This is a genomic window from Kribbella speibonae, assembly GCF_004331375.1.
Lineage (GTDB): Bacteria > Actinomycetota > Actinomycetes > Propionibacteriales > Kribbellaceae > Kribbella > Kribbella sindirgiensis.
Window position 1 is genome coordinate 1 of sequence record NZ_SJKC01000005.1, and the last position, 55,671, is coordinate 55,671.

56 protein-coding genes and 1 tRNA gene are annotated in these 55,671 nt (G+C 67.7%); 29 read left to right on the top strand and 28 right to left on the bottom strand.

Translation table 11 applies throughout. The features are described from left to right. Positions 1-352: 352 nt before the first annotated feature. On the top strand, positions 353-1,588 hold the full coding sequence (locus E0H92_RS31220; protein ID WP_131498784.1) for an IS110 family RNA-guided transposase: 1,236 nt from the start codon (positions 353-355) through the stop codon (positions 1,586-1,588). Positions 1,589-1,956: 368 nt separating this feature from the next. Here the strand turns inward: E0H92_RS31220 and E0H92_RS31225 are convergent, their stop codons facing one another. Then, a complete protein-coding gene (locus E0H92_RS31225) occupies positions 1,957-3,456 on the bottom strand; it encodes a DUF6119 family protein (RefSeq protein ID WP_131498785.1) in 1,500 nt (499 codons plus the stop codon). Positions 3,457-3,581: 125 nt separating this feature from the next. On the opposite strand from E0H92_RS31225, the gene E0H92_RS31230 reads away from it, so the two are divergent. Next, a complete protein-coding gene (locus E0H92_RS31230; protein WP_131498786.1) occupies positions 3,582-3,815 on the top strand; it encodes an ATP-binding cassette domain-containing protein in 234 nt (77 codons plus the stop codon). A gap of 907 nt (positions 3,816-4,722) precedes the next feature. Continuing rightward, a complete protein-coding gene (locus E0H92_RS31235; protein ID WP_131498787.1) occupies positions 4,723-6,048 on the top strand; it encodes a hypothetical protein in 1,326 nt (441 codons plus the stop codon). Between the two features lie 389 nt (positions 6,049-6,437). Here the strand turns inward: E0H92_RS31235 and E0H92_RS31240 are convergent, their stop codons facing one another. The 7 genes from E0H92_RS31240 to E0H92_RS31270 all read right to left on the bottom strand — a co-directional run bounded on the left by E0H92_RS31240 (position 6,438) and on the right by E0H92_RS31270 (position 11,100). Then, entirely contained in the window at positions 6,438-7,475 is a 1,038-nt protein-coding gene (locus E0H92_RS31240) for a methyltransferase domain-containing protein (protein ID WP_131498788.1), read from the bottom strand. Between the two features lie 103 nt (positions 7,476-7,578). Continuing rightward, on the bottom strand, positions 7,579-8,526 hold the full coding sequence (gene tgmB / locus E0H92_RS31245) for an ATP-grasp ribosomal peptide maturase (RefSeq protein ID WP_131498789.1): 948 nt from the start codon (positions 8,524-8,526) through the stop codon (positions 7,579-7,581). 2 nt (positions 8,527-8,528) lie between these two features. Further along, positions 8,529-8,759 carry a putative ATP-grasp-modified RiPP gene (gene tgmA, locus E0H92_RS31250; protein WP_131498790.1) on the bottom strand — a complete coding sequence of 77 codons (231 nt, stop codon included), beginning with the start codon at positions 8,757-8,759 and terminating at the stop codon, positions 8,529-8,531. Between the two features lie 325 nt (positions 8,760-9,084). After that, a complete protein-coding gene (locus E0H92_RS31255) occupies positions 9,085-9,495 on the bottom strand; it encodes a hypothetical protein (protein ID WP_131498791.1) in 411 nt (136 codons plus the stop codon). A gap of 55 nt (positions 9,496-9,550) precedes the next feature. After that, positions 9,551-10,399: a helix-turn-helix domain-containing protein gene (locus E0H92_RS31260; RefSeq protein ID WP_131498792.1), complete on the bottom strand. Its 849-nt coding sequence runs from the start codon at positions 10,397-10,399 to the stop codon at positions 9,551-9,553. Beyond that, complete coding sequence (locus E0H92_RS31265; RefSeq protein WP_131498793.1) at positions 10,380-10,898, bottom strand: DUF6879 family protein; 519 nt, start codon at positions 10,896-10,898, stop codon at positions 10,380-10,382. The genes E0H92_RS31260 and E0H92_RS31265 overlap by 20 nt, the downstream gene beginning before the upstream one ends. A 7-nt stretch (positions 10,899-10,905) precedes the next feature. Continuing rightward, entirely contained in the window at positions 10,906-11,100 is a 195-nt protein-coding gene (locus tag E0H92_RS31270; protein ID WP_131498794.1) for a hypothetical protein, read from the bottom strand. Between the two features lie 435 nt (positions 11,101-11,535). Here E0H92_RS31270 and E0H92_RS31275 point away from each other — a divergent pair, with 435 nt between their 5' ends. After that, positions 11,536-13,257 (top strand): recombinase family protein, encoded by a 1,722-nt coding sequence (locus tag E0H92_RS31275; protein WP_131499175.1) that lies wholly within the window; start codon positions 11,536-11,538, stop codon positions 13,255-13,257. Here E0H92_RS31275 and E0H92_RS31280 read toward each other — a convergent pair. Continuing rightward, positions 13,239-13,324 (bottom strand) — tRNA-Leu (locus E0H92_RS31280). The genes E0H92_RS31275 and E0H92_RS31280 overlap by 19 nt on opposite strands. 153 nt (positions 13,325-13,477) lie before the next feature. On the opposite strand from E0H92_RS31280, the gene E0H92_RS31285 reads away from it, so the two are divergent. From E0H92_RS31285 to E0H92_RS31310, 6 genes are all read left to right on the top strand, one after another. Next, complete coding sequence (locus E0H92_RS31285; RefSeq protein WP_238173678.1) at positions 13,478-14,287, top strand: maleylpyruvate isomerase N-terminal domain-containing protein; 810 nt, start codon at positions 13,478-13,480, stop codon at positions 14,285-14,287. A 10-nt stretch (positions 14,288-14,297) separates the two neighbouring features. After that, positions 14,298-14,786: a VOC family protein gene (locus E0H92_RS31290; RefSeq protein WP_131498795.1), complete on the top strand. Its 489-nt coding sequence runs from the start codon at positions 14,298-14,300 to the stop codon at positions 14,784-14,786. An 86-nt stretch (positions 14,787-14,872) separates the two neighbouring features. Continuing rightward, positions 14,873-15,547 carry a hypothetical protein gene (locus E0H92_RS31295; protein WP_131498796.1) on the top strand — a complete coding sequence of 225 codons (675 nt, stop codon included), beginning with the start codon at positions 14,873-14,875 and terminating at the stop codon, positions 15,545-15,547. A gap of 10 nt (positions 15,548-15,557) precedes the next feature. Then, positions 15,558-16,088, top strand: a complete 531-nt coding sequence (locus E0H92_RS31300) for a DUF6529 family protein (RefSeq protein WP_131461342.1) — start codon at positions 15,558-15,560, stop codon at positions 16,086-16,088. An 11-nt stretch (positions 16,089-16,099) separates the two neighbouring features. After that, complete coding sequence (locus E0H92_RS31305) at positions 16,100-16,501, top strand: Rieske (2Fe-2S) protein (protein ID WP_238152619.1); 402 nt, start codon at positions 16,100-16,102, stop codon at positions 16,499-16,501. Positions 16,502-16,538: 37 nt separating this feature from the next. Further along, positions 16,539-17,864 carry a M20/M25/M40 family metallo-hydrolase gene (locus tag E0H92_RS31310; RefSeq protein ID WP_131498798.1) on the top strand — a complete coding sequence of 442 codons (1,326 nt, stop codon included), beginning with the start codon at positions 16,539-16,541 and terminating at the stop codon, positions 17,862-17,864. 3 nt (positions 17,865-17,867) lie between these two features. Here the strand turns inward: E0H92_RS31310 and E0H92_RS31315 are convergent, their stop codons facing one another. The 4 genes from E0H92_RS31315 to E0H92_RS31330 are packed head-to-tail and all read right to left on the bottom strand — an operon-like array spanning position 17,868 to position 22,474. Continuing rightward, positions 17,868-20,327 carry a glycosyl hydrolase gene (locus tag E0H92_RS31315; RefSeq protein ID WP_131498799.1) on the bottom strand — a complete coding sequence of 820 codons (2,460 nt, stop codon included), beginning with the start codon at positions 20,325-20,327 and terminating at the stop codon, positions 17,868-17,870. A 33-nt stretch (positions 20,328-20,360) separates the two neighbouring features. After that, positions 20,361-21,002, bottom strand: coding sequence for a lysoplasmalogenase (locus E0H92_RS31320; protein WP_131498800.1), 642 nt, complete (start codon positions 21,000-21,002; stop codon positions 20,361-20,363). A gap of 42 nt (positions 21,003-21,044) precedes the next feature. Then, entirely contained in the window at positions 21,045-21,554 is a 510-nt protein-coding gene (locus E0H92_RS31325) for a hypothetical protein (RefSeq protein ID WP_131498801.1), read from the bottom strand. A 59-nt stretch (positions 21,555-21,613) separates the two neighbouring features. After that, entirely contained in the window at positions 21,614-22,474 is an 861-nt protein-coding gene (locus E0H92_RS31330; RefSeq protein ID WP_131498802.1) for a LysR family transcriptional regulator, read from the bottom strand. A gap of 73 nt (positions 22,475-22,547) precedes the next feature. Here E0H92_RS31330 and E0H92_RS31335 point away from each other — a divergent pair, with 73 nt between their 5' ends. The 3 genes from E0H92_RS31335 (at position 22,548) to E0H92_RS31345 (ending at position 25,361) form a co-directional block, all read left to right on the top strand. After that, the gene (locus tag E0H92_RS31335) at positions 22,548-23,753 is read left to right on the top strand and encodes an MFS transporter (RefSeq protein WP_131498803.1); all 1,206 of its coding nucleotides are present in this window, start codon (positions 22,548-22,550) and stop codon (positions 23,751-23,753) included. After that, on the top strand, positions 23,713-24,453 hold the full coding sequence (locus tag E0H92_RS31340) for an N-acetyltransferase (RefSeq protein ID WP_131498804.1): 741 nt from the start codon (positions 23,713-23,715) through the stop codon (positions 24,451-24,453). The genes E0H92_RS31335 and E0H92_RS31340 overlap by 41 nt, the downstream gene beginning before the upstream one ends. Positions 24,454-24,575: 122 nt before the next feature. Beyond that, positions 24,576-25,361, top strand: a complete 786-nt coding sequence (locus E0H92_RS31345; RefSeq protein ID WP_238152709.1) for a prolyl oligopeptidase family serine peptidase — start codon at positions 24,576-24,578, stop codon at positions 25,359-25,361. Here E0H92_RS31345 and E0H92_RS31350 read toward each other — a convergent pair. Next, positions 25,358-25,978, bottom strand: coding sequence for a class I SAM-dependent methyltransferase (locus tag E0H92_RS31350; RefSeq protein ID WP_131498805.1), 621 nt, complete (start codon positions 25,976-25,978; stop codon positions 25,358-25,360). The genes E0H92_RS31345 and E0H92_RS31350 overlap by 4 nt on opposite strands. 159 nt (positions 25,979-26,137) lie before the next feature. On the opposite strand from E0H92_RS31350, the gene E0H92_RS31355 reads away from it, so the two are divergent. After that, positions 26,138-27,940 (top strand): HNH endonuclease signature motif containing protein, encoded by a 1,803-nt coding sequence (locus tag E0H92_RS31355; protein WP_131498806.1) that lies wholly within the window; start codon positions 26,138-26,140, stop codon positions 27,938-27,940. Between the two features lie 574 nt (positions 27,941-28,514). Here E0H92_RS31355 and E0H92_RS31360 read toward each other — a convergent pair. From E0H92_RS31360 to E0H92_RS31370, 3 genes are read right to left on the bottom strand one after another with little or no spacing between them, the layout of a single operon-like run. Then, entirely contained in the window at positions 28,515-29,333 is an 819-nt protein-coding gene (locus E0H92_RS31360; protein ID WP_131295828.1) for an ABC transporter permease, read from the bottom strand. Next, positions 29,293-30,102, bottom strand: coding sequence for an ABC transporter ATP-binding protein (locus tag E0H92_RS31365; RefSeq protein WP_131498807.1), 810 nt, complete (start codon positions 30,100-30,102; stop codon positions 29,293-29,295). Before E0H92_RS31365 ends, E0H92_RS31360 begins: the two co-directional genes overlap by 41 nt. Continuing rightward, positions 30,099-30,548, bottom strand: coding sequence for a MarR family winged helix-turn-helix transcriptional regulator (locus tag E0H92_RS31370; RefSeq protein WP_238173679.1), 450 nt, complete (start codon positions 30,546-30,548; stop codon positions 30,099-30,101). The genes E0H92_RS31365 and E0H92_RS31370 overlap by 4 nt, the downstream gene beginning before the upstream one ends. Here E0H92_RS31370 and E0H92_RS45600 point away from each other — a divergent pair. Together E0H92_RS45600 and E0H92_RS31380 are read left to right on the top strand one after the other, a co-directional pair. Further along, on the top strand, positions 30,511-31,074 hold the full coding sequence (locus tag E0H92_RS45600) for an ester cyclase (protein WP_275670115.1): 564 nt from the start codon (positions 30,511-30,513) through the stop codon (positions 31,072-31,074). The genes E0H92_RS31370 and E0H92_RS45600 overlap by 38 nt on opposite strands. 10 nt (positions 31,075-31,084) lie before the next feature. After that, a complete protein-coding gene (locus tag E0H92_RS31380) occupies positions 31,085-32,119 on the top strand; it encodes a LuxR C-terminal-related transcriptional regulator (RefSeq protein WP_131498809.1) in 1,035 nt (344 codons plus the stop codon). On the opposite strand, the gene E0H92_RS31385 is transcribed toward E0H92_RS31380, so the two are convergent. Together E0H92_RS31385 and E0H92_RS31390 are read right to left on the bottom strand one after the other, a co-directional pair. Further along, entirely contained in the window at positions 32,094-32,279 is a 186-nt protein-coding gene (locus E0H92_RS31385) for a DUF5703 family protein (RefSeq protein ID WP_130385444.1), read from the bottom strand. The genes E0H92_RS31380 and E0H92_RS31385 overlap by 26 nt on opposite strands. A 27-nt stretch (positions 32,280-32,306) precedes the next feature. After that, on the bottom strand, positions 32,307-33,248 hold the full coding sequence (locus E0H92_RS31390) for an aldo/keto reductase (RefSeq protein WP_131295825.1): 942 nt from the start codon (positions 33,246-33,248) through the stop codon (positions 32,307-32,309). Between the two features lie 51 nt (positions 33,249-33,299). Between E0H92_RS31390 and E0H92_RS31395 the strand changes: the two genes are divergently transcribed. Then, positions 33,300-34,358, top strand: coding sequence for an LLM class F420-dependent oxidoreductase (locus E0H92_RS31395; protein WP_131498810.1), 1,059 nt, complete (start codon positions 33,300-33,302; stop codon positions 34,356-34,358). Continuing rightward, on the top strand, positions 34,358-35,185 hold the full coding sequence (locus tag E0H92_RS31400) for an undecaprenyl-diphosphate phosphatase (protein WP_131461359.1): 828 nt from the start codon (positions 34,358-34,360) through the stop codon (positions 35,183-35,185). The genes E0H92_RS31395 and E0H92_RS31400 overlap by 1 nt, the downstream gene beginning before the upstream one ends. Positions 35,186-35,268: 83 nt before the next feature. Here E0H92_RS31400 and corA read toward each other — a convergent pair whose 3' ends face one another. Next, positions 35,269-36,240, bottom strand: a complete 972-nt coding sequence (gene corA / locus E0H92_RS31405; RefSeq protein ID WP_131461360.1) for a magnesium/cobalt transporter CorA — start codon at positions 36,238-36,240, stop codon at positions 35,269-35,271. Positions 36,241-36,283: 43 nt separating this feature from the next. On the opposite strand from corA, the gene E0H92_RS31410 reads away from it, so the two are divergent. The 3 genes from E0H92_RS31410 to E0H92_RS31420 are packed head-to-tail and all read left to right on the top strand — an operon-like array spanning position 36,284 to position 38,359. Then, positions 36,284-36,979: a histidine phosphatase family protein gene (locus E0H92_RS31410; RefSeq protein WP_131498811.1), complete on the top strand. Its 696-nt coding sequence runs from the start codon at positions 36,284-36,286 to the stop codon at positions 36,977-36,979. A 13-nt stretch (positions 36,980-36,992) separates the two neighbouring features. After that, positions 36,993-37,568 (top strand): DUF3090 domain-containing protein, encoded by a 576-nt coding sequence (locus E0H92_RS31415; protein ID WP_131461362.1) that lies wholly within the window; start codon positions 36,993-36,995, stop codon positions 37,566-37,568. Beyond that, the gene (locus tag E0H92_RS31420) at positions 37,565-38,359 is read left to right on the top strand and encodes an SCO1664 family protein (RefSeq protein ID WP_131461363.1); all 795 of its coding nucleotides are present in this window, start codon (positions 37,565-37,567) and stop codon (positions 38,357-38,359) included. The genes E0H92_RS31415 and E0H92_RS31420 overlap by 4 nt, the downstream gene beginning before the upstream one ends. On the opposite strand, the gene E0H92_RS31425 is transcribed toward E0H92_RS31420, so the two are convergent. Beyond that, a complete protein-coding gene (locus E0H92_RS31425) occupies positions 38,356-39,054 on the bottom strand; it encodes a DUF6882 domain-containing protein (protein WP_131461364.1) in 699 nt (232 codons plus the stop codon). The genes E0H92_RS31420 and E0H92_RS31425 overlap by 4 nt on opposite strands. A 102-nt stretch (positions 39,055-39,156) precedes the next feature. On the opposite strand from E0H92_RS31425, the gene mshC reads away from it, so the two are divergent. Further along, positions 39,157-40,377 carry a cysteine--1-D-myo-inosityl 2-amino-2-deoxy-alpha-D-glucopyranoside ligase gene (gene mshC, locus E0H92_RS31430; RefSeq protein ID WP_131498812.1) on the top strand — a complete coding sequence of 407 codons (1,221 nt, stop codon included), beginning with the start codon at positions 39,157-39,159 and terminating at the stop codon, positions 40,375-40,377. Positions 40,378-40,438: 61 nt separating this feature from the next. On the opposite strand, the gene E0H92_RS31435 is transcribed toward mshC, so the two are convergent. From E0H92_RS31435 to E0H92_RS31445, 3 genes are all read right to left on the bottom strand, one after another. Further along, positions 40,439-41,332: a hypothetical protein gene (locus E0H92_RS31435; RefSeq protein ID WP_131295816.1), complete on the bottom strand. Its 894-nt coding sequence runs from the start codon at positions 41,330-41,332 to the stop codon at positions 40,439-40,441. Between the two features lie 10 nt (positions 41,333-41,342). Then, positions 41,343-42,113, bottom strand: coding sequence for a L,D-transpeptidase (locus E0H92_RS31440; protein ID WP_131499177.1), 771 nt, complete (start codon positions 42,111-42,113; stop codon positions 41,343-41,345). Positions 42,114-42,233: 120 nt separating this feature from the next. Next, positions 42,234-43,079 carry a PAC2 family protein gene (locus E0H92_RS31445; protein ID WP_131461366.1) on the bottom strand — a complete coding sequence of 282 codons (846 nt, stop codon included), beginning with the start codon at positions 43,077-43,079 and terminating at the stop codon, positions 42,234-42,236. A 248-nt stretch (positions 43,080-43,327) separates the two neighbouring features. On the opposite strand from E0H92_RS31445, the gene E0H92_RS31450 reads away from it, so the two are divergent. The 7 genes from E0H92_RS31450 (at position 43,328) to E0H92_RS31480 (ending at position 51,912) form a co-directional block, all read left to right on the top strand. Next, on the top strand, positions 43,328-43,981 hold the full coding sequence (locus E0H92_RS31450) for an HAD family hydrolase (RefSeq protein ID WP_238173680.1): 654 nt from the start codon (positions 43,328-43,330) through the stop codon (positions 43,979-43,981). Between the two features lie 67 nt (positions 43,982-44,048). Next, positions 44,049-45,614 carry an ABC transporter substrate-binding protein gene (locus tag E0H92_RS31455; protein ID WP_131498813.1) on the top strand — a complete coding sequence of 522 codons (1,566 nt, stop codon included), beginning with the start codon at positions 44,049-44,051 and terminating at the stop codon, positions 45,612-45,614. 227 nt (positions 45,615-45,841) lie between these two features. Then, positions 45,842-46,834, top strand: a complete 993-nt coding sequence (locus E0H92_RS31460) for an ABC transporter permease (RefSeq protein ID WP_131498814.1) — start codon at positions 45,842-45,844, stop codon at positions 46,832-46,834. 57 nt (positions 46,835-46,891) lie between these two features. Further along, positions 46,892-48,670: an ABC transporter substrate-binding protein gene (locus E0H92_RS31465; RefSeq protein WP_131461369.1), complete on the top strand. Its 1,779-nt coding sequence runs from the start codon at positions 46,892-46,894 to the stop codon at positions 48,668-48,670. Positions 48,671-48,770: 100 nt separating this feature from the next. Then, positions 48,771-49,784, top strand: a complete 1,014-nt coding sequence (locus E0H92_RS31470) for an ABC transporter permease (RefSeq protein ID WP_131461370.1) — start codon at positions 48,771-48,773, stop codon at positions 49,782-49,784. Beyond that, positions 49,781-50,854, top strand: coding sequence for an ABC transporter ATP-binding protein (locus tag E0H92_RS31475; protein WP_131498815.1), 1,074 nt, complete (start codon positions 49,781-49,783; stop codon positions 50,852-50,854). The genes E0H92_RS31470 and E0H92_RS31475 overlap by 4 nt, the downstream gene beginning before the upstream one ends. A gap of 11 nt (positions 50,855-50,865) precedes the next feature. Beyond that, positions 50,866-51,912 (top strand): ABC transporter ATP-binding protein, encoded by a 1,047-nt coding sequence (locus tag E0H92_RS31480; protein ID WP_131498816.1) that lies wholly within the window; start codon positions 50,866-50,868, stop codon positions 51,910-51,912. Here the strand turns inward: E0H92_RS31480 and E0H92_RS31485 are convergent, their stop codons facing one another. From E0H92_RS31485 to E0H92_RS31500, 4 genes are read right to left on the bottom strand one after another with little or no spacing between them, the layout of a single operon-like run. Continuing rightward, entirely contained in the window at positions 51,913-53,085 is a 1,173-nt protein-coding gene (locus tag E0H92_RS31485; protein WP_131461372.1) for a hypothetical protein, read from the bottom strand. Continuing rightward, entirely contained in the window at positions 53,082-53,588 is a 507-nt protein-coding gene (locus E0H92_RS31490) for a SigE family RNA polymerase sigma factor (protein ID WP_131461373.1), read from the bottom strand. The genes E0H92_RS31485 and E0H92_RS31490 overlap by 4 nt, the downstream gene beginning before the upstream one ends. Positions 53,589-53,603: 15 nt before the next feature. Next, on the bottom strand, positions 53,604-54,398 hold the full coding sequence (locus tag E0H92_RS44385) for an SGNH/GDSL hydrolase family protein (protein WP_165550121.1): 795 nt from the start codon (positions 54,396-54,398) through the stop codon (positions 53,604-53,606). Next, entirely contained in the window at positions 54,395-55,498 is a 1,104-nt protein-coding gene (locus E0H92_RS31500; protein WP_165550122.1) for an alpha/beta hydrolase, read from the bottom strand. The genes E0H92_RS44385 and E0H92_RS31500 overlap by 4 nt, the downstream gene beginning before the upstream one ends. Positions 55,499-55,671 lie beyond the last annotated feature (173 nt).

The following is a 55,671-nucleotide window of genomic DNA, read 5'->3' on the forward strand; positions in this document are numbered from 1 at the left end:
CACGGCGAGAATCGACTTCCCGCTGACCAGCGGGAACGTCAGAAACCCGACACATCTCACACCGTCGCCAGATCGCATCCAATCGTTTCGGCGACAGAAACGCCTCGAGTGCCAGAAGTGTAACGGCTTGCGACTTCGTCGTTGCGGCGGTGGATGAGAATCGTGGGGTGCCGTTCGGCGACGTCGGAGCACACTGGTGCGGGTGAGCCCGTAGATGTGTATGGCGCGGGGTCTTCGGGTGCCGGTGGATTGTTGCTGCGAGCACGTGGGTCTGTGTCCTGGCAGAGGGCCCTCCGGACGGCGCGCAGGTCGCGGGTGTCGCGGCGAGGGTTTGTGCCGGAGGGAGTGCTCAATGGAGGTGTTGTTCGAACGGGTGGCCGGCTTGGATGTCGGCAAGGCGTCGGTCACGGTTTGCGTGCGGATACCGGGGAAGCGGCAGGGGAGCCGGTCGTCGGTGACGCGGACGTTCAAGACCACGACCGGGTCACTGCACGTGATGCGCGACTGGTTGCTCGAGAACGCGGTGACGATCGCGGCGATGGAGTCGACCTCGACGTATTGGAAGCCGCCGTTCTACTGTCTCGAGGAGTCGATGGAGGTCTGGCTGCTGAACGCCGCGCACATGAAGGCGGTGCCGGGCCGCAAGACCGATGTGCGTGATGCGGAGTGGATCGCCCAGCTGCTGGAGCACGGGTTGTTGTCGCCGTCGTTCGTGCCGCCGCCACTGATCCGCCGGTTGCGGATGCTGACCCGGTATCGGATGCAGCTGATGGGCGACCGGACTCGCGAGGCGGTTCGGTTGGAGCTGATGTTGGAGGACGCCTCGATCAAGCTGTCGGCGGTCGCGTCGTCGGTGACCACGGTCTCGGGGCGGGTGATGTTGCGGGCGATGATCGACGGTGAACGTGACGCGCGGGTGCTGGCCGAGATGGCCAAGGGTCGGATGCGTTCGAAGATCCCCGATCTGGCTCAAGCGCTCGAGGGGCACTTCGATGGTCACCATGCGCGGATGGCGGGCGCGATCTTGGATCGGCTTGAGTTGGTCGAGCACGCGCTGGCCGATCTCGATGAGGCGATCCGGGCGGAGTGCCGGCCGTGGGTCCACGAGATCGAGTTGCTGCAGACCATCCCCGGTGTCGGGGAGAGGACCGCCCAGGTGATCGTCGCGGAGACCGGTGCGGACATGTCCCGGTTCGGTTCGGCGGCCAAGCTCGCGGCGTGGGCCGGTGTCGCGCCCGGGATCTACGAGTCGGCCGGCAAACGCACACCCACCGGGAAGCGGCATGGCAATAAGTGGCTGACCGCGATGCTGGTCGAGGCGGCCGGCTCGGTGGGCCGGATGCACGGCAAGAACTACCTCGCCGCGCAGCACGCCCGGCTCACGAAACGCCGCGGCGCCGGCCGAGCGCAGATCGCCGTCGCGCACTCCATCCTCGTCGCCGTGTTCCACATGCTCACCAGGAACGAGCCCTACCGCGACCTCGGCGCGGACTGGCTCGCCCGCCGCAACGACGAGGCCCACACCCGCCGGCTCGTCGCACAGCTCGAAAGACTCGGACACAGCGTCCAACTCGACCCCGTCGCATAACTCCAGCCACCGCAAGCGTGTCGGGCAAAGCCCGACGCGCTGACGCGCCTGCGCTCCAACAGTTGATTCACGGGTCTGTGCCGGTCCTGCTATCCGCGTTTTGACGGACCGGGTGACTGTTACAGCCAGAAGAGCCGGAAGTCATTGAGGCGTCAACTACTGCGCGCCTGGCGCGAGCCGATGTCGAGCAGATCACCGACGCGCTGGTGCGCCTGGACAACGCACTGCCTGAAGTTATCCCGGCTCGATTGCTGCCGCGGAGTGGTGCACATCGTCGTGTCCTCGCACTGGGCCCATTGCGACCGTCTGCCTACCCACGCCGCGACAGCAGAGTCCTCCTCACCTCATGTAGGAGTCGAACGATCCAGTCACTTCGAGTCTGCGTAGATCTTCTGGGTGATCTTGAGTAGCGGCACTTTGCCGGCATCGTGGCAGCGGCGGGCCCATGCTTCGACCTTCTGCTTGAAGATGATCGAGCCGGAATCCGCCACACTGCCGATCGGCTTCTTGGCCCGATAGCCGAACCAGAGGCAGTACCGTTTGAACACTGGAGCCATGCCTACGTATCCACCGGTGCTGATCAGATCCAGCACATTGGTCGCCTGGTCAACCACGTAGTTCAGCTTCTGCGGCGTGCCGAACTTCACGGCATACACGGTGTCACCGCGCTGGAGATCCCAGGCCTCGACCGGCGTACCGCTCTTCACCTTCAGGATATCGAAGTTCTTGTCGGCAACGACGTACCCGCGCTTCTTCAGGTCTTTGTTGAAGTCACCCTCTTCGGAGGTCGTCGCCTCCAGACCTGCCTCCGTCGACTCGACCTCGATTGCGCGGATGGCTTCGTCCAGCGCCTCAAGGTAGTCCTGATTGAACTTCAGCCACTTCCCGCCGCGCAGCACGACGTGATCATCGTCCGAGATGAAGTCGACCGCCTCCTTGATGGACTGGATGAAGTCGGCCTGTTCCTCGCGGTGATGCTTGATCTTCAGGTGCAGGACCTTCTCCCTCGGGATCGCCCGTTCTGTGAGGTAGTCCTTGATGGTCTTCATCGTCAGTTGGTCGACCTCAAGCTTGGCGTAGTGCCCGCAGCGCACGGTGAAGCTGCCCACACTGCTGAACACGAAGTCGACCCCGAACAGATCGAACGTGTCGACCGCGATGTCCGAGACCCCGACCGGAGACATCAGCTCGTCGATCAACTTCTCGTCGTACTTCGCGATCTCGGCCTCCTCCTTCAGCTCCAGCGTCCGCGGGAGCTTGAACCGGGCTGGCTTCTTCAGCTCAGCGTCGATCTGCGACAGGAAGGTGCCAATCTGCTGAGGTGTGATCTCCGGAGTGAGCAGGCAGGACGTACCGAATTTGCCGCTGGACCCGAAGGCCGCACGCTTGCCGGCGACTATCTTGCCTTGTAGAAAGTCGACGGAGCTTCCCGGAGCGACGGTGAGTTTCGACGGGCCGATGTAACTCTGAATGCTGCGCTTGCGCCGGCCCTGGTACTGACGCGATGCCGTCTGTGTGATGTCGTCCTCGTCGGCGATGCGCTTGGCCAGCTCGACACCGAAGTCGTAGTCGCAGTGCGGCCGGATGTGGAAATGGGCCTTGCCGAAACTCAGCGCGTACACGGACGTTCCCCGGGCGAGCATCATCGCGCCGAAGTAGTTGCGGTTCGAGTAGATCCCGTCGCCGATGTACTCGGCGAACGTCTTGACCCAAGGAACCGAACTCAGCTTCGGCTCGGTGGAGAAGTAGAACTCTCCTGCCCACTTTCCCAAGGTCACCGCGTTGGTTTGCACGAGTTTCGCGGCGCCGAGCGCTTTGCGTAGCGGCGCCAACTGGTCGGGTGGGATTCTGAAGATGTTGAGCTTCACGCAGTGCCCCCAATTCGGGTGGTGTCACACCTGGCTCACAGTGGATGGTCCGCGGTGAGTCCCCCCAGATGACTGCCCGAGTCAGCAAGGATGCCGTTGTTACTCTGCGTTGCCAAGACCCAGAGATGCCCGACCGCGCCGACGGGAGTGTCGGCGTACGGCGTCCGGGTGCCGGACATCGTGGTCGACCCCCGGAGATCGTCGTACTGACCGGCCCCAACGGCAGTGGCAGGAGCACCGTACGTCGCCTGCTCGTCGGCGAGCTGCGATCACTCGGGCGGTTGGAACTGGATCTCGATCGACCGATGAGCGAGCTGACCAGGGCCAGCTCCGCCGTCTCGGAATCCTCCGGGCGTTGATGCACGAGCCGCATCTCGTCGTCCTAGACGATCCGTGCACCGAGCTCGACGACGCCGGCCGCCGAGTCCTGCCGGCATCGCGGCGCGGCGTGCCGGACTCCACCACCGATCGACTGGGTGTTCACCGGGCCGGTTGTCATGGACTGGCTCCTCGTCGCTGTCGCTCTCACCAGCTCGACCCCTCGACCTGAAGTCGCTCAGTCGCGAGCGTTCGAACCGCACCTACGCTCGCGCGTCACGGACGCTTGCCGCCGCATCATCCGTCCTGGTCGTAGCCTTGGCGGTCACTCGCCAGTCAACCTTGGCTGGTAGCGCGCTCCCTGCTCTTCGCGGCCCGAGCGATAGGCTGGACAACCCAGCCTCGCGTCCTATCCGCATCGGCTTGGTTGAACTCGGAGTGCTCGCGACGGGCGCCACATCGAGCCTCGTATTGCAGCAATCGTGACCTCCAGTCATCACTGTGTGTGGTCCTGGCCTTGGCAACGGAGTGTGATCGCGGCATAGTCCGGGGGGAGAGGGAGACCTTCAGCCGGGTAGCACCAGGCTGCGTCGCAGTTCGATCGTGGGGGACCATGATTCGCTTTTGTATGCCCTCTCCACGGAGATCTGGGATCGAGAGGGGCGAGCAGGGATGCAGGTTTTGTATGTAGTCGAGTTCAGTGTGAGTTCGAGAGATGAGGGGTGTGACGCTCAAACGGCAGCGACGAGGAGCGTGACTGCATGGCTCAGCTTCATGGGCTGTCCCAGCCCGGAGAGTGACCTGCTCGGTCAACGGGGCGATCTATGCCTCTCTCCCAACATCGCGGGTGGTCCGAGGACAGCCTCGTGGGAACGCGCCGGCACCGAGCGGCGGAAGGCCCTCAGGATCGAGGTCCGTGACGAGCACCCAGTTGACCAGACTGTCTTGGTGACCAGGGTGACTGTGGGGGATGACGACGGAAAGACCTCCCTGCGGGTGTCGATGGCCCGCGAAAGCTCACCCACATGGCTCTCGCCGGCACCCCCTGCCGACTTGAGGCAACCAGGGATCATCCGGTCGCTGCTTGGCAACGGCAAGGTCGCGCTGTCGATCGTCGGACAAGAGCAAGACGGCCGGTATGTGCCGGTTCGTAGCGAAGCCGAGGTGGCCACGCTCGCAGATGCAATCCGTCGACCGACAAGGTTGCCAATCCTCTTGATTCACACCCGAACTCGCCCGGCCATGGCGGTAGCACGCCACGTTGCTCTCAGACTGGTAGGGCTGGTTCGAGTCGTGACACTCGACTTCCGCGCGAGTAGAGCCCTTGACGTTTTGCTCCCTGGGTTTGCGCCACCGTGGTCCGGAGCACGTCTGGTGTGGAGCGACGCCGCGGCGCGTACCCTGCCCTTCGAGGATCGCCAGGTCAACGCGGCCGATCCTGACGTTTTGCGCGGGCAGTTGATGCGCGTGTTGGCACCGGTCTCCGTTCTCGCGCGGGGCGTCGATCAGGCCTACCGCGAGGCTCGCAGTGCGGAGATCGCCGATCGAGATCGAGATGCGCGAGCCCGCAGTATGCACGCATTGGCGCAGGGGAGTCCGCATCTCCAGATCGAGGCACTCCAAGAGGAGCTGGAGACCGCCCGCGCGAGCGCGAACACCTGGGAGCAACTCGCCCGTGATGAGGAAGAGCGAGCAAACCTCTTGACTGCCCAAGTTAGCCAGCTCCCGGAGCTCGAGGCGCAGGTCGAACAACTCACCATCGCCCTACGCGCGAGCCGACCACCGGCCGGCGATGAACTCGTCGACGACGATCCGTGGAGCACCCTGCCGGATCTCGTCACCGGCGACAGCGATAGCGCAGAGGACCTGTTCCTCCACCTCACCGATGCAACATCAGGCCACATCGTGTTCACCACGCAAGCCGCCTCGATCTGGAAAAAGAGCAGCTATCCCTTCCCCGACGAGATGACCGAGTGCCTCACCAAGCTCGCCCATGCCGCAGCAACGCTCTACGATGGCACCGACCGAAACCTCCCACACCTCGACAACTGGTTCCGGGAGAACTTCGACCTCAAGGTCGCTTTGCAGGACGACACGATCGAGAGAAACGCGAAGCTTCGCTACTTCGACTACGAAGGCAAGACCTATGACCGAACCCCGCATGTCAAGGTTCGAGACCATACGGCGCCGACCCAGGTAGGACGCATCCACTTTGCCCTCGACAGTGACAAAAGCCGCTTGATCGTCGCCCATGTTGGGGTGAAGCTCTACTGACGAGAAGCGGGTCAGCGCAGTCTGCTCCGTCACTGCTCCGTGAACCCCTGATAAGCGCCGACAAACGTCGGGGAGCGACGAGCAATGAACGCGCAGGTCAGGCCGCAGTTCGGGGATGCGGTCCGGCGACCTAGCACCCGCACCCCCGAGACTTACACTCGGAAGGTCGCCGCCTCAGACACCGTCGACCAGACCGAGGTCGACGTGCGCCAATGGCAAGACTCGACGACCGTGGGACGTTCGCATACGAAGGACGTCATCGACTGAATCGCGGCATGCCGAAGGAGGTCCCGGGGTCACCGAGCTTGTCATAGCGCACCGGTCGACGGCTTGCATCGGAGATCGCGGCTACCGGCGTGGTCGAGGATGGGCGTGGTGTCGAGACCCGGTCAGACTTCAAGCGTCCAGTTGCCGTCGGGGCTTATGAGGGCGTTCCGGTCGCTACCGAGTTGGACGGTCATGGAGTGTAGGGGGAAGTGGCCGGTGGTTGCCCATTTGGCTTGGACGCGTTCCAGGTCGTCCCATAGGCGGCGGGGGCCGCTTTGGTGGACGGTCTTGGTTTGGCTGTCGGCGCGGGCCCAGGATCCGTCGGCTGCTAGGAGCCACAGGAGTTGGCTGCCGTCTTCTCGGGTTGCGGAGCGGTTCTCGATGTCGGGAGTGTCGAGTTCGAACAGGCAGCGCAGTTCCCAGTCCTCCCAGAGGTCGGGGAGTGGGCCGGTCAGTTGGCGGGTGTCGGTGCCTGGCTGGTCGCGGGCGGCGTCGTATACGTGGTCGAGGCGGGCTGGGTAGTCGGTGTCGCGGCGGGTGCGCATGAATGTGGCTGGGTGTGGTTGGACGTGGCCGCGGGCTACTCCGTCTGAGTGTTTCTCGGCGCTGATGAGGAGTGAGGTGCCGGCGATTGTGGTGACGACCTTTCCGCCAGGACGGAGTGCGTCGAGCCAGGCCGGTGGGATGGGTCGGACGGAGACGGTTGCGATGATGCGGTCGTAGTCGGTGTCCGGTAGTGATCCGGTGGCGTCGGCGACTTCGAAGTGTGGTGTTCGACCGAAGGTGGCGAGGCGTTCGCGGGCGGCGTCGACGAGGTAGGGGTCTATGTCAATGCTGGTCACCTGCTTGTCGGCGAGGCGATGTGCGAGGAGGGCGGCGGAGTAGCCGGAGCCGGTACCGACGTCGAGCACCCGGTTCTGTTCGTCGGGGTTCAGCAGGTGGAGCATGCGCACGATCAGCCCGGGCAGGGTCGAGGACGATGTCGGGAGACCTGTCGGGCGATCGGATGGGTCGGCACGGTCGGCGTGAACTGAGCCCACTCGGGTCACCAGCGTTTCGTCCGCGTACACCTCTGCCCACGGTTGGTCGGGTTGCGGCGTTCGGAGTCCCCAGGCGAATGGGTAGCTGTCGGGGATCGGCTCCCACCACCTCGGAACCATTTGGTGCCGAGGTGTGGAGCTGACCGAGTCGTGCCACTCCGGTGCGGTTGCGGTTACCTGGTCCGCGAGTCTGCGGGCGGCGTCGGTCCAGTCAGTCACGGACTCAATCGTCCTTTCCTTGGAGGGCGTCGGCCATTGCCTCGATCATCGGTACGCCGGCCTTGACTGCGAGCCAGTGCCATTGACCGTTCGGGTTTACTTCGAAGAACACCCATCGGCCGTCCGGGGTCACGGCGAAGTCGAGCGCTCCGAAGAACAGGCCCAACTCGTCCATCAGCAGCCGGACACCCTTCTCGACGTCAACCGGAAGTTCGATCGGACCGTAGGTGAGGGACGGATAGTCCGTTCGCCAGTCCAGTCTGGCAGCCGCACTTCCGGCGTGGATCGCGACCGGGAACATCCGCTGCCCGATCACGGTCAGGCGTACTTCGCATTGCTTGGGGACTCGCTCTTGAAATAGATGAGCAGTGCCGGTGAGGCTCGCGTCGATCTGATCGGCGCGGAGGACGGTCGTCGGTAGGTAGCGATGACGCCGTTCAGCCGTGAGCACGCCACCGCTGAGGCCCTTGTAGATGACCTCATCGGCGCCGATGAACTCCTGGGCATGAGCTGGATCTGAGGTGAGGATCGTCCGCGGTACGTCGAGGCCGGCGCGGGCCGCCACAGCAAGCTGAACTGGCTTGTAGTTGGCGGCCGAGTCCTTGGCCGGATGATTGATCCATCGAACCGGAAGCGATCCCAGTACGCCGAGAACCCCGACGCGCGCCTCAGACACGGCGAATGCTCGCACTTCGTCCGGCCAGGCACTCGGCACCTTGAACTCGGCGGGGCGTCGCCACCACACGGCACTGACCGCTGTGAGGTCGACCGACCGCTTACCGGTCAGGCGCCCGTCCCAGCCCTGCGCCCCGAGAGTGGCCGCTACACGGGACGACTGGGGGAAGTCGGAGGTGTCGTACCGGACGACCGACGCATTTCGCCGGGTTAGCTCGTCGATGACGGCGTCGGCCGTCAGGTCGTCGCGACCGGTCAACACCAGGACGGTGCTCATGGTCAGTAGTTGTCGGTCGAGGTGTCCGATCCGGGGCGCTGGCCGTCGGGGATCGGCGTTTCGGTGTTGGTTTCCGGCAGGGCCGCGGCGATCGCGTGGTACGGGTTGCCGGTCGCGGACACGTTCAACTGAAGGTTGGCGCTGTAGGTCATTGGCAGTTCCATCGGCGCGGTGTCCGGTCCGGACGCCAGGTGACGGACGCCGAAGGGGACTGCGCTCATCTCGTTGCTCATGGTGAATCTCCAATGTCGGTGAAAGTTTGGAACGGCCGGCCCAGGACGGACTCGCTATCTCGTCCCGCGCCGGCCGGCTTTTGGGTGGTGCCCGTGATTCGCTGACACCGCAGGTGTCGGCCCGGTAGGCCGTGGATCCGAAGGGTGATGACGTGCGCGTACTGCTCTGCGAGTGCCGTCGGGGCGATGTGCTCCTCGATCAAGTACTCGCCCAGCCACAGCTGCACGCGCCAGAGTTCCTGCTCGGCCATCGAACTCGCGGGCCGCTCAGGCCGGGCGGTCGGCGTCGATCCACCGTACGACGGTGGATCCGTTGTGGGGGCCGTCATGGGAGAGCAAGAACCTGGGCGCCGGTCGCGACCTCGAAGTAGGTCCTGATGCACCTCGGGGATCCGAGCGTCGTCAGGTGCAGCATGCTCGGCAGGAGTACCACCTCAACCTGGTCGCTAATGACGGCGTCAAGCAAGCGGCCGAACGCGGCCGGCGACCGGGTGCCCTCCTCGACGAAGATGGCCGCGAGGTCGAGGCTGGAGGTGGTGGCGAAGGCCAACAGACGCTCCTTGGTGCGGTTGACTTCGGATTTGCAGACCAGCAGGTGCGCCCGCACATAGGCATACGCCCGAGGCAACTCGACCGACTGGCGGTCGGCATCAGGTCCACAGTTGCAGGAGAGCGAGTAGCAGGCTCCGGTTGCATGTACGGGCGGTGCATCCCTGGTACGCATCACTGCCGTCATTCCAATGACGCTACAAAGGGGCCGCCAGCAACGACCAGGTTGTTGCGGGGAGTTGCTATACCAATTCGCCCTGGATGCGGAGGATTAGTTGGCGGGCGTCGCGGCCGTAGACTGCCCAACCGCGGAGGTGATCGAACATCTTGGCGTAGAGGTCGATCTCCTGGGGCTGAGAGACTTCGATGCTGGCGGTGGGCGTCTCCAGCTTCACGAGGTTGTCATCGAAGATCCAGAAGCCAGCGGAGCCGATGACGTCGCGAACGGTCAGCGCCGGGATGATGCCGAGCGAAACGTTGGGCAGGCTCATGATTGAGAGCAAGCGATCGAGTTGGGCGCTCAGCGTCTCGGTGTCACCGAGGGGCGTCCGTAGGCAGGCTTCTTCGAGCACGACCGAGAAGGTCTTCGATCCGTCGTACAGCACGGATTGCCGTTCGAGCCGGGCCGCGACCGACTCCTCGAGATCGTTGCGTACACCGAGGAACGAAAACCAGAACGGCAGCATGGCTCGGATGTAGCCGGCGGTCTGAAACAGGCCGGGGATCACGTTGTGTTCGTAGATCCGAAACTGTGCGGTGCGCTCATAGAGCGGAACGGGCGAACGCATGAGCTGCTTGAGGCCGGTCCGGGAGCGATGCCGGAACTCCATGTACATCGACTCGATCGAGCGGGCCTGCGCGATCAGGTCTGGAGCTTCGGCGTCGGTGGCGCAGACCGCGCACCAGGTGCGGATATCGGCGTCGGTCGGTCGCTGGACACCGTTCTCAATCTTGCTGATGCGGGTGAAGTGCCAGCCGGTCCCGTCGGCGAGTTGGCGCGCGGTCAGTCCGGCGTCGAGGCGTAGTGAGCGAAGGCGCAGGCCGAGTGCTTCCTGCGCCTTCTTGGCTGCGCTACTGGGGCTGGTAGTCACGGTGCGGCACGGACAGCGCCCACACCCGTTCAAAGGCGGTGCGGCACATCTCGACGTCGGCTGGATCGGTAGAGAGTGTGAGTGCGGTGTTGAGACCGGAGCCTGCGTAGTGCAAGAAGACCACCTGCTCGTCGTCAAGCACGTAGAAGTCGTTGCCAGGGATGCAGATCGACGACACCGAGCGACGGGGCACCCAGCGGATGTCCTCGCCAGCGTCGACCATGGGGCCAGTCAAGGTGTGGGCCCAGCGCTGATAGTCGCTGAGGGGCTCCGAGACGATCTTCGCCCGCCGGACCGACCGCCCTTGTTCGACGTGGCCCCGGACCTTGGTACACCAGCCTTGCAGCCAGTCCAGATCGTCAGGCTCGCCCGCTGCCCACTTGGCCATGTGCGGAAGTTCGGTCTCGGTGCCGTAGGCATCCCGAGTCTCGAGGTGCACGGCACTGCGCTTGATAGCCGCCGTCCGGTCCTGGAACTGACTGTAGGTGAGCTCCTGCACGATCCTCCTACTTGAAGAACGGGATCATCCGGTCGGGGATCTCGACCACGGTCTCGCCTTCGGGGATATTGAGCTGGCTCAAGGCTTCGGGGTCGGTAACGACCCAGCCTTGCACGACCCAGCTGCCACGGTCGGTCTTGTAGAGAGTCGGCGAGTTGTCGGGGATGGAGTCTGGATCACCGGCGACCAGTGTGAGGCGCATGTCGGTCCTCCTTGTGTAGATGATTGCGGTCGGTTGCCGCTGACTACCCTCCGCTTGCGACTGGTTGCGGTCAAGGGGTGTTGCGAGATGTTGCGAGCCCGAGTTTGAGCGCAGGTCAGCCTCTACATCTGATAGCGGGTTGCTCAGTCGCTCGCAACGTTTCGCAGCGCCTCCCGATTGCCAGTTCTTTGGCTGCCGTGAGCGTTGAGCGTGCATGGCGGATGGGCGAGAGGTTCAGCGGGAACGGCGTGAGTCGTGGGTTGGAGTGGAAACGCCGGATCGGGTGCCGGTGCTTTATCCACAGGCTGCTCGGGTGCTCAGGCGGATCATCGCTCGGCTGGCAAGGTCGCGGCGTGGGTCCGCTCAGGGGTGCGAAGACGAGGAGGCGTCGTGAGTGACGGTGATGAGTGGGCGACTCTGGACGAGTTGCTGGGTATGGAGGCGTTGGCGGATCAGCCGGAAGGCGGTGGGATCGGGCGGCTGGCGTTCTACGGGCGGTGTTCGACGGAGGACAACCAGGATCCGGCGACCTCGAAGGCGTGGCAGTTGGGGGAGGCGGAGCGGTTTGTGGAGCCGCTCGGGGGTGAGGTGGTGGAGGAGTTCTTCGATATAGGGCAGTCGCGGTCGTTGCCTTGGGAACGGCGGGAGCAGGCGAACGAGGTGCTGCAGGCGCTGAAGAATCCGGACCGGGGCTGGCAGGGACTGGTGGTTGGGGAGGCGACTCGTTGCTGGTTCAGTAATCAGTTCAGCCTGACGTGGCCGAAGTTCGATCGGTACGGCGTGTCCCTGTGGATACCGAGTCTGGGTGGGCGGTTTGATCCGCAGAACACGGTGCACGACATGGCGATGACGATCACGGGTGGGTTGTCGAAGTCGGAGCGTCAGCATGTGCAGCGGCGGGTTCGGGCGGCGATGGCCGCGCAGGTGTTGATTGATGGGCGGTATCAGGGTGGGCGTCCGCCGTACGGGTATGTCGTGGTGGACGGCGGGCCGCATCCGCATCCGAGAAAGGCGGCTGAGGGGCAGCGGTTGCGGGTGCTGGCGATAGATGAGGTCGCGGCCACTGTCGTGCGCCGGATCTTCGACCTGTATCTGGATGGGTGGGGGAGGAAGGCGATCGTTGAGCAGCTCAACCGGGAAGGCGTGCCCTGTCCGTCGGCGCGTGCTCCGCAGCAGAACCGGCATCGGTCGATGGACGGATGGCAGCACTCGACGGTTGTTGCCATCCTCAACAACCCGCGGTACACCGGGTATGCCGTCTACGGTCGCTGGCAGAAGGTCGAAGAGCTACTTGATCCAGATGATGTTGCCGCCGGCTACGTGGTGAGGTTTCGGAGGTCTCCGCAGGCGAAGATCGTGCGATCGAGGGAGCCGGCGCATCCGGCGATCATCTCGGTCGAGACATTCACCGCGGCTCAGTTGCGGCAGCGGAAACGGAAGTCCGACGGGATCCAGAAATGGTCTGCGGTTGAGCGGCGCCGTACGTCGCCGAAGCGGGTGTATGCGCTGCGTGGCTTGGTCAGGTGTGGACTGTGCGCTCGCAAGATGGAGGGGGCGGCGCGGCGGCAAGAGATTGTCTACTACAGGTGCAATGCGCGGACGCTCGTTCCGGGGTCCGCGAGTGCGCTGGCGCATCCTCGGCAGATCTACTTGCGGGAGGACGTCGTGACGCCTGCCGTCAATCGGTGGATCGGGTCGCTGTTCGACCCCGTGCATCGCCCCGACACGCTCGAGGCTCTTCTGGTCGAGGCTGACAGCGAGGACCCTCGCACCGAACATGTCGAGGACCTTCGCGGGCGTGTCCGTGCGGCGAAGATCACCATGGATCGGGTCCGGAAAGCTCTCGATGCCGGCTGGGATCCGGTCGAGCTGCGGGACCAGTACAACGCGGCTGCGGCGGAGAAGCAGGTGGCCGAGAAGGCGCTGGCATCGTTGCCGACTCAGGTGACCATCACCAGGGCTCAGCTTGCGGAGTGGATCGATGAGCTGGGTGACATCGGAGCGGCGTTGAATGCGGCGAATCCGGAGGAGCTGAACGAGCTGTATGGCTCGCTGCGGCTTTCGCTGAAGTATCACCACGCCGACCAGACGGTTGACGTGGAGGTCGACCCGATGGGTGACCGTGTGGATAAGGTCTGTGTCCGAGGGGGGACTTGAACCCCCACGCCCCGCGAAGGGCACTAGCACCTCAAGCTAGCGCGTCTGCCTATTCCGCCACCCGGACGAGTGGTCTGACCGCCTGCGCGGTGCCGACCGGAGAACAGTAGCAAACTCCAGGGGTGGAATTCACATCGGGTGGTCGGGGTGGTGACGAGGGGGTGTGGGCGGCGTAGTTTGAAATTCAAGGAGTGGCCTCTGAGGTGGAGGTGGGTACGCCGTGGGCGCGTGGAACGGGATGTCGTTCGAGGGCAAGGAGACGATGCTCCGGGTTGTCCGGCAGGAGGCGGAGCTGTTCTTCGGGATGGTCGAGGCCGACGGTGTGTGGGAGGCGCCGACCGGGGCCGGGCATTGGGAGGTCCGGGATGTGGTGGCGCATCTCACCGACACCACGGAGTCGTACTTCGTGGCGTTCGACGCGGCGCGGTCGGACGCGGAGGTACCCCCGGCGTACGGGCTGCCGGGGATGGCCGAGCGGGTCGACCGGCAGGCGCTTGCGCTCCGCGAGGTGCCGCAGGCGGAGCTGATCGACCGGCTCCGGACCGACTTCGACAAGATGATGGGGATGTTCGACGCGCTCGGGCCGGACGACTGGGCCGGGTTCACGGTGCCGCACTTCTACATGGGCCCGCTGCCGGCGTTCTTCTATCCAGCGTTCCAGTTGATGGATTACGGCGTCCATTCGTGGGACATCCGGCAGGGGACCGGGCGGGCGCACGGGTTGTCGGGTGAGGCCGCGGACCTGCTCGTTCCGTTCATGTTCGTGCTGTGGAAGTACACGACCGGGGCCAAGGATCCGTGTGAGCTCGGGATCCGGATCACCAGCGGCCAGAATGCCGGTGACACCAGGGTCAGTGTCGGTCCGGACGGTATGGACTACGCGGCCGGCGACGTGAGCGATCTGCGGGCGGTGATCGAGTTCGATCCGGGCAGTTTCGTGCTGACGGCGTTCGGCCGGAGCAACGCCGGTACGATCCGGGGCGACCGCGCAGTCGCCGACCGGTACCTGAACCTGTTCTTCCGCATCTGAGGGGGATCGCATGACCGATATCGACCTGTCCACGATCGAGGCGGAGCGGGAGCGGATCAGGACGTCGTACCTGAAGCCCGGTGGCAGTTCGTCGGCGCGCGGGCTGCATCACACCGCGTTGCTGTGCGCCGACGTCGAGCGGACGGTGCGGTTCTACCAGGGGGTGCTGGGATTCCCGCTGACCGAGATGGTCGGGAACCGGGACTACGAGGGCTCGACGCACTTCTTCTTCGACATCGGGAACGGGAACCTGCTGGCGTTCTTCGACTTCCCAGGGCTCGACCTCGGGCCGTACGCCGAAGTGCTCGGCGGGCTGCACCACATGGCGATCTCGGTGGAGCCGTCCGAGTGGGAGCGACTGAAGCGCAACCTCGACGAGGCGGGGGTCGAGTACCAGGAGGAGAGCGGTACGTCGATCTACTTCCGCGACCCCGATGGTGCGCGGATCGAACTGATCTCCGACCCGCTGGGCGAGATGTACGGACTCAAAGTGCTCTGAACCGCTGGAGCATCCCAGCCGTTGACCAGGTACGACCCGAGCGGGATCCTCGTCTCGGGTGAGAGACCGAGTCTCGGGGTGGGGCAATGGGGCACAGGAGCGCGTTGGTGACGCTGGCGGCGACGTCCGTCGGGCTGGTCGGCTTGCTGGTGGTCAACAGCACGCAGACAGACGCCCCGGCGGCCATCCAGACAGGCACAGCGCCTCCGACGAGCGCGCCCCCAACGACGGCGCCAGCCACCACTGCCCCGACGCAGGTAACGCCGGTGCCGAAGCAGACGACCGCAACGCCGCCGGCCGCGGCAATCCCTGCGGTGTACATCGGCCGCACCGCCGGCCGGGAAGCCACACTCGCCATCGCAGTCAACGGCGCCAAGGCCGTCGCCTACATCTGCGACGGCCGCAGAGTAGAGGCCTGGCTAACCGGAACCTTCACGTCAGGTCAGCTAGTACTGCGTTCGCGCACGGGCGAACGCCTGACCGGCTTAGCCACCGCGAAAGATGCGTCAGGAGAACTGACCCTGCGCGGTCGCTCACTGCGGTTCACAGCGATCGTGACAGGACCACCAGCCGGCCTCTACCGCGCCAAGAACACAACGTCGACGATCGGCTGGATCGTCCTCCCGGACGGCTCGCAGGTAGGCATCGACAACGACGGTACTCCCGCCGCCGCACCGCCGCTCGACCCGGCCACCCGATCTGCCACGGTCAACGGCGTCGCCGTGAGCGCTCAGTCCATCGACGGCGACGAGACCTTCTGAGGTGGGGCTGATGACTACAACGACCGTCGCCAGGCGCAGCGCCGTAGCTGTCCCAGTGATCGCCGGCGCTGCAGCGGCTGTCGCGTTGGGCGTGTACGGGCGATTGCACGACCCCACCGGCGTGGCGATCGACATCGCGGGCTTCTCCAGTTTCCAAGCCGTCAAGAGCTGGCTGACCACGCTGGCCGCCGTACTCGCCTTGCTCCAACTGGCCAGCGCAGTCGCGCTCTACCGGGGCCGTCCGCAGCTAGCCCCGTTGCACCGCTGGTCCGGCAGAGCTGCGGTCCTCGTCACGCTCCCTGTCGTCGCGCATTGCCTTTACGCGTTGGGCTTCCAGTACGGCGAACCGCGCGTACTCGTCCACTCGCTGCTCGGCTGCTTCTTCTACGGCGCGTTCGTCGTGAAGATGCTCGCGCTCACCCGGGCAGGCGCGCCGTCGTGGCTGCTCCCGGTCGCCGGTGGTGCCGTCTTCACCGGCCTGATTGGGCTGTGGCTCACCTCGGCGCTGTGGTTCTTCACCACGTTCGGTGTCATCCGTTGAAAGGACCAGCTGTGGACGCACCCAGCCGCCGTACCATCCTCACCGGAGCCGCTGCCGGACTGGCGGCTGTCGCCGGATGTACGAAGTACGGCGAGCCACAGGCCACGCCTGCTCCGGCGCCGGCCGACACCGTCCTCGGCCCGACCGCGGACATTCCGGTCGGCGGCGGGAAGATCTTCGCGCCGCAGCAGGTCGTGGTCACCCAGCCGGTCCAGGGCACGTTCAAGGCGTTCACCTCGATCTGCACCCACCAGAGCTGTCCTGTCGCCAGCGTTGCCGACGGGACGATCAACTGCGACTGCCACGGCAGCAAGTACGCGCTCGAGGACGGCTCCGTCCAGGGTGGCCCGGCGCCACGTCCGTTGGCGCCGAAGCAGATCACGGTGTCCGGCGGCTCGATCACCCTGACCTGAGTCCCCTTCCCCAGTCGTGGTGGGGGAGGATGGGGCCATGACGACCTCCAGCGACCGTACGGCGTACACGCCCGATGCCGAAGTAGTGGAGCTCTGCAGCGAGCTGATCCGGATCGACACCACGAACTACGGGAACGGCAAGAGCAACGGGGAGCGGGTCGCGGCCGAGTACGTCGCGGCGAAGCTGGACGAGGTCGGGATCGAGTCGACGATCTACGAGTCGGAGCCGGGGCGGGCGACGCTGGTCGCCCACTGGGACGGCGAGGACCAGAATGCGGACCCGCTGCTCGTGCACGGGCACCTGGACGTGGTCCCGGCGGACCCGAAGGACTGGAAGGTCGACCCGTTCGCGGGTGAGATCTTCGACGGGTGCGTATGGGGCCGCGGCGCGGTCGACATGAAGGACTTCGACGCGATGGTGCTGTCGGTCGTGCGGGCGCGGCAGCGGGCCGGCGTGAAGCCGCGGCGTCCGGTCCGGCTGGTGTTCACCGCCGACGAGGAGGCCGGCGGCGTGTACGGCGCGCAGTGGCTGATCAACAACCACCCGGACACCGTTGCCGACTGCACCGAAGGCATCGGCGAGGTCGGCGGGTTCTCGATCACGGTCAAGGACGACCTGCGGCTGTACCTGATCGAGACCGCCGAGAAGGGCATGAACTGGATGCGGCTCAAGGCCCGCGGTACGGCGGGCCACGGGTCGATGGTGAACACCGACAACGCCGTCACGAACCTGGTCGAGGCGGTCACGCGGATCGGGTCGCACGAGTGGCCGCTGCGGGTCACGCCGACCGTGCGGGAGTTCCTGAAGACGCTGGAGGACGTGCTCGGGGTCGAGCTCGACCCCGACGACATGACCACGACGCTGTCGAAGCTGGGCAGCTTCAGCCGGATGTTCGGCGCCACGATCCGCAACACCGCGAACCCGACGATGCTGAACGCCGGGTACAAGGTGAACGTGATCCCGGGCGACGCCGAGGCGCATATCGACGGGCGGTTCCTGCCCGGGCACGAGGACGAGTTCTTCGCGACCATCGACGAGCTGCTCGGCGACAAGGTGCAGCGCGAGACCGTCGTTCAGGACATCGCGCTGGAGACCGAGTTCAGCGGCGGGCTGGTCGAGGCGATGAAGGCATGCGTCCAGGCCGAGGACGCGCACGCTCGGTTCGCGCCGCTGCTGATGTCGGGCGGTACGGACGCCAAGTCGTGGAGCCGGCTGGGGGTGCGGTGCTTCGGGTTCGTCCCGCTGCAGCTGCCGCCGGACCTGGACTTCATGGGCATGTTCCACGGCATCGACGAGCGGGTGCCGACGTCCGCGCTGGAGTTCGGTTCGCGAGTCCTGGACCGCTTCCTCGACGAGGCCTGACGGTCAGGTCCGGCGGAGGATTCTCGGCACGGTCAGCAGGCCAGAGTTCAGGTAGTCGGCGGCGTGTTCGATGTGCTGGAGGTCGAACCGTCGACCGTAGGTTGTGGTGGACTCTGCGGCCGCGTCGAGCAGGTGCTGGTCGGCGGAGAGTGCGTTCGCGGCGGTGTTGTGGACGACGATCCGCAGATCGTTCAGGCCTGGTCGAGCGGCGGGTGTGAGGTCGACCTGGTACGGCGGCGCCCACAGCGAACCGCAGTGGGTGTCGTTGAGCCAGATGTCGGCGGCGACGCCCACCGGCGGGGTGATGAGCGCGCGGTAGGAGTTGTCCTGGAGGTAGGGCTCGCTGTCGGGCGCGACCGGTTCACCGGGGCCGAAGTCCAGGATCAGGCGGTCGGTCGTGTCGGGGAGTTCGACCTCGGTGCGGTACGTCGCCGAGCCGGAGTACGTCGTCAGCGCCTGCTCGTCCTCCCAGCGGTGCGGGAGCGTGATCGGGCGACTGTCCTTGCCAAAGGCAACCGACCAGCCGCCCTGCAGCGGCATGACCAGCTGGTCGGGCGGAGCAGCCGCGACAGTTGTGGGCGGGGCTGCCGGGCGAGGTGTGGGCGTGGTGCCTGGGATCAGGACTGCTGACTCATACGGATGGAGCGTGACTGTGTGGGTGAACGAGGCCTCGTCCGAGAGCGCGCTCCAGCGTTCCAGCGGTTCGTCGAAGGTGAGCGTGCGGGTCTCGGGGCCGGTGTTGGCGACGAAGTAGAAGTCGCCGTCGTCCAGGCGCTTGTGGACCACGCCTATGTCCTGTTGGGGAGCGATCGGCGGTGCCGGGAGGTGCTCGGCGAGGGTGCTGACATCGGTGACCACCTTCCCGCCGACCGCATCCAGCCAGCGCTGCGTCTCCGGCGGCGTGATGGTTCCTTCGGGTACGACGACCAGCGGCACGTCAGCGGGATCGAGTACGTCGAGCGCGTCGTCGTCGATCAGGTCGAAGTCGAGCCCAGCCTCCCGGATCGTCCGCGGAACGCTCTCCGGGATCAGCCGGCGGGCGACGCGGTACAGGTTCAGCGGCTCTGCGTGCCCCGCGCGTACGGCGGCGTACGCGTCGGAGGCCGGGATGTAGATCTTCACCGGCCGAACCGGCGTGCCCTGCTGGAGCAGCCAGGAGAGGCGGTGCAGAGAGCGGAAGAGAGCGGTTGCCGACGGCCACCAAGGGTTCCGGTCGTCGAGTGCGCCCGCGGCGTAGAAGATCCATCCGAGCCCGGGCCCGTCGGACGGTGAATAGGGCCAGCCGTGGCCGATGAGCTGGTTGACGCCGGAGAGGAAGTGTTCGTGGGCCTCGCCCTGGAGGTCCAGCGGCGTGGCCCGGAACGAGGGGGAGTGGACCCACGTCCAGACCTCGGCCGAGACGACCGACCGGCCGTAGATGTTCGCCGCCGACGACGCCCAGCGCGTCTCCGGGATGCGCGTCCATCCCCAGCCTTCGCCTTCGAAGATGTCGGCGTGCCGGTAGCTGCTCATCGTCGCCGGCGGTTCGCCGTAGCTCTGGATCCGGAACGGTACGCCGTACCCGGCCGCCCATTGCCGGAACACCTTGAGGAAGTTGTCCTCGTACAGCTCCGACAGCGTCCGCCCGAAGTCGATCCGCAACTGCTGCGATCCTTCGGTGTCCACGAGCAGTTCGTAGAGCCGGGGCCGCAGCTCGTACCCGCGGCGTTTCACGAACTCGTCGAAGATCGTCGGCGTCCAGTCCCCGCCGTACACCTCGAGGCTGTCGCAGAACACGGATCCGAGAAGCTCAGGCGTGGCCGCGAGCAGCAGCGGCTCGGCGACCTGCTTGATGTGCTCGTTCGCAGCGGCCGCCGAGTAGTGGTCGAGCGTCAGTCCCTCGGCTCCCGCCGCGGTCCGCTTCACCTGCTGCCCGGTTACGCGGGACGTGGCGATCAGAACCTCGCGCGGCTGGCCGCCGGCCGGTACGTGGACGATCCCGTCGCGCACCGGCACCTCGACGTACGACGACGGCGCGCCGCCCCAGCCGTCGCCGACGTACGCTGCGACGAACTCGTCACCAGGCCAGGCGGCCACGATCGGTACGTCGGACGCCGCGGCGCCGATCTCGCGGCGGTCCCAGTGCAGCTGCCGTGCCGCGTACTCGGGCCCGACGTGCGGGCCGCCGTACGACCAGCCGCTCCCGAGCGTCACGTCGAACCGCAGCCCGAGCCGTCGTGCCGTCCGCGCCGCGTGCCCGACCAGTTCGAGGAACTCGGGTGATCCGAAGGGCGCCGTCACAGGTCCCATCGGGTAGACGAACGCGACCTCCGCGCCGCCGAGCCCGGCCGCGGCACTGGCTTCCAGCTCGCGGTCGATTTCGTCTCGCTCGATGGACGGTCCGAACCACCACCAGCGCATCATCGGCCGCCCCTCGGGCGGCGGGTTCCGGAACTGTCGTCGGACGTCGTCGACGGTCGCCATACTCCTCACCCCACAGCGACCGGCGACCCGCGGTCAACGGCGATGGCCGCTACCGGTCAGATCGTCCTGCGGAGTGGTGACACCCGACGTCAACAGGTACTGACCGACCGCGTACGTCGACATCGTGAGCGCTCCCCGGCCGGGGAAGTCGCGGCCGGCGAGGCGGAGCGCGATGAGCGCGTCGGAGACGAGGAAGAGCGCTCCACCGAGGCCGCTGCGCGGGTTGTGCCAGCGGGCGGCGACTGCGGTTGCTGTGAGCAACAGTGCGTAGGCCGCGACGGGGATGCGTTGGTTGCCGAGCCCGGGGGAGAGGACGGCGATGAGGGCGGCCCACAAGGCGGCGTACGCCGCGAGCACCCGCCAGGATCGCTGCGCCGGACGGCTCAGGAACACCGCGAGATAGCAGGCGTGCGAGGCCGCGAACGCCGCGATGCCGGCGAGTTGGAGATCGGTCTCGAGAAGGAGATCACCGGCGGCTGACGCGAGCACCGCGGCTTGGAGCAGCGGCGTGGCGTCCTGCGTGCGCGTCCACTGCCAGAGCAGCGGCATCAGCGTCACCTTGCTGGCCTGCTTGAGGATCTTGGCGTCGATGACGATCGCCGCGACCTGTACGACGGTCGCGCCCCAGTACCCCGCCAGCACCCGCCGCCCACGCGCCAGCTGTCCCAGCCTCATGCGCCCGAGTCTGCAACATCCGACGGCGCGACGCGCCGCTGTTCACGACATGTTCAAGGTGCTGGTGGTCTTCAGGCGGTGCTGGGTGTTGAGTTTGGTGAGCCAGGCGGCGAAGGCGGGGAGGTCTTCGACGTTGGTCTGGGGGATGTGGAGTTTGCGGCCGCGGGTCGAGGTGATGGTCAGGTAGGGAGCCGCGTAGCCGCTGCTCGGCGTGACGAGCGTGGTGCCCTCGAATTCCGACCACGGGACCTTCCGCCACCAGGCGAAGCGGATGCCGGTGGCGTTGACGGTCACTCGCGGGTGGCCGAGGAGGAACAGGACGGCGAGCGCGACACAGGCGGCGAAGAGTACGGCGAGGAGCGCCACCCGGACCGTGAACCAGGTACCGCGGTCGTCGAGGTCCCGGACCACCGAGAGGATCGGGATGCCGGCCAGCACCAGTACGACGACCAGCCCGCCGAAGGCCAGCGCGCGCCGGACCGCGAAGATCACCCGGCCGGAACGGTGCAACTCCGCGTCCCAGGCGCCGATGTCCTGATTCCCCATCACCATGTGTCGATCCCCTCCGGGCGCGATTGTACGTGTGGCGGCGGGCGCCTCTGCCCGCTGGGTCAGGAGAGGTTGAGGGTGGCGCGGAGGCTGGGCAGGTGGGTGATGAGGGGCTTGGGCGGGGTGGGGGTGGTGACGACCGAGAGGGTCAGGCGGTAGTGGAAGGGCGCGGGGGTGAGGTGTTCGCCGGGGCGGAGTTCGGTGGCCAGCGCGCTGCGGGGGACGAGGGCCAGGTGGGAGCTGCGGCGGGCCATCGCGACCGTCGTGCTGAGGGTGACGCCGCGGCGCGGGACGGCGCCTTGGGCGGCCAGCCGGGAGTGGATCTCTTCGGCGCCGCGGTCGTAGGTGGAGAACGCGATCTGACGATCTTTCAGGGGCCGCCGGCCGCGCCCGGGTGGGCGGGCGCCGGGCGGCACGAACAGGACGAGTTCGTCGCGGCCGACGCGGCGGGCGACGGTGCCGCGGGGGAGGGTCATCTGGTCGGCGATCGCGATGAAGGCGGCGTCCATGGTGCCCTCGGCGACGCGTTCGACCAGGAAGTGCCCGTGGTCGACCTGCTGCTGGATCACCAGGTCGGACATGTCGGCATCGAGGACCGGGAAGAGGATCGGTGCGAGGCTGGCGAACGTGCCGATCACGAGCCGCTGCGTGACAGCGGCCGCGCGCGTGGCGTCGTACACCTCTTCGAGATGGCCGAGGATGTGGTCGGCGCGGCGGCCGAGTTCGGCACCGGCCGGGGTGGGGCGGGCGCCGCGGGTGTCGCGCTCGAAGAGCTTGGTTCCGCAGAGGCGTTCGAGCCGGGCAAGGCGTTGCGACGCCGAGGGTTGGGAGATGCGGAGTTCGCGGGCCGCTGTGCCGACGGCGCCGGTCCGGGTGACGGCCTGGACCAGCCGCAGGTCCTCGACCGATGGTAATGAACTCATAGGCTGAGCCTATGGCAAGCGCACAAACCGTGCTGGCTACCTGAGCCCGTGCTGGACGCCAAGAATTCAAGGTGTGAAGGCGAGATCTGAAGCGTTGGCGTTGCTGGCGGGAAGCGGTACGGCGGACTTCGCGTTCCGGATCTCTCAGGTGGCGCTGCCGCTGGTGATCCTGCGGGAAACGGGATCGGTCGCGGCCACCGGACTCGTTGCCGGTGCGGCTGGCGTGCCCGTACTGCTGTCGCCGTGGTGGGCTCGAAGGGCGCGACAGTGGGTGGATTCGGGACCGCGGCTCGCGATCGTCGCGCTGGTGTCCGCGATCGCGCTGGCGTCGGTACCGGCGGCGGCCGGGCTGGGAATCTTGTCTCCGGAGCTGCTGATCCTGAGCGGTGTCCTGCTCGGCTGCGGCGACGCACTGTCGAATCCGGGACGGTCGGCGTTGCTCGCCGACACCGGCGACCGATGGGGTGATGGCCGGGCGGTACAGCTGCTGACCTGGCAGGACGGACTACGACGGGTCGGGATGCTGCTCGGCCCGAGCGTGGGTGCGATCGCGGTGTCGACCGGGTTGACGAACGGTCTGCTGTGGGTCGAGGCCGCGACAGTCGCTGGCGCCGGGTTGCTGGCGTGCAGTGTGCGGGCCGAGCGCGCCCCAGAAGGAGTGGTGACGCCGTCGATCCGCGCGAGTCTGCGCGGGCGGCCCGAGGTTGCGTATGGGTGGGTGGTCCGGGGAACGGGATGCGTTACCTGGTTCGCGTTCACGCTGGGGCTGTCGGTCCTGGGCGAGGAGCGCGGTCAACCAGGGGTCTACCTCGCCGCGGGCATGACCGGGTACGGCGTGGGTTCGCTCGTCGGGACCGCGGTGGCGTTGGCAGTGGTACGGCGTACGCGGCCGGTGGTGACCGCTTCGATGGTGTGGGCGTGGAGCGGGCTGTGCTGGGTCGGAATGGGCGTCTGGACGACACCGCCCGTGGTCGCTGTGATGGGCGCGTTGTCGGGGGTGACCGTGGTGATCGGGATCGCGGCGATCTCCGTGCTCATCACCCGATCGTCGGCCGGAGCCGAGCGACGCGCGTTGCTCTCCGGGCAGAGTGTCGTCGTCAACGCCGGGAGCGCGGCCGGGATGCTCGCGGGCGGACCGATCATCGGCGCTGTCGGAGCCGAGATCGCGTTGGTCGGATCGGGCCTCGTCACCGCGATTGTCGCCGTACTGGTCCTGGTTCGGTGCCAGACTGCGGTTCATGTCCGAGATCGTGATCACCACCTTGGCCGAGCGGCCTGAGTACCTGGAGCGGATGTACGAGTTCGCCGACGCGTGGCCGGCGTTCATGCACAACGACCCGATCGGGAACGCGTTCATGGGTCAGGTCCCGGTGCACTTCCCGGATCAGTGCGTGGTCGCGACCGAGAACGGCGAACTGGTCGCGCACGGTCGGAGCATCCCGTTCGTGTTCCCGGACGAAAACCGTACCGAGCTGCCGTCCGGAGGCTGGGATCGCGTGCTGCACTGGGGCTTCCACGATCTCCGCAACGACCGTACGCCGAAGGTGTCGAGCGCCCTGGAGATCCTGATCCGGCCGTCGCACCTCGGCCGCGGCCTCTCCCACGACATGCTCGCCGCGATGCGCAAGGCCGTGAAGGCTCTGGGGCACTCGGCCCTGTACGCCCCGGTCCGCCCGAACGGCAAGACGGACGTGCACCAGCCGATGACGGAGTACATCGAGGCTAGACGCGCGGACGGTCTGCCGCAGGACCCGTGGTTGCGTGTCCATGTCAGAGCAGGCGGCAAGATCGTCCAGGTCGCGCCGCGCTCGATGGTGATCGCCGGGACGCTCGACGAGTGGCGCGAGTGGACGGGCCTCCCGTTCGACACGACCGGCGATGTCGTCGTACCCAAGGCCCTGGTCCCCGTCCACGTGGACGTCGCCCACAACCACGCCGTCTACGTAGAACCCAACGTCTGGGTCCGCCACGACCTCTGACGCTTGTTGCCGCTCTGGATCTGCTCGTGTGGTGCGCTCTGGATCTGCTCGTCGTCGTGGGAGAGGGTTCGACTCGTCTTCGGTGGGCGAGGAGGTTGCGGGCGATGGGCGCAGTACGACGGATGCCGGATCTCACCCAGATCCTCGACATCTCTTATGCGAGGCCTGGTGGGGTTGAGCTCTGCCTGGATGTGGTTGGGCCGGCGCCGCTGCCTGCGGGCCCGGTGGCGACTGTCGTGCGGATCGACGGGTGTCCAGGTTGGGGGCCCGGCGATCGGTCGGCGGCGTTGGCGCCGTTCGCGAATCCGGCGCTTGCTCGGGCCGGCTTTCTGACGGTGGCGATCTCGGTTCGGGACAGTGGGCAGGCGGTGTTTCCTGCGCAGTTGGATGACGTTGAGTCAGCCTTGCGGTGGTTACGTCGGAACCCGCTCGGTCTGCCGGTTGATCCTTCCTCTGTTGGGATTTGGGGACAGTCCGCTGGTGGGCATTTGGCCGCATTGGCTGGGCTGGCTGACGGCTCGGCGGTTCGGGCTGTCGTGACGGTCAGCGGACCGTCGGATCTCGCGCGAGGTGGCGGTGCCATGTCGATCGATCGGCCCTCGCCGGTGACTGCCTTGGTCGGCGGGCATCTGGAGCGGTTGAGCGCGGCGAGTCCGGTCGCCCACGTGAGGGCCGACGCACCGCCGTTCCTGATCGTGCATGGCACCCGCGACGAGACCGTCCCGTACGACCAGGCCGAGCGCCTCCATCGTGCGCTGTGTGCGGAAGGGGTCGACAGTCGCCTGCTTCCGATCAGCGGCGGGCATCACAACCTCCGCCGGGACCCGGAGGCGCCGTACGACGGTCAGGTGTGGCGCCGGGTCGCGAACGAAGCCGCCCGCTTCTTCCAGCGGCACTTGGTCGCCTAGATCTGGCGGGCCCAGAACAGGGTATGGCCGCCTGCGCCTTCGGGCACGAACTGTTCGGACTCAATCGTGAAGCCGGCCTGGGTGATCCAGACGCGGTTGGTGGCGGCGTCGGTGTGACTCCACCACATGGGCGCGCCACCGTCGAGCCAGTTGTCGTCGGTGCCGGTCCATTCGCGGTGGCCCGTCGTACAGAGGAACCATCCGGCTGGGCGGAGCCAGGTCGCGATGTTGTGCAGCAGTTGCCGCTGCTCGTCCAAGGGCAGGTGGATCAGGGCGTAGAGGGAGACTGCGGCGTCGAAGGATTCGGGGTCGAAGTCCAGGCTCATCGCGTCGGCGTTGACGAATTCGGCCTGCGGGACGAATTCACGGGCGCGACGGATCTGCACCTCGCTGATATCGACGCCGGTGACGTGGTGACCAGCCGCAGTTAGGTCGCGTGCCATCGGTACGCCACTACCGCACCCGATGTCGAGGACCCGACTGGCGGGCTCGAGCCGGGCCATCAGGGTGCCGATCCAGTCCTGGTATTTCGCGTCGGCTTGGGTCGCCTCGTCATACCGGATCGACAAGGCGTCGTACCCACGTCGTACGAGCTGTTTCGGATCGTCTGCGGTCACGGTCGTCGACGCTAGCGACCGTGCGTGCAGGAAGCAACGGAGTTCGGGTGGAGCATAACGTTGCTTACGGCAACTGTAGCCTGTGGATAACTTGATTCCCTTGAAAATAAGGGCTTCTGGGTTTGAGAACTGTCGGTGGGGGTGTCTACAGTTGTGGGTATGGAACTTCTGGGTGAGCGTCCGGTGTGGTCGATGAGCGGCGGCGAGTTGCTGTCCGAGCTCGACGTACTGGACGCTGAGATCGCCCAGCGGGAGACCCGTCGCCTGCACCTGGAAGCCCGCATCGACGAGACCGGCTACGCCCAAGAACTAGGTGCCCGCGACGCCATCGAGCTCCTGGCGATCCGCCACCGCCGCGACCCCGCCGACATACGCCGCGAACTCCGGCTGGCCCGCGCACTCCCGAAGTACGCCACGGTGTCTGATGGTCTGACCCACGGCATCACGATCCCGGCTGAGGACCCCGAAGACGGCGCGTACACCGCAGAGGACCCGAGTGCCGACTCCAGCGCGGACTGTGCCGCGGACGCGGGTGCGGGCGATGGTGGCGGGGTCCGGGTGCTGCGGACCGTGCAGGCTGGGGCCATCGTGACCGCGTTGGAGCGGGTTCGCGCCCGGGTGCCCGTCGAAGATCTCGACGTGGCGGAGGCACAGCTCGTGTCCTTGGCGAGTCATCTGGCGCCGGCCGAGTTGCGCCAGGCAGCCAAGGAGATCTGCGACCTCCTGGACACCGACGGTCCCAAGCCGGACGAACGCGAGGCCTACAACCGTGAATCGTTGACCCTGATGAACGCCGACAACGGCGTGCAGTTCACGGGCTACCTGGCCAACGAGAACGCCGAACTCCTACGCTCCCTCACCTTCGTCGGCGCCCGCCCCCACAAGACAGTCGACGGCGAACGCGACCCCCGCCCCCGTGACAAGCGCCAAGCCGACGCCCTAACCACCGCCCTAACCATCGCAGCCACCGCCACCGACGCCGGCTTCACCTCCTCACCCCGCCCGGCTCACGCTTCGCCCGCCGATCCCGAGTCTGAGGCTGGGACCGTGTCTTCGGTTGGGACTGCGGCGGGATGGGTGCCTGGGTTTGGGGCGAAGGCGAACATCACCGTCACCATCGACCTAGAAGACCTGAAACGCGCCACCGCGGACGTAACTGGAGACGCAACCGGCGACTTGGCGTCCAGGGGCGCGTCCGATGGCGCGTTCGGTGATTTGGCGTCCGGTAGGACGACCGGTGACTTGATGTACGGCGACGTACTGTCTGCGGCGGCGATCCGGCGGCTCGCTTGTGACGCGAAGATCATCCCGCTGGTGCTCGGCTCGAATTCGGAGCCCTTGGATGTCGGTCGCTCCGTGCGATTGGTCACCCGCTCGATGCGCCGTGCCTTGAACGCCCGTGACAAGGGCTGCGTAGTCTGCGGAGCCCCACCCGTCATGTGCGACGCGCACCATCTCCAATCCTGGATCGACGGCGGTGTCACAGCGATCCACAACCTCGCCCTGCTCTGCCGCCGTCACCACACCGCCCTGCACGACGGCCATTGGACGATCACCATCACCAACGGCAAGGTCCACGTCTCCCGCCCCTCGTGGGCCGACCCACCACCCCTCAACACCACTCAGGCAACCCCATCCACGAGCCCCCCACCCCTCAGCCCACCAACCCCAAGCCCTGCACCGATGTCACCTGCCGTACCCGAGCGCCCGCCACCGAACGACGCGCCGCCCCGCCCGGACGCGGATGTCAGGCCTGCACCGGACGCGGCTGACGCGCTGCCTCCACTGGGTGCGGATGATCCGCTGCCTCCATCGGGTGCGGATGACGGGCTGCCTGCACCGGGTGCGGATGAGGCCTCGCGGTGGCGTGCTGATACGCGCGCGCTCGAGGAAGCTGCCCGGTTCGCCGTCTGGGGAGCTTCCGACGATCCTGCGGCCCGCACCACGCCACTCGTCGTCTAGCCCGCGCGCGCCCCCTGGAGCCGGAGCCGTCAGCGCGCGACCGTGGCGGCCGGTGCGTTAGCCGCACGCCGCCGCCGGAGCCCGCCTCATGTACCTGCGCCCGCTGGAGTCGTCGTCATGCACCCACCCCCTGAAGCCAGCCTCGTGTACTTGCGTCCGCTGGAGCCAGCGTCATCCGCCCGCTGGAGCGTGCCTCGGGTACGTACGTCTGCTGGAGCCGGCGTCACGCGTCCGCTGGAGCGTGCCTCGTGTGCGTGCGTCCGTTGGAGTCGGCGTCGTGTAGCCGCGTTCGCTGGAGGCCGCGTCGTGCGCCCCCTGGAGCCCGCGTCGTGCAGCCACCCCCTGGAGTCGGCGTCGTGCGACCGGGGCCTGTGGGGGCTGGCGTGGCCTGTGGGCGGGTGGTGGCTTGGCGGGCTCGGGTGGTGGAGGGTGGAGGGCTGCGATCCGGGGTGCGGTGCTGGGTGGGAGTGAGCTGACCGGTGAGGTGCGGCAGGCTGGCGGGCCGGTCGAGGGGTGGGGGTGCCTCTCTAGATGTCGGTGGGCGGACTCGAGCAGGCGCTCGCGGCTAGGCGGGCTAGCGGGCGAGGCGGCCCATTAGGGCGGCGGCTGCGCAGATGCCGGCGATGGCGGCGACGATCAACACCGTGAAGTCGAGTAGGTAGTTGGTGGGGTGGCCGATTAGGAGGCCTCGGAGGGCGCTGACTTCGTAGGTTAGGGGGTTGGCGTGGGAGAGGGCGCGGAGCCAGGTGGGCATGATGTCGACTGGGTAGAGGGCGTTGGAGGCGAAGAAGAGGGGCATGGTGATGGCTTGGCCGATGCCCATCAGGCGGTCGCGGCGGAGGACGAGGCCGGCGATGGTCATCGAGAGGCAGGAGAAGAAGGCGGCTCCGAGGACGACGACCGCGAGTACGGCGAGCAGCTTGAGCGGGTTCCACGTGAGGCTGACGCCGAGCAGCGCTGCGACGATGAGTACGACGATCGCCTGGGAGATCGTCCGGACGCCGGCCGCGAACGCCTTCCCGGCGACCAGGGCGGACCGCGGCGACGGGGTGACCAGCAGCTTGGTGAGGATCCCCGCGTCACGTTCCCAGATGATCTGGATGCCGTAGAAGATCGCCACGAACAGCGCCGACTGCGCGATGATCCCGGGCGCGAGATAGTCCAGGTACGGTACGTCGCCGGTCGGGATCGCCCGGATCCGGCTGAACGTCTGGCCGAAGATCACCAGCCACAGCACCGGCTGGATCGCTCGCGTGATCAGCTCGGTCCGGTCGTGCCGGAGCTTCTGGAGCTCGATGAGGCAGAACGTCCCGATCCGGGAGAAGAGCCGCAGTACGGCGCGCGGCCGCGAATCAACCCATGCGCTGGGCGGTGCGGCGGGTGCCACGGACATCGCGCAGGCCTCCCTTCGCCTGACCTTCGAGGCTCTCGCCGGTGTGGTGCCGGAACACGTCCTCGAGGCTCGCGTCGGGCGCGAGCTCGGCCTTCAACGAGTTCGGCGTACCGATCGCGCGCAGCCGGCCCAGGTGCATCAACGCCACCCGGTCGCAGAGGAGGTCGGCCTCTTCCATGTAGTGCGTGGTCAGCAGCACGGTCATCCCGTACCGCTCCTGCATGTCCTGCACCCGCGCCCACACCGAATCCCGCGCCACCGGGTCCAGGCCGACGGTCGGCTCGTCGAGTACGAGCAGCGCGGGCCGGTTGACCAGCGCCTGCGCGAGTTCGAGCCGCCGTACCATGCCGCCGGAGTACGTCGACGCGAGCCGGTCGGCGGCGTCGGTGAGGTCGACGATCTCCAGTACCTCGGCGACTCGCGCGGCCCGTTCGCGCCGCGGTACGTCGAAGAGTCGCGCGAACCAGGACACGTTCTCTCGTCCCGAGAGCGCTCCCTCGATGGACAGCTGTTGTGGGACGTACCCGAGCAGGCGCCGTACCGACATCGCCGCGGAGCGGACGTCGAGGCCGAAGACGCGGACCGAGCCGGACTGGGGTGGGTAGAGGGTGTTCAGCACGCGCAGCGTCGTCGTCTTGCCGGCGCCGTTGGGGCCGAGAAGACCGAAGCACTCGCCGGGGGACACGGTCAGGTCGAGATCGTCGACGGCGACATGGTCACCGAACCGATGACTCAGACCGCTGACATCCACCGCGGGTTCCACAGTCATACGCGCTCCAAGGGGTGCAGGCGTTCGGTCAACGAGGCGAGAACGGGCAGTGCCGATTGCAACGCCGCACGGTCGTCCGCGGTCAGGTCGTCGAGCGCCCGGGTGACCAGCGCCGTACGGCGATCGCGCCAGGCCTCGACCTGTTCGCGGGCCGGGTCCGTGAGGGTCAGCCGGGCGATCCGGCGGTCGGACTCGTCGGGAGTGCGCTGCAGCAGACCGCGCTCGGTGAGCTGGCCGACGAGGGTCGACACGGTGTTCGCGACCAGGCCGAGCTCGGCCGCGGCCTCGGCGACCGAGATGCCCGGGTTGCGGCGGACCGTCCGGACCAGCTCGGCCTGGGAATCGGTGAGTGCGGACAGCGGGAACGGCCGCCCGACGGATCGGCGCAGGTGCCGCCGCACCAGTCCGATGGCCGCCAGCAGCTCCTCGGCGAGAACCTCGGTCACAGCCACCAGAATACCTCTGTTGCAGAGATATTGCGCCGGGAAACCCCAACTAGTCGGGGTACCGGCCGGAGGGGACCGCGCCGACGATCGGTGCCATGAACACATCAACGGGTTTGGGAGAGCGCAACAAGGCCGTCGTACGGGACTTCATCGACGGTCTGTTCACCAAGGGGATCTCGGTGCGGTGGACACCTACCTGGCCGAGGACTTCGTCAATCACGACCCGCCGTTCGGTGTCCCGGCCGACCGCGAGGGCATGCGGACGGCCGGGGGCATGATGCGTGCCGCGTTCCCGGACTGGCGCAGTGAGCTGCACGAGCTGATCGCGGAGGGCGACCTCGTCGTCGAGCGGTTCACGGCCGGCGGGACGCATCGCGGGGACGTGATGGGGGTGCCGGCGACCGGACAGACCATCAGCCTGCCCGGGATCAACATCTTCCGGCTCCGTGACGGTCTGATCGTGGGGCGGTGGGGCCGGCTCGACGATCTCGGGTTTCTCCGGCAGCTCGGCGTCATACCGGCGTAGCATCACCAGCATGGGGGCGGGGGATCGCCTGGAGGTGCTGATCCGGCGCTGTTACGCGGGGCTGGATGCCGATCAGCTGCGGTCCGAGGCCTTCGTCCGGCTGCGCGACGTCCTGACGGTCGACGCGATGTTCTTCGCGACCGTGGATCCGGCGACCGTGGTGTTCACGTCGGCGACGGCCGATGAGCCGCTCGGCGCGGTGACCGAGCAGTTCATCGCGAACGAGTTCGGGCAGGAGGACGTGAGCAAGTTCGCGGTTCTCGCCGGTGGGCCGGATGCGGTGCGGTCGCTCGGGCAGGCGACGCGAGGCGACTGGGGGAGCAGCCCGCGGTACGCCGAGGTGATGCGCCCGCTCGGACTCGGGGACGAGTTGCGCGCCGCGCTGATGTCGAACGGCCGGTGCTGGGGCGTGCTGTGCCTGCACCGGGAGGACGCCGAGGCAGGTTTCGCCGACCACGAGATCCAACTGGTACGCCGACTCGCGCCGCACCTGGGCGAGGGTCTACGCCGAGGGCTGCGAGAGAGACCGGTAGACACCGGGGAGGTTGGACGGTCCGGGGGAGCTGGGGTTGTGGTGCTGGATTCGGGGATGCGGGTGGAGTCGGTGAGTGAGGAGGCGGAGTACTGGCTGGGCGAGCTGGGTTGTCGAGCGGGTGAGGTGCCGGTCGCGGTGCGGTCGGTGGTTGCGCGGATGCGGGCCGACGGGACTACCGCCCGGCTGAAGGTCAGGACGGCTCGAGGGGAGTGGCTCGAGTTGCAGGCGTCCAGGCTCGGCGACGACGGCCGCACAGCAGTGGTGATCGAGCCGGTGGCGCCGGCGCAGCTGGGGTCTCTGCTGCTGGACCTGCACGGGCTCACCCCTGCTCAGCAGCGGGTGACCGAGTTGGTGCTGCGCGGGTACTCGACGCGGCAGATCGTCGAGCGGTTGTGCCTGTCCCCGCACACCGTGCAGGAGCACGTACGGGCGTCCTACGACAAAGTCGGCGTCGGTAGCCGACGGGAATTGGTCAGTGTTCTGCTCAGAGGGTCCGCATCACGCGGATGATGCGGCGCCGCAACCACACGCGGCGGGATCCGTCGGGATAGCGACGCAGACGGGCCAGCTCCCACCCGCCGTACTCCGCGTGTTCGGTGAGCAGCTTGCGCACCGCACCGCGGGACTCCGTCCTGGACACCTCGAACTGCTGCAGTTCGTACTCGGCCATCCACACCTCCAACTACAGCTACAACCCTCAGGAAACATCCTCCAGTGCCGCCGCGATGGCGGGCGGCAATGTGAGCTCCTCCACACCCAGTACCGACTTCAGTTGCAGTGCCGTCCTGGCCCCGACGATGGCCGCCGACACTCCCGGCCGGTCCCGCACCCAGGTCAGCGCGACCTCGAGCGGGGTCCAGCCGAGCCCGTCGGCGGCTCGTGCGACCGCTTCCACGATGCCCGAAGCCCGCGCGTCGAGGTAGGGGTCGACGAATCTCGACAGATGCTGAGACGCCGCCCGGGAGTCCGCGGGGATGCCTGTGCGGTACTTCCCGGTCAGCACGCCGCGGCCCAGCGGGGACCACGCCAGGACCCCGATCCCGAGGCCGGCGGCCGCCCGCAGCGCGTCCAGCTCGGCGTCACGGGCGAGCAAGGAGTACTCGACCTGGTTGGCGACCGGAACCGCGCGGCCCGGCCACGCCTGCTGCCAGGTGACGGCGCGGGCCGCCTTCCAGCCGGCGTAGTTCGAGACGCCGACGTACCGCACCTTGCCGGAGCTGACGGCGTGGTCGAGCGCGGACAGCGTCTCCTCCAGCGGCACGTCGTCGGACCAGGTGTGCAGCTGCCAGAGATCGATGTGGTCGACGTTCATCCTGCGCAGCGAGCCCTCGAGATCACGGAGCAGCGCGCCGCGGGAGGTGTCGGTGATCCGCTCGCCGCGGCGGACGCTGAACCCGGCCTTGGTCGCGATCACCAGGTCGTCGCGGTCCACCACGTCGCCGATCAGCGACCCGATCAGCTGCTCGCTGTCACCGTCGCCGTACGCCGCGGCCGTGTCGATGAGCGTGCCGCCGGCGGACACGAACGCCGCGAGCTGCTCGCGGGCCTCGTGCTCGTCGGTGTCCCGTCCCCACGACATCGTGCCCAGCCCGAGTCGGCTCACCGCCAGTCCACTGTGACCGAGATAGCGCTGCTGCATGCACCGAGCCTATTGCGGCCCACCGACAACGGCTCGCTAGGCTCGCCAGTCATGCGACTCGGACTCAACATCGGCTTCGTCTACGGCGGCGACGACCATCTCGACCACCTGAGGCTGGTGAAGGAGGCCGAGGCACTCGGTTTCTCGGTCACCTGGGCCGCGGAGGCGTACGGCTCGGACGCCGCGACGCTGCTCAGCTGGATCGCCGCGCAGACCACCACGATCGACGTCGGCGCCGCCGTCTTCCAGATCCCGGCCCGGACGCCGGCGATGACCGCGATGACGGCCGCCACCCTGGACCGGCTCTCGAACGGCCGGTTCCGGCTGGGTCTCGGCGTGTCCGGGCCGCAGGTCTCGGAGGGCTGGCACGGGGTGCGATTTTCTCAGCCTCTGCTCAGGACCCGTGAGTACGTTGACATCGTGAACGCGGCCCTGCGGCGCGAGACGGTGGCATACGAGGGCAAGTACTTCACCCTCCCGCTGCCCGACGGACCGGGCAAGGCGCTGAAACTGACCGTGCGGCCGATCCGCGACCACGTGCCGGTGTACCTGGCCGCGGTCGGCCCGAAGAACCTCGAGCTGGCCGGTGAGATCGCCGACGGCTGGCTCGGGATCCTCAACGACCCAGGCTTCCTTGGAGAGCAGTTGAATCAGATCAGGACCGGCCGCGAACGCAAGACCGGTCAGCAGGACCTCGACGGTTTCGACGTCGTCGTCACCACCCCGCTGATGACCGGCGACGACATCCAGGCGGCGGCCGACCCGGTCCGTGGGTACGCCGCGCTGTACATCGGCGGCATGGGCAGCCGGGAGAAGAACTTCTACAACGCGCTCGCGGTCCGGATGGGGTACGCCGAGGAGGCGAAGGAGATCCAGGACCTGTACCTGGACAAGAAGCACCGCGAGGCGATGGCCGCCGTACCGTTCGGGTTCCTGGACTCGATCTCGCTGCTCGGTGACAAGGCACGGATGGCGGACAAGCTCAGGGCGTACGCCGAGGCCGGGGCGACGACCGTCGCGCTGACGCCGTTCGCGTCGACGGTCGAGCAGCGGATCGCCGACCTGCGGACCGCCGCGGAGGCGCTGGAGCTGTCCGGAGTCGGCAACTGATGACGATCTGGGACTCCATCATCCTCGGCATCGTCGAGGGCCTGACCGAATTCCTGCCGGTCTCCAGTACCGGGCACCTGACGATCGTGTCGAAGATGCTCGGCCTGAAGATCGACGACCCGTCGATCACCGGATTCACCGCGGTGATCCAGATCGGGGCGATCGCGGCGGTGGTGCTGTACTTCTGGAAGGACATCAAGCGGATCGCGATCGCCTGGGTCCGCGGGCTCGCGAAACCGGAGCACCGCGGCGAGTTCGACCACCGGATGGGCTGGTACGTGATCGTCGGCTCGATGCCGATCGTGATCGTCGGCTTCCTGGCCCGGGACCTGATCTCGGGACCGCTGCGCAGCCTCTGGTGGGTGGCCGGCGCGCTGATCGGGTGGTCGTTCTTCATGGTCGCCGCCGAACGACTGGGCACGAAGGCGCGCCCGCTGACCCGCATCACGCTCGTCGACGCGGTCGTGATGGGCATCGTGCAGTGCCTGGCGCTGATCCCCGGCGTATCCCGGTCCGGCGCCACGATCTCGGCCGGCCTGTTCTGCGGGCTCGACCGGGTCGCCGCGACCCGGATCGCGTTCCTGCTGGGCATTCCCGCCCTGGTCGGCGCGGGCATCTACGAGTTGAAGGACGCGCTGAACGGCGACGTCGGCGTCGCACCGCTGCTCGTCGGCACGGTCGTCAGCTTCGTGGTCGCGTACGCGTCCGTCGCCTGGCTGCTGCGTTTCGTCGCCAAGCACTCGACCGAGATCTTCGCGTTCTACCGCGTCCTGCTCGGCCTCGTCCTGGTGATCCTGCTGGCTACCAGCACAATCACGGCCACCTGAGGTCGTGTCTGGTGGTCCATCGCCTACTGCGGGGCACTCGGCACGGCACCTCCTCGCTACGGCGCTGGACCACCAGACACGACCTAGAGCCAGCCGACCTTGCGGAAGAAGCGGTACATGGTGACGCAGACGAGCGCCATCAGGAGCAGTACGGCGTAGTACCCGAAGTGCCAGCGGAGTTCGGGCATGTTGTCGAAGTTCATGCCGTAGATCCCGGCGAGCATCGTCGGGACGGCGGCGATCGCGACCCAGGCACTGATTTTCCGCATGTCGTCGTTCTGCTGGACCGAGACGCGGGCGAGGTGCGCGTTCAGGGCGGATGTGAGCAGGGTGTCGATCGCCTCGGCCTGGTCGGAGACCCGGCTGAGGTGGTCGGCGACGTCGCGGAAGAACGGGCTCGCCTTCTGGCCGAGCCCGGCCACCCCGTGCGCGAACTGCTCCATCGGTTCCCGCAACGGGTCGATCGCGCGGCGCATCTCCAGCACCTCACGCTTCAGCCGGTAGATCCGCTCCGCGTCGCTGGTCCGCTCCGGCGAGAACACCGACGACTCGATCTCGTCGACGTCGACCTCGACCTGTTCGGCGACGTTCTCGTACTGGTCCACGATCGCGTCGCAGATCGCCCACAGCACGGCGGCCGGGCCGTGGCCGAGCATCGAGGCCCGCTCCTCCAGTTCGTGCCGCGTGGTGGCGAGCTCGCCGCCTTCCCCGTGCCGCACGGTCACGACGTACCGCGGGCCGACGAAGGCCGTCACCTGTCCCGTCTCGACGGCGTCGCCCTCGTCGACGTACCAGAGGGTCCGCAGTACGACGAGCAGCGTGTCGCCGAACCGCTCGACCTTGGGTCGCTGGTGGATCTGCAGTGCGTCCTCGATCGCCAGATCGTGCAGGTCGAACAGTTGCTGCACGCGCTCCATCTCGGCGTCCGACGGCTCGTGCAGGCCGATCCATCCGAAGCTGTCGGCGGTGTCCTCGATGGCGTGGGCAACGGTCTCGGGATCCTTGGGCAGGTCCCGCCGTTCCCCCTGGGCGTACACCCCGCAATCGACGATCACACTCCCATCATGGCATTAGGGGTGGTGGGATAACGTGCTCTGCATGCCCACCGTGATCCTCGTTCGCCACGGTCGTAGTTCCGCGAACACGTCCGGCACGCTCGCGGGTCGTACGCCGGGGGTGAAGCTGGACGACACCGGCGTACAGCAGGCCGCCGCGGTCGCGCAGCGGCTCGCTGAGCTGCCGCTGGCCGCGATCGTCACCTCTCCGCTCGAGCGCTGCAAGCAGACCGCCGCCGCGATCGCGAAGCAGCACCCCGGGTTGCGTCCGGCAACGGATCGCCGGCTGACCGAGTGTGGGTACGGCGACTGGACCGGGCAGAAGATCGCCACGCTCGCGAAGGACCCGCTGTGGGCGGTGGTGCAGCAGCACCCGTCGGCCGTCACGTTCCCGGGCGGCGAGTCGATGCGGGGAATGCAGCAGCGCGCGGTCGACGCCGTCCGGTCGTACGACGCGGCGCTCGCGGACAGCCGCGGGCCGAACGCGATCTGGGTCGCGGTGTCGCACGGCGACGTGATCAAGGCGATCGTCGCGGACGCTCTCGGTCAGCACCTGGACACGTTCCAGCGGATCGTCGTGGACACCGCCTCGACGACGATCATCACCTACACCGCGACCCGCCCGTTCCTGGTCCGGCTGAACGACTCCGGCAGCGAACTGGCGTCCCTGATCCCTAAGCCGTCAGCGAAAGGCAAGCCCAAGAAGCAGTCCTCGGACGCGGTCGTCGGCGGACGGTAATAGGGTCATAGGTATGGCGCGAGTTGTGCACTCCTTCGACGACCCCGAGCGGTTCGTCGCCGGCACCGTGGGGGAACCCGGTGCGAGGACGTTCTTCCTGCAGGCGCGGGCCGGGCACCGGCTGACGTCGGTGGCGTGCGAGAAGGAACAGGTGATGGCGCTCGCGGAGCGGCTCGACGTGATGCTGGACGAGGTCGCCCGGCGCTTCGACCGCGACCCGGTCGCGCAGACCGCGGGGGACGACACCGCGCCGCTCGAGCAGCCGATCGAGGAGGAGTTCCGGGCCGGCACCATGACGCTGGCGTGGGAGGCCGACGCCGAGCGGGTGGTGATCGAGGTGTTCGCGGTCGTCACCGGTGAGCAGGCGGAGCTCGAGGAGGAGGACCCGGTCACCGCGGCGATGGAGTCCGACGACGCCGAGGTGTTCATCGTCCGGATCACCGAGGAGCAGGCGCGTGCGTTCGCCCGGCGGGCGGTCGCGCTGGTCGCGTCCGGACGCCCGAGCTGCCCGTTCTGCGGCCGCCCGATCGACGCCGACGGCCACATCTGCCCGCGCGCCAACGGCTACCGTCGGCACCTGCCGGAATGACCACCAACCCCGAGCTCCTGGCCCTGGGGGAGCTTTCACTGCACGGACGCCTGGTCGCCGCCTCGAACGGCACCTACCAGGGTTCGGTCAGCCTGGCCGGCGAGACGGCCACGGTCGTCTACAAGCCGATCGAGGGGGAGCGGCCGCTCTGGGACTTCCCGGACGGCACACTGGCGCAGCGCGAGTTCGCGGCGTACGTCGTGTCCGAGGCGCTCGGCTGGTCGGTCGTGCCGCCGACGCTGCTGCGTGACGGGCCGCTCGGTGAAGGCATGGTCCAGTTGTGGATCGACGAGGCCGAGCTCGGACCGGGGGAGACCGAGCTGGTCGACATCGTGCCGCAGGGCCGGGTTCCGAAGGGCTGGGTCGGCGTCCTGGACGCGCTCGACGGCCGCCACAACCCCGTCACGCTCGTGCACGCCGACAACGACGCGCTGCGGCGGATGGCCGTGTTCGATGCCGTGGTCAACAATGCCGACCGCAAGGGCGGCCACGTGCTCAACCCGGGCGACGGCCGGGTGTACGGCGTGGACCACGGCGTGACGTTCAACGCCGACGACAAGCTCCGCACGGTCCTGTGGGGCTGGGCCGGCGAGCCGATTCCCACCGGCCTGCTGGACGACGTACGGCGGCTCGCGGATCAGTTGGCCGGGGGCCTCGGGCAACAACTGTGCGAGCTCGTCACCGCCGTCGAGCTGACCGCGACCCGGGAACGCTGCTCGACGCTGCTCAAGACCGGGACCTTCCCGTATCCGAGCGAGGACTGGCCCGCGATTCCCTGGCCGGCCTTCTAGGCTTTGGGCTGTACGCCGATGTTGCCGACCCGGCCGAGTTCGTCGAAGTCGACGACGATCGTGCTGCCGTTCGGCGCCATACCGCGGATCGCGTCCTGACCCTCGTCGTACTGCAGGCCGAAGTGGTGGAAGTAGCCGCGGACGACCTGCCGGTGGTCGGCGGGGAAGACGCTGATCGCGGTCATCAGCAGCCGCGGCGTGGCGATCGCGTCGAACCCGGCCTGCGGGAGCTGCTCGTCGGCGACGTGCAGGTACACGTGACCCCGGCCCTCGTTGATCGCGGTCGACCACACACCGCGGCCGCCGAGGACGGAGCCGGCAGTGATCGCGAGCGTGATCGCCGCCTGCGTCGGCTGCTCGAAACCGCTCAGGTCCGGGCTCTCCGCGGTGAACTCGCCGATCCCGTGCCGCTCGCCGAACTCGCGGATCGCGAGTGTCGACGCGACCGCGGGGGCGTCCGGGCCGAAGCCCGGGTTCGCCCAGCCCCACAGCCAGGTCCGGTCCAGTTCGGAGAAGCTGCCGAGCAGCGAGATCCCGCGTAGTACGCCGCGCTCACCGCCGAGCGTCCGCGCGTCGAGATCGGCCTGCAGCGAGTCCGGGCCGACCACGTCGTTGAACAGGTCCTGCTGCTGAATCGCAGCCGCGGCGATCCAGCCGCCGTACGACTGGAGCTCCGGGCTGAAGTCTGTACTCATCGCTCGCGAGGCTATCGGCAGCCGGGGTGCATGCCCGGCGCAGGACCACCAAGTGGAACCGTGTCGCGTCATTGAAAATCGGACTGGCATAAGCTCCGACACATGCAGGCGTGGACTCAACCAGACATCCCGGTCGTACCCGGGCCCGCCCGGCGGCTACGCCTCTACGACACCGCCTCGCGCGGTCTGGTCGAGGTGCCGCCCGGTGACGACGGGCCCGCCCGCATGTACGTCTGCGGCATCACGCCGTACGACGCAACGCACATGGGCCACGCCGCGACGTACGTCACGTTCGACCTGATCAACCGGCTGTGGCGGGACGCCGGGTACGACGTCTCGTACACGCAGAACATCACCGACGTCGACGACCCGCTGCTCGAGCGCGCGACCGCGACCGGTGTCGAGTGGACCGACCTCGCGGCGCGGGAGATCCAGCTGTTCCGCGACGACATGACCGCGCTCCGGGTGATCCCGCCGCAGCACTACATCGGCGTCGTCGAGTCGATCGACCTGGTCGCGAGCGCGGTCGAGGACCTGCGCCGCGCCGACGCGGTGTACTCGGTCGACGGCGATCTGTACTTCGCCGTGAAGGCCGACCCGGCGTTCGGCGGCGTGTCCAACTACGACCGCGACACGATGCGGGAGCTGTTCGCGGAGCGCGGCGGCGACCCGGACCGTGAGGGAAAACAGGACCCGCTGGACAGTCTGCTGTGGCGCCACGAGCGGCCGGGGGAGCCGGCCTGGGATTCGGCGCTGGGTCGCGGCCGGCCGGGCTGGCATGTCGAGTGTTCGGCGATCGCGCTGAAGTACCTCGGGATGTCGTTCGACGTCCAGGGCGGCGGGTCGGACCTGATCTTCCCGCACCACGAGATGTCCGCGAGCGGCGCGCAGGTCGCGACCGGGGAGCACCCGTTCGCGCGCGCCTACGTGCATCAGGCGATGGTCGGTCTCGACGGCGAGAAGATGTCGAAGTCCAAGGGCAACCTGGTGCTGGTGTCCAAGGAGCGGCTCGCCGGCGCGGACCCGATGGCGATCCGGCTCGCGCTGCTCAACCACCACTACCGGACCGACTGGTTCTGGGAAGAGTCCGACCTGACCGACGCGCAGGCGCGGCTCGAGCGGTGGCGTACGGCGGCGGCGCGGAACGCCGGCCCGGACGGTGCGGCCGCGGTCGATGCTCTGCGGGCGGCACTGACCAACGATCTGGACAGCGCGGGCGCGCTGGCTGCGATCGACGCGTGGGCGGACGGCGAAGGCGACGACGCCGAGGCGCCCGCCCTGATCGCGCAGGCCAGCGACGCGTTGCTGGGCGTGAAGCTCTAGACAAAGACTTGGGGAGGATTGTGTGCCCGATTCGGCACACAATCCTCCCCAAGTTCGTTCGTCAGCCGGTGACCGGGTGGTGGGTCTTCACCGGGGTCGGCACGGGGGCTGCGGGCGGGGTGTTCACCTGCGCGGGTGCCTCCGCCGGCGGCTGCGGTTGCGGCTTGGGCTTCGGCTTGGCGGCCGGCTTCGCGCAGGTCGCCGACGCCAGGTTGATGACCTCGGTCCCGCCTCCCAGGTTGATGCTCAGGCCGGTGATGGTGAAGGCGCCGTCCGAGTGCTTGCCCTGACTGTTGACCGTGATGCTCGCCAGCGGGTTGGACGGCAACGAAGCGCTCTGCTTCGTGCTCGGCAGCTTGATGGTCTGGCCGAGCAGCGTCAGCGAGCCGATGTCGACGCCACCGGTGTCGCCGGAGCACCAGACGTTCAGCGAGTCGATGCCGAGCAGCGACTTCGGCGGGTTGAGCAGCAGGTTGCAGAGGTCCGGCAGGTTCTTCACCGGCAGGTCCTTGGTGCTCAGCTTCGGCAACGGCAGACCGAGGTCGGGCAGTGCGATGTCGGGCAGCGGCAGGTTGTCGGCACCGGTCTTCGGCAGCGCGGAGCACTGCTGCTTCAGCTCCGGCGGGATCGTCACCTGGCTCAGGATGTCCGGACCGACGACGACGTCGAACAGTTCGACGGAGGCCGAGTCGTTGCCCGCGGTCGCCGTACCGGCCCGGACCGAGATCAGCGGGTTCTTCGGGAGCTCGAGCGCGGAGGTCGTCTGCCGCTTGCCGTCCAGCGATTCGGCGTACGGCGTCTTCGGGATCGGCACCTGGCCCTCGGCGCTCACGGCGTACGCCGAGGACGGGCGGGCCGCCGCGTTACCGACGGGGGCGCTCGCGACCAGGCTGAACGTCACGACGCCCGCCACGGCCGCAGCCGTGAGCACGGTCGGCGTCAACTGTCGTCGCATCGGATTCTCCTTATTTGCTGTCGATCAGGACGAGCGTCCCGAGCGGAACCTTCTGCAGGTGGGCCAGTGCGGTCTTCGGCACCCGGACGCAGCCCGCGCTGATCGCGGCGCCGAACACGCGCGGATTCGGCCAGCCGTGGATCGCGACCGTACCAGGTCCGCCACCGAACGTGTCCAAGGTGGGACTGTGCGCACCCAACGGCAGCACGATCGGCGACGCCGAGCGCTTGTGGTCGATGATCGAGCCGAGCAGGAACGTCCGCCCGGGCGGCGTCGGCGTCTTGGTCGCGCCGACCCCGGCCTTCCAGGTGCCGAGGCTCTTGTTGTTCTCGAGCAGCTCGAGTGTCCGCGAACTGGTGTGCACGCGGATCAGGTACGACGAGGTGGCCCGGTCGAGCCCGTCGTCCTGGAGCCAGCCGGTGGACCGGTTGGGCTTCGAGGGGAGCAGGACCCGGACCCAGCCGTCGGTCTGTTCCACGACCGGCAGCCAGGTCGGCCCGAACTGGGTCGGGCCGATCTTGCCGAACGCATCCGCGTCGGGGGAGCTGTAGAGCGCGGCCTCGGCGCGCGGGTGCACGACGAGCCCGGTGGTGCCGGCGAACGGCTCGGCGTCAAGCGGTGCCGTGGTGATCGTCGTCGAGGTCGTCGACGCCGTCAGCGTGGTGAGGTCGACCGTCTCGTGCTTCTTGTTACCGAGGATCCCGACCACCGCGACCACGCCGAGCAGCACGAGCACGGCCAGCGCAGGCACCGAAGTACCGCCTCGCTCGTCGCGCCGCATGTGCACTTGGTTGCTCCCCGTGGTCCCGGTGACGGCACGCCGTCACCCCCCAGTAGTCCGGTCGAATATAAACCCACTGGTAACAACGGTCCACACCTTGCGGCGGTTATGGGGGATCAGCTAGTCGCCGTGGTTCTTGTTGCGGCGCTTGAGGTAGCGCTCGAACTCGGCCGCGATCGCCTCGCCGGTGGCCTCCGGGAGGTCGGCGGTGTCGCGCTGCTCCTCCAGCGAGTGCACGTACTCCGCGACCTCGGGGTCTTCCTCGCTGAGCTCGTCCGCCCCGCGCTGCCAGGCCCGCGCGAGCTCCGGGAGGTCGCCTTCGGGCATGGCCAGGTCGAGGAGCGCCTCGATCTTGCTGAGCAGCGCCAGCGACGCCTTCGGGCACGGCGTCCCCGCGATGTAGTGCGGGATCGCGGACCAGATCGACACCGCCGGTACGCCGAGGGTGGTGCACAGGTCGGCGAACACACCGGTGATGCCGGTGGGACCTTCGTACGTCGACGGCTCCAGGCTCCATGCCGCGGTCAGCTCCTCGTCGGACGAGGTCGCGGAGACCGGGATCGGACGGGTGTGGGGGGAGTCCGCGAGCAGGGCGCCGAGGACGACGACGAGCTGCGCGTTCGACTCGTCGACGATCTCCAGCAGCTCCCGGGAGAACGCCCGCCAGCGCATGTTCGGCTCGACGCCGCGGATCAGCAGCACGTCGCGGCCGGTGTCGTCCGGCTGGGCCACGTAGATCCGGGTGGTCGGCCAGGTCAGGTGCCGTCCGCCGTCCTCGTCGAGCCCGACCCGGGGACGGTTCACCTGGTAGTCGTAGTAGTCCTCGGGGTCGATCGCCGTGACGAGCTCGGCGTCCCACTCGTCGATCAGGTGGTCGACCGCACCGGTGGCCGCCTCGGCCGCGTCGTTCCAGCCCTCGAACGCGGCGATCACGACCGGGTCCCTCAGGTTCGCGAGGTCAACCACTCGCAGGCCCCCTGTCGTCTCTGTAGTCGGCTCTGTAGCCATCCGGTGGGGTCACCGGAAACCGGACTGCCCAGCCTACGTGCTCAGCTGTCCGCCTGTGCCAGGTTTCACCCCAGGCGGAACGTGTCGTGCCCGACCAGGGACAATGGACTCACTTTGAGAACCCACCAACCATTCGGCGCGCTCGAAAACGGTTGGTGGGTTCTCAAAGTGGGCTGATCGGGTGGAGACGACATAGAGGAGTGCGGGTGGCGTCGCTGCAGGCGGTGTTGTGGGACATGGACGGGACGTTGGTCGACTCCGAGAAGGTCTGGGCGGAGGTGCAGCTGGAGCTGCTCGCCGAGCTCGGTGCGACCTGGACGATCGAGGACTGTCTGACCTTGATCGGCAGCGACCTGCGCGACGCCGTACAGGTCTGGATGGCGCGGATCCCGGAAGGCGTGATCACCGCCGAGGAGCTGGCCGACCGGATGTTCTCGGAGGTGGTGGAGGCGCTCCGCAAGGAGGTCACCTTCCAGCCGGGTGCGCTCGAGTTGCTGCAGGCGCTGCGCAAGGAGGACATCCCGTGCGCGCTGGTGTCGGCGTCGTACCGGACGATGATCGACGCGGTGCTCGGGCACCTGCCGCCGGATCCGTTCGCGGTGATCGTGGCCGGTGACGAGGTGACGCTGGGCAAGCCGCACCCGGAGCCGTACCTAACCGGTGCCGCCAGGCTCGGGGTGGACCCGGCGAACTGCATCGTGATCGAGGACTCGGCGACCGGCACCCAGGCCGGGACGGCGGCCGGCATGTACGTCGTCGCGGTGCCGCAATGGGTGACGATCCCGGAGGCGCCGCGGCGGCTCGTGGTGAAGTCGCTCGAGCCGCTCACCCCGGAGTCCCTGCGGTCACTGCTCCGTTGACGAAGTACCGTCACTTGGTGCCCTTGGGGGCGTTGTCTGGTACGTGGGCTGGGGAAAGGGTGAGACGGTGAGCGAGTGGGTGCGCCGGGTGTCGGCGGCCGTGGCGGCAGGTGCGCTGGGCGTGTCCTTGGCGGCCTGCGGCGAGCCGGACGACAACGCCCCGCACCCGGGGGAGCAGACGCCGAAGCTGATGCTGCTGCGGCTCGCGACCACGGACGCGATCTCTTCGCTGGACCCGGCCGGCAAGTACGACGTGGGCTCGCGGACCGTCCAGGCGAACCTCTACCAGACGCTGCTGACGATCCTGCCGGACAAGCCGACCCCGGTGCCGGACGCCGCGGACTGCCAGTTCGACTCGCCGACGACGTACACGTGCAGCCTGAAGGAGCACCTGACCTTCCCGAACGGGCACGAACTGACCTCGTCGGACGTGAAGTTCAGCTTCGACCGGCTGGTCCGGCTGAAAACGCCCGGGGGAGCGGCCGCACTGTTCTCCTCGGTGAAGTCCGTGAGTACGCCGGACGAGCTGACCGCGGTGTTCAACCTGACCAGCCCGGACGCACGCCTGCCGTACCTGCTGACCACGACCGCGTCCTCGATCGTCGACGAGGAGTCGTACCCGGCGAACAAGCTGCTCGACACGAAGGCGATGGGCAGCGGGCCGTACCAGCTGGCGGCGTACAAACCGGGCACCGAGGTGACGCTGACGAAGTTCTCCGGGTACCGCGGTCCGCGGGCGGCGCAGAACGACGGCGTCACGATCAGCCTGATGAAGGACTCGAACGCGCTCTACCAGGCCGTCACGACCGGCAAGGCGGATCTCGCGTTCCACGGCTTCGGGCCGAGTCTGCTGGACAAGCTGCGCAAGTCCGACCAGGTCCAGGTCGTCGAGGCCGGCTCGGCGGAGATCCGGCTGTTCGCGTTCCAGATGAAGTCGCTGCTGGCCCGCAAGCCGGCGGTTCGGCGGGCCGTGGCGCAGCTGATCGACCGTCCGGCGATCGCGAAGAAGGCGTACGGCGACCACGTGTCGCCGCTGTACTCGGTCGTGCCGCCCGGCTATGGCGGACAGGCCGACGCGTTCAAGATGGAGTACAAGCAGCCGAACAAGGTCGCGGCCGCGGCGATCCTCAAGGAGGCGAACATCGCCGTCCCCGTACCGCTGACGGTCGGGTGGACGCCTTCGCAGTACGGCGTCGGCGCCAAGGCCGAGGTGCTGGAGCTGAAGCGGCAGCTGGAGGCGTCCGGTTTGTTCCGGGTGACCTTGCGGGGTGCCGAGTGGCCGCAGTACCAGGAGCTGACGAAGTCCGGGGCGTACGACATGTACCAGGCCGGCTGGACGCCGTCGTACCCGGATGCGGACGACTACCTGACTCCGTTCGTGACCGACATCCCGTTCCAGAACGGCTACCGGTCGGCGGCGGCCACGAAGCTGCTGCAGCAGGAGCGGACCGAGCAGAACGGCCTGAAGCGGGACGAGCTGATCGGTCAGCTACAGGGAGTGATCGCGCGGGAGGCGCCGGCGATTCCGAGCTGGCAGGCGCGGGTCGCGGTGGTCGCCACGAAGGATCTGGAGAACCTCAAGACGGCTCTCGATCCGTTGTCGTTCCTTTATCTTTCCGGCCTTCGGCGCTGACACAAAAATGCCATGGCAGTAACGGTTCGCGAGGCAGCGGCGACCGTGGGTGCGACGCCGTGGTTTACTGCGGAACGTCCACGATACGGGACGATTTCCTGACGATCACGATCGGGCAACGCAGCACTTTCCGCGTTTGACTCCGGGCTGTAATGGCGGCAGGTTAAGGCGGCAGCCATTCCGGATTTCGTTCCGGTTCATCCGAACCAGGCAGGGGAACCCATCGCGTGAGTACGCCACTCGAGGTCGAGCCGGGATCATCCTCAGCGCAGCCCGAGGCGATCCTCGAAGGCGTCGGCAAGATCGAGGGCCGGTCGCTGTGGCAGATCTCCTGGATGCGGCTGAAGCGTGACAAGGTCGCGCTGGCCGGCGGCGCCTTCGTGCTGCTGCTGATCCTGGTCGGGATCTTCGCGCCGCTGATCTGCAAACTGGTCGGTGTCACCCCGAACGATTTCCACCAGGACCTGGTCGACCCGTCGCTGCAGACCCCGATCGGCAAGCTCGGCGGCATCAGCTGGGACCACCCGTTCGGCGTCGAGCCGGTGAACGGCCGCGACATCTTCGCGCGGATCGTGTATGGCGCCCGCATCTCGCTGCTGATCGCCTTCCTGGCGACGCTGCTGTCGGTGGTGATCGGCGTCGTGATGGGGATCGTCGCCGGCTACTTCGGCGGCTGGGTGGACACGCTGATCAGCCGCTTGATGGACATCTTCCTGGCCTTCCCGCTGGTGCTGTTCGCGCTGGCCCTGGTCGGGGCGATCCCGGACAAGATGTTCGGGCTGGAGGGCGACGCGCTGCGGGTCGCGCTGATCGTCTTCATCATCGGCTTCTTCAGCTGGCCCTACATCGGCCGGATCATCCGCGGCCAGACGCTGTCGCTGCGGGAACGGGAGTTCGTGGACGCGGCCCGGAGCCTCGGCGCGCGCCGTCCGTACATCCTGTTCACCGAGCTGCTGCCGAACCTGATCGCGCCGATCCTGGTGTACGCGACGCTGCTGATTCCGACCAACGTCCTCTTCGAGGCCGGCCTTTCCTACCTGGGTGTCGGTGTCCGCCCGCCGACGGCGAGCTGGGGCGACATGCTCTCCGGCGCGGCGAACTGGTACCAGGTCGATCCGATGTACATGATTCCGCCCGGTTTGGCGATCTTCGTCACCGTGCTGGCGTTCAACCTGTTCGGTGACGGATTGCGCGACGCGCTCGACCCGCGATCCCGGTAGGCGTTTCGCATCAACCAGGGAGCCTGGCTCTCAACGATTGAAGGGGTGCAACAAGAGATGAGATGGAATCGCATCACGACGGTCACAGCCGTCAGTGCGGCCGTCGCCTTGAGCCTGGTGGCCTGCGGGGGACCGAAGGCTTCCTCCGGAGGGTCTGGTGGCGGCAGCAGCGCAGCGACGCCCGAGTTCGACGCGGCCAACAACAAGATCTTCAATCCGAGCGACAAAAAGGGCGGCACGCTCCGGATGGCGATCACCGAGAAGTGGGACTCCACGGACCCCGGTGACACCTACTACGGCCTGTCCTGGAACCTCGTCCGGAACTACGTCCGGCCGCTGATGACCTTCAAGTCGGCTCCGGGCAAGGAAGGCGCGAAGGTCGTCCCGGACCTCGCCGAGGCTCCGGGTGTGCCGACCGACGACGCCAAGACCTGGACCTACAAGATCCGCAAGGGCGTCAAGTTCGAGGACGGCACCGAGGTCAAGGCCAAGGACGTCATGTACGGCGTCGCCCGGTCGCTGGACAAGACCACGCTGCCGAACGGCCCGACATACTTCAACGACTTCCTGGTCGACGTGCCGAAGGACTACAGCGTCGCCAAGGACCCGCAGATGGCGCAGCTGTCCAAGGCGATGACGACGCCGGACGACTACACCATCGTGTTCCACCTGAACAAGACGTTCGCCGGCTTCGACTACTTCGCGCAGCTGCCGTCGACCGCACCGGTCCCGCAGGCCAAGGACACGGGCACGAAGTACCAGCTGCACCCGATCGCGACCGGCCCCTACAAGTTCGAGAGCAACGACGCGAACAAGGGCTTCACGCTGATCCGCAACGACCAGTACGACGCGTCCACCGACCCGGACACGGGCCGCAAGGCGCTGCCGGACAAGATCAACGTCGCCTACAACGTGAACGGCGCCGATATCGACAACCGGCTGATCGCCGGTGACCTCGACGTCGACATCGCCGGCACCGGTGTCCAGGCGGAGACCCAGGCCAAGGTGCTCGCGGACCCGAAGCTGAAGGCGCACACCGACAGCGTGCTGTCGACCCGTCTGAACTTCACGGTGTTCAACAGCGAGGTCAAGCCGTTCGACAACGTGAACTGCCGCAAGGCGGTCCTGTACGCCGCCGACCACGAGGGCTACCAGCGCGCGTACGGCGGTCCGTTCGGTGGCGACATCGCGACGAACCTGATGCCGCCGTCGGTCGCCGGCGCGGAGAAGTTCGACGACTACGGCTTCGAGGCGGACAAGAACGGCAACCCGACGAAGGCGAAGGAAGCGCTGACGGCGTGCGGGATGCCGAACGGCTTCAGCACCAACATCGCCTACCGTTCGGACCGGCCGAAGGAGAAGGCCGTCGCCGAGTCGCTGCAGCAGTCGCTGGCCAAGGTCGGCATCAAGCTGACGCCGAAGGGCTTCCCGACCGGTGACTACACCAAGCTGTACGCCGGCAAGCCGGACTACGCGAAGGCCAACGGCCTGGGCATGATCGTCTACAGCTGGGGTGCTGACTGGCCGGACGGCTTCGGCTTCCTGAGCCAGATCGTCGACAGCCGGGTCATTCGGGCCGCCGGTGGTAACACGAACCTCGGTATCCGGATCCCGGAGGTCGACACGCTGATCGACAAGGCGCTGGCGACCACCGACGACGCGGAGCGCAACAAGATCTGGGTCGACGTCGACAAGAAGGTCATGGAGCAGGCCGGTGTGCTGCCGGGTATCTGGGCCAAGGGCCTGCTGTACCGCCCGGACACGCTCGCGAACGTGTTCAGCAACGACGGTCAGAACATGTACGACTACGCGAGCATCGGACTCGCACAGAAGTAGTAGTCGGTTGCCCTGACCAACAATCATCACCAGTAGAGGTAGGTGAAGGCTGAGGGTGGCCGGTGATCAGCGATGATCACCGGCCACCACGCCGAGCACGGTGTTCGCATATCTAGTCCGCCGGGTGATCGGAGCAGTGCTCCTGCTCTTCATCGTCACGGCCGTCACGTTCGCGATCTTCTTCCTCGTCCCGAGACTCGGCGGCGCCACCGCCGACGACCTGGCCGGCCGCTACGTCGGCAAGAGCGCGGGCCAGGAGCAGATCCACAACACGGCGGTCCGGCTCGGCTTCACCGATCCTCTCTACGAGCAGTACGGCCGGTTCGTGAAAGGCCTCCTCGTCGGCCAGGAGTACAACTACGGCACCGGGACCGAGCACTGCCCGGCGCCGTGCTTCGGCTACTCGTTCCTGACCCAGCAACCGGTGTGGCCGGACCTGGTCTCGCGAATACCCGTGACCGCGTCGCTCGCCGGTGGTGCGGCCTTCATCTGGCTCATCACCGGCGTCGGCACCGGCATCATCTCGGCGCTCAGACGCGGGTCGGTGCTGGACCGATCACTCATGTCGGTGGCGCTCGCGGGTGTGTCGCTGCCGATCTTCTTCACCGGCCTGCTGTCGCTGTCGATCTTCAGTTACGGCCTCGGCTGGACCCAGCAGGGCGGCGTGAACCCACTCGACGAGACGAACCCGTTGTGGTGGGCCTACGACCTGATCCTCCCGTGGGTGACGCTGGCCTTCCTGTACGCCGCGGCGTACGCGCGACTCACCCGGGCCGGCATGCTCGAGACGATGAACGAGGACTTCGTCCGGACCGCCCGCGCCAAGGGCCTCACCGAGCGGACCGTGGTGCTGCGGCACGGCCTGCGGTCGGCGCTGACGCCGATCCTGACGATCTTCGGTCTCGACCTCGGCCTGCTGATGGGCGGCGCGATCCTCACCGAGACCACGTTCTCGCTGCCGGGGATCGGCCAGTACGCCGTCATCGCGCTGCGCGCCAACGACCTGCCGAAGGTGCTCGGCGTGACCCTGGTCGCCGCGTTCTTCATCGTGCTGGCGAACCTGGTCGTTGACCTCCTGTACGCCGTCGTCGACCCGAGGGTGCGGATCTCATGAGCGAACCGATTGAAGAGATCCAGGACGCACCCGTGCAGCGCGTGGAGCGCGGCGAAGCGTTCCTCGACGTGCGCGACCTGAAGGTGCACTTCCCGACCGACGACGGCGTGGTGAAGTCCGTCGACGGCATCTCGTTCCAGCTGGAGCGCGGCAAGACGCTCGGCATCGTCGGCGAGTCCGGCTCCGGCAAGAGCGTCACCAGCCTGTCGATCATGGGCCTGCACCCGCCGGGCGTCGCGAACATCAGTGGGCAGATCTTCCTCGACGGCCAGGACCTGGTCACGTCGACGCGTGAAGAGGTCCGGCTGCTGCGCGGCAAGCGGATGGCGATGATCTTCCAGGACCCGCTGTCCGCGATGCACCCGTTCTACACAGTCGGCACGCAGATCGTCGAGGCGTACCGGGTGCACAACGACGTCAGCAAGCAGGTCGCGAAGAAGCACGCGATCGAGATGCTCGACCGGGTCGGGATCCCGCAGCCCGACAAGCGCGTGGACGCCTACCCGCACCAGTTCTCCGGCGGTATGCGGCAGCGCGCGATGATCGCGATGGCGCTGTCCTGCGACCCCGACCTGCTGATCGCCGACGAGCCGACGACGGCCCTCGACGTCACCGTGCAGGCGCAGATCCTGGACCTGATCCGGGACCTGCAGCGGGAGTTCAACTCCGCCGTCATCATCATCACCCACGACCTCGGCGTGGTCGCCGAGCTGGCCGACGACATCCAGGTGATGTACGCCGGCCGCGCGGTCGAGTACAGCACCGCCGAGGACATCTTCGACCGGCCGCAGCACCCGTACACCTGGGGCCTGCTGGGGTCGATGCCGCGGATCGACCGGGAGCGCACCGAGCGGCTGATCCCGATCAAGGGCACGCCGCCGAGCCTGATCAACGTGCCGAAGGGCTGCGCGTTCAACCCGCGCTGCAACTACGCGCACCTGAACGGCGGCGCCAGCGAGACCGACCGGCCGGAACTGCTCGACACCGGCAACGGCCACCTGGTCGCGTGCCATCTCTCCCCGCAGGAGCGCCAGAAGGCGTGGGAGACCGACATCAAGCCGAAGCTGTGAACGGGACGACTGTGACTACTACTGACGCCGAACCGACTCCCGTTGTCCCCGAGATCGGCGAGGAACTGCTGTCGGTCGACGGCCTCGTCAAGCACTTCCCGATCCGCAAGGGGCTGCTGCAGCGCCAGGTCGGCGCCGTCCAGGCGGTCGACGGCCTGACGTTCAACGTGACCCGCGGCGAGACGCTGTCGCTGGTGGGGGAGTCGGGCTGCGGCAAGACCACCACCGGCCGGCTGCTGACCCGGCTGCTGGAGCCGACGGCGGGCAAGATCGTGTTCGAGGGGCGGGACATCAGCCACCTCGGCGAGGGGCGGATGCGTCCGCTGCGCCGCGACGTACAGATGATCTTCCAGGACCCGTACGGTTCGCTGAACCCGCGGCACACGGTCGGCAAGATCGTCGGCGCGCCGTTCAAGCTCCAGAACGTGAAGACCGAACACGGCGTGAAGCGGGCCGTGCAGGAGCTGCTCGAGCTGGTCGGTCTTTCGCCGGAGCACTACAACCGGTACCCGCACGAGTTCTCCGGCGGTCAGCGGCAGCGGATCGGGATCGCGCGCACGCTCGCGCTCCGGCCGAAGCTGATCGTCGCCGACGAGCCGGTGTCGGCGCTGGACGTGTCGATCCAGGCCCAGGTCGTGAACCTGCTGGAGGACCTGCAGGAAGAGTTCGACCTGACGTACGTGATGATCGCGCACGACCTGTCCGTGGTCCGGCACGTGTCGGACCGGGTCGCGGTCATGTACCTCGGCAAGATCGTCGAGCTGGCCGACCGGGTCAGCCTGTACGAGAAGCCGATGCACCCATACACGGTCGCGCTGCTGTCCGCCGTACCGGTGCCGGACACCAAGCGGAAGGGCAAGCAGGAGCGGATCCGGCTGCAGGGCGACGTCCCCAGCCCGATCAACCCGCCGCCCGCGTGCCGCTTCCACACCCGCTGCTGGAAGGCGCAGGAGATCTGCAAGACCACGGAGCCGCCGCTGGTCGAGCTCGCCCCGGGTCACCAGACCGCCTGCCACTTCCCGGAGAACGTGGAGGCACCCGCCGCCAAGGCGGAGTGATCATTCGCCCCGATCGATGATCGGCCTGCCGGTCGGCACCGCGAACGGCGCGATCCGCGGCGGTGTCGTCCGGAAGGTGAGCTGGGCGAAGTTCGGTACGACGACCTGCACGGCGCCGGTCGCGGCGGTGACGACGAGCAGATCCGTCTCGGCCGTCTTCGAGAACCGGCGCTTGCCCGCGGCAACGAACCGGTCGTCGTCCAGCCACTGCCCGAAGAACAGGTTGTCGTAGGCGTACGGCAGCTCGATCCGGCGGGCGGTCGCCACCTCGTACAGGGCGGGTCCGGCCCAGCCCGGCTCGATCACGACGAGGGCGTCGTCCAGTTCGGTGAACAGGTACTTCGCGGCGGGGGAGAGGAAGGCCTGCTGGCCGGAGAAGCGGGCGGGGGCGGTCGCGGAGACGGTGGGGGCGATCGCCAGGTTCACGGCGGGCTCGCGCTGGTCGAGTGGTTGCGCGTACACGATCTGCCCGGCTGTCACGGTGCGGACCGCGACCGGTGACACCTTGGCCAGGAATTCACCCCGGTTGGTGCGGATGTCCCAGCGGTACAGGCCGTCGAGCGTGCCGAAGTACGCCGTGTCGCCGTCGAGGGCGACGATCTCGGGGCCGTGGGCGATGCTGGCGTACTTCGGGATCTTGTTGCCGATCGGGGTGCGTACGAGTTCGCGGCGCGCGGCGACGTCGTACACGACCGACTCCTCGTGGTCGTTGAAGCCCTCGGCCCAGGCGACCAGGTTGCCGCGGACGTCAGCGGTGAGCCGCCAGGCGCTCTTGCCGAGGCTCCGGACGCCGGACCGGTCGACCACGTGGATCGCGTTGTCGGCGTTCAGGAACACGAAGCCCGCGTCGGTCTGGACGAACGCGGTCACCGTGTGGGGCGCTACCGAGATGACATCGGGGCCGTAGTGGATCTTGTTGCCCAGCGCAAAGGTCGCGCGGCGCTGGGAGAACGGCCCGGGGCGGGCCGGCTGGGGTTGTTCGTTGCGCGGCCGCAGGACGGAAGCGCCACCGGCGATGACGGCCGCGGTCGCGGCCGCACCGCCGAGGATGCCGAGGGTGCGCCGGCGCGCGGCACGGTGGTTGCCGGCCGCAATGATGCCGTCGAGGTCGAGCGGCGGCGGCTCGGTGGCGGCGGCGCGTTCGGCCAGGGTGTCCCTGAGGAGGTCGTTCATTCCGTCATCCCTGCCTTCAGCACGACATCGGAGCCCAGGCGGGCCCGGAGCTTCTTGAGTGCGTCGGAGACCTGGCTCTTCACGGTCCCGACGCTGCAGCCGAGGATCTCGGCGGTTTGCGGTTCGGTGAGGTCTTCGTAGTACCGCAGTACCAGCGCGGCCCGTTGCCGTGGCGGGAGCTTCTGCAGTTCACGCCACAGCCAGACGCGGGCGGTCGCGTCGTCCGAGGAGACCGGCAGATCGGGTACGTCGTCGTACGGCCGCTCCGCCCGCCAGGACTTTCGGCGCCACCAGCCGATCGCGGTGGTGGTGATCGCGCGGCGGGTGTACGCCTCGGCGTTGGCCGGATCGCGCAGCCGGTGCCAGCCGACGTACGTCTTGACCAGCGCCTCCTGGACGAGGTCCTCGGCGAGGCCGCGGTCGCTCGTCAGCAGGTAGGCGTACCGGAAGAGCGCGCCGTGCCTGCTGGTCGCGAACTCGGCGAACGCGGTCGCCTCGGCCATCTGTCCCCCCTTCGTCTACCCTCCCTGACGTGGGGACGTAGGCAAAGGGTTGGGCGTTGCAGCGAGAAGCAGCCGGGCGATGAGCGCGTGACCGGCCGCGTTCGGGTGGTCACCGTCGGAGGCGAGCAGTGCGGTGATGTCGGCGCTGTCCTCGAAGGGCGTGTAGATGTCGACGTACGTCGCATCGTCGGCGCTCGCCGCGGCGGCGATGGCGTTGTTCGTGCGGACCGTGAGCTGGTCACTCGCGATCCGCCCGCTCGGGGTGTACTGCTGCTCGGCCACGGCGCCGTCCTTGAAGACGTTCCAGTAGCCGGTCATCAGGATCGTCGTCGGCCGGTCGCCGCGGAGCGCGTGGATCCGGCTCAGGATCCGGCCCAGGTTGGCGGTCAGCTGCTCGTACTCGTCGGACACGCAGTCACCGCTGCACTGACCGCTCGTGACGTCATCGTGGTGATCGCCGAAGTCGTTCGCGCCGATCGTGAGCAGTACGACGTTCGCGGCTTTCGTGGACCGCTCGACGTCGCGTTGGCTCAGCTGCTGCAGTAGGCCGGTCGAGTCGAGGCCCGCGACGCCTTGGTTGTCGACCGTGACAGGTACGGCGGAGCGGTTGTGGAGCAGGTCGCCGTACAGCTGGGGGAAGGCGGCGCAGTCGCAGTTGGAGCCAGAGGTGACCGAGTCGCCGAGCGCCACCACCCTTACCTGGCCGGGCGTCGACGGGAGGAGCTCGCCGACTGTGTCCGCACCGGTGACCGCGCTGACGAACGCGAGCACGAGTAAGCCGGAAGCGAGTCGCCGCAGTGTGTGGATCACGCCGGTTTGGTGTGGCTCCCTTCGTGCTGGGGGAGGACGAGCTGGTTCGCGAGCCAAGGATAGGCCGACGCGAACGCGGGCGCGGCGAACTGCCACACGTGGGTGCCGGGGGAGATCTCGACCCGGGACCAGATACCGACCTTGGCTCCGGCCTCGGACAGCTCCTCGGCCTCGTGCTGATGGCGCAGTTCGGCGGTGCTGGTCAGGAACAGGCCGTTCACTCCGTGGTACTTGCCATGGGCACGCATCACGAGCAGCGCTTCGTTGGCCTTCTCGAGCGCCACGTCGCCGCCGTACAGGTCGTGCAGGCTCGCGGCCGGCGTGGTGGTATAGGGCGCGAGGTCGCCGGAGATGTCGACGAAATGGTCGAACACGTCCGGGTGCTCGACGACCAGGTCGATGGAACAGGTGCCGCCCATCGAGAATCCGGCGACGGCCCACTGCCTCGGGTCGGACGAGGCGCCGAACGTCTTCTCGACGTACCGCGGGATGTCCTGGTCGAGGTGGTCCGCGGAGTTGCCCCGCGGCCCGTTCACGCATTCGGTGTCGTTGTCGAAGCGATCCGTGGCGTCGACGAAGACCAGGATCGGGGCGTACCCGTGGTGGCGGTGCGCGTACGCGTCGGACACCTGTACGGCGTTCCCGAGCCGCACCCAGTCACCCGGACCGCCGCGCTCACCACCGACCAGTTCGACCACCGGCAACGCCGGCCGGTGCGCACCGTGGAACCAGATCGGCGGCAGGTACACCAGCTCCTGCCGGTGCTTGAAGTGGCTGTACGTCGCGGGAATGTTCACCGCCACCAGCCGCCCGACCGCCGGCATCTTCGTCGTACCGGCAGCATGCGCGAGCCCCGACATCGACACCTGCCCCGGCAACGGAGCGTTCGTCCAGTCATTCACCGCGGAGTCGATCGTCGGGTAGTACCCCACGAACTGGTTGATCCCGTTGGCACACACCAGCCCCGCCAACCCAGCCGCCACCACCGCGGCCCCCCGCCGCCACCACTTCGCAGTCCGCCACCCGGCCGCGAGCACAAGCAACGCCCCCACCGCCACCCCGAACCACAACCACACCACAAACGGCAACGGGTCAGTCAACCCGACGAGCCTGGCTCCCGGATAGGCCGCAAACAGCGTCACCAACGCAGCCCCACCCGCCACCCAACCCAGCCGCCTCCGCCACACCCGATCCCGCCACCCCACCGCACCAACCAACGCCCCGGCCGCCAAAATCTCCAGCACTACCGGAAACCATCCCCCAAGCAGCGACA

Coding starts and splice junctions, on each gene's coding strand:
- E0H92_RS31220 (WP_131498784.1), top strand. CDS start 353: ATGGAGGTGTTGTTCGAACGGGTGGCCGGCTTGGATGTCGGCAAGGCG.
- E0H92_RS31230 (WP_131498786.1), top strand. CDS start 3,582: ATGCCCGACCGCGCCGACGGGAGTGTCGGCGTACGGCGTCCGGGTGCC.
- E0H92_RS31240 (WP_131498788.1), bottom strand. CDS start 7,475: ATGGTTCCGAGGTGGTGGGAGCCGATCCCCGACAGCTACCCATTCGCC.
- tgmB (WP_131498789.1), bottom strand. CDS start 8,526: ATGAGCACCGTCCTGGTGTTGACCGGTCGCGACGACCTGACGGCCGAC.
- tgmA (WP_131498790.1), bottom strand. CDS start 8,759: ATGAGCAACGAGATGAGCGCAGTCCCCTTCGGCGTCCGTCACCTGGCG.
- E0H92_RS31255 (WP_131498791.1), bottom strand. CDS start 9,495: ATGACGGCAGTGATGCGTACCAGGGATGCACCGCCCGTACATGCAACC.
- E0H92_RS31270 (WP_131498794.1), bottom strand. CDS start 11,100: ATGCGCCTCACACTGGTCGCCGGTGATCCAGACTCCATCCCCGACAAC.
- E0H92_RS31275 (WP_131499175.1), top strand. CDS start 11,536: ATGGAGGCGTTGGCGGATCAGCCGGAAGGCGGTGGGATCGGGCGGCTG.
- E0H92_RS31290 (WP_131498795.1), top strand. CDS start 14,298: ATGACCGATATCGACCTGTCCACGATCGAGGCGGAGCGGGAGCGGATC.
- E0H92_RS31295 (WP_131498796.1), top strand. CDS start 14,873: ATGGGGCACAGGAGCGCGTTGGTGACGCTGGCGGCGACGTCCGTCGGG.
- E0H92_RS31300 (WP_131461342.1), top strand. CDS start 15,558: ATGACTACAACGACCGTCGCCAGGCGCAGCGCCGTAGCTGTCCCAGTG.
- E0H92_RS31310 (WP_131498798.1), top strand. CDS start 16,539: ATGACGACCTCCAGCGACCGTACGGCGTACACGCCCGATGCCGAAGTA.
- E0H92_RS31315 (WP_131498799.1), bottom strand. CDS start 20,327: ATGGCGACCGTCGACGACGTCCGACGACAGTTCCGGAACCCGCCGCCC.
- E0H92_RS31320 (WP_131498800.1), bottom strand. CDS start 21,002: ATGAGGCTGGGACAGCTGGCGCGTGGGCGGCGGGTGCTGGCGGGGTAC.
- E0H92_RS31325 (WP_131498801.1), bottom strand. CDS start 21,554: ATGGTGATGGGGAATCAGGACATCGGCGCCTGGGACGCGGAGTTGCAC.
- E0H92_RS31330 (WP_131498802.1), bottom strand. CDS start 22,474: ATGAGTTCATTACCATCGGTCGAGGACCTGCGGCTGGTCCAGGCCGTC.
- E0H92_RS31340 (WP_131498804.1), top strand. CDS start 23,713: ATGTCCGAGATCGTGATCACCACCTTGGCCGAGCGGCCTGAGTACCTG.
- E0H92_RS31345 (WP_238152709.1), top strand. CDS start 24,576: ATGCCGGATCTCACCCAGATCCTCGACATCTCTTATGCGAGGCCTGGT.
- E0H92_RS31355 (WP_131498806.1), top strand. CDS start 26,138: ATGGAACTTCTGGGTGAGCGTCCGGTGTGGTCGATGAGCGGCGGCGAG.
- E0H92_RS31360 (WP_131295828.1), bottom strand. CDS start 29,333: ATGTCCGTGGCACCCGCCGCACCGCCCAGCGCATGGGTTGATTCGCGG.
- E0H92_RS31365 (WP_131498807.1), bottom strand. CDS start 30,102: ATGACTGTGGAACCCGCGGTGGATGTCAGCGGTCTGAGTCATCGGTTC.
- E0H92_RS45600 (WP_275670115.1), top strand. CDS start 30,511: ATGGCCGCCAGCAGCTCCTCGGCGAGAACCTCGGTCACAGCCACCAGA.
- E0H92_RS31380 (WP_131498809.1), top strand. CDS start 31,085: ATGGGGGCGGGGGATCGCCTGGAGGTGCTGATCCGGCGCTGTTACGCG.
- E0H92_RS31385 (WP_130385444.1), bottom strand. CDS start 32,279: ATGGCCGAGTACGAACTGCAGCAGTTCGAGGTGTCCAGGACGGAGTCC.
- E0H92_RS31390 (WP_131295825.1), bottom strand. CDS start 33,248: ATGCAGCAGCGCTATCTCGGTCACAGTGGACTGGCGGTGAGCCGACTC.
- E0H92_RS31395 (WP_131498810.1), top strand. CDS start 33,300: ATGCGACTCGGACTCAACATCGGCTTCGTCTACGGCGGCGACGACCAT.
- E0H92_RS31400 (WP_131461359.1), top strand. CDS start 34,358: ATGACGATCTGGGACTCCATCATCCTCGGCATCGTCGAGGGCCTGACC.
- E0H92_RS31410 (WP_131498811.1), top strand. CDS start 36,284: ATGCCCACCGTGATCCTCGTTCGCCACGGTCGTAGTTCCGCGAACACG.
- E0H92_RS31415 (WP_131461362.1), top strand. CDS start 36,993: ATGGCGCGAGTTGTGCACTCCTTCGACGACCCCGAGCGGTTCGTCGCC.
- E0H92_RS31420 (WP_131461363.1), top strand. CDS start 37,565: ATGACCACCAACCCCGAGCTCCTGGCCCTGGGGGAGCTTTCACTGCAC.
- E0H92_RS31425 (WP_131461364.1), bottom strand. CDS start 39,054: ATGAGTACAGACTTCAGCCCGGAGCTCCAGTCGTACGGCGGCTGGATC.
- mshC (WP_131498812.1), top strand. CDS start 39,157: ATGCAGGCGTGGACTCAACCAGACATCCCGGTCGTACCCGGGCCCGCC.
- E0H92_RS31435 (WP_131295816.1), bottom strand. CDS start 41,332: ATGCGACGACAGTTGACGCCGACCGTGCTCACGGCTGCGGCCGTGGCG.
- E0H92_RS31440 (WP_131499177.1), bottom strand. CDS start 42,113: ATGCGGCGCGACGAGCGAGGCGGTACTTCGGTGCCTGCGCTGGCCGTG.
- E0H92_RS31465 (WP_131461369.1), top strand. CDS start 46,892: ATGAGATGGAATCGCATCACGACGGTCACAGCCGTCAGTGCGGCCGTC.
- E0H92_RS31475 (WP_131498815.1), top strand. CDS start 49,781: ATGAGCGAACCGATTGAAGAGATCCAGGACGCACCCGTGCAGCGCGTG.
- E0H92_RS31485 (WP_131461372.1), bottom strand. CDS start 53,085: ATGAACGACCTCCTCAGGGACACCCTGGCCGAACGCGCCGCCGCCACC.
- E0H92_RS31490 (WP_131461373.1), bottom strand. CDS start 53,588: ATGGCCGAGGCGACCGCGTTCGCCGAGTTCGCGACCAGCAGGCACGGC.